Origin of the sequence: Kitasatospora sp. NPDC127121, from assembly GCF_042677305.1 — a bacterium.
GTDB lineage: Bacteria > Actinomycetota > Actinomycetes > Streptomycetales > Streptomycetaceae > Kitasatospora.
In genome coordinates this window covers 1-43911 of record NZ_JBHXTQ010000077.1, presented here as the reverse complement: position 1 = coordinate 43911, position 43911 = coordinate 1, and the positions used below count along the sequence as shown (strand labels likewise).

45 protein-coding genes and 1 pseudogene are annotated in these 43911 nt (G+C 72.6%); 19 read left to right on the top strand and 27 right to left on the bottom strand.

The annotated features are described in order from the left end of the window. Positions 1 to 196: 196 nt before the first annotated feature. Both ACFVHI_RS29730 and ACFVHI_RS29725 read left to right on the top strand, forming a co-directional pair. Positions 197 to 361: a hypothetical protein gene (locus tag ACFVHI_RS29730; protein WP_159398310.1), complete on the top strand. Its 165-nt coding sequence runs from the start codon at positions 197 to 199 to the stop codon at positions 359 to 361. 100 nt (positions 362 to 461) lie between these two features. Beyond that, complete coding sequence (locus ACFVHI_RS29725; RefSeq protein WP_063346072.1) at positions 462 to 803, top strand: hypothetical protein; 342 nt, start codon at positions 462 to 464, stop codon at positions 801 to 803. A 38-nt stretch (positions 804 to 841) separates the two neighbouring features. Here ACFVHI_RS29725 and ACFVHI_RS29720 read toward each other — a convergent pair whose 3' ends face one another. The 4 genes from ACFVHI_RS29720 to ACFVHI_RS29705 form a co-directional block, all read right to left on the bottom strand. Then, positions 842 to 1675: a hypothetical protein gene (locus ACFVHI_RS29720; RefSeq protein WP_063346073.1), complete on the bottom strand. Its 834-nt coding sequence runs from the start codon at positions 1673 to 1675 to the stop codon at positions 842 to 844. Positions 1676 to 1771: 96 nt separating this feature from the next. Next, complete coding sequence (locus tag ACFVHI_RS29715; protein ID WP_363372965.1) at positions 1772 to 2056, bottom strand: DUF427 domain-containing protein; 285 nt, start codon at positions 2054 to 2056, stop codon at positions 1772 to 1774. Positions 2057 to 2175: 119 nt separating this feature from the next. Next, a complete protein-coding gene (locus ACFVHI_RS29710; RefSeq protein ID WP_063350858.1) occupies positions 2176 to 2412 on the bottom strand; it encodes a DUF6296 family protein in 237 nt (78 codons plus the stop codon). Positions 2413 to 2494: 82 nt separating this feature from the next. After that, positions 2495 to 2731: a DUF2277 domain-containing protein gene (locus tag ACFVHI_RS29705; RefSeq protein ID WP_380344544.1), complete on the bottom strand. Its 237-nt coding sequence runs from the start codon at positions 2729 to 2731 to the stop codon at positions 2495 to 2497. 156 nt (positions 2732 to 2887) lie between these two features. Between ACFVHI_RS29705 and ACFVHI_RS29700 the strand changes: the two genes are divergently transcribed. Beyond that, on the top strand, positions 2888 to 4102 hold the full coding sequence (locus ACFVHI_RS29700) for an MFS transporter (RefSeq protein WP_380344541.1): 1215 nt from the start codon (positions 2888 to 2890) through the stop codon (positions 4100 to 4102). Here the strand turns inward: ACFVHI_RS29700 and ACFVHI_RS29695 are convergent. The 3 genes from ACFVHI_RS29695 to ACFVHI_RS29685 all read right to left on the bottom strand — a co-directional run bounded on the left by ACFVHI_RS29695 (position 4099) and on the right by ACFVHI_RS29685 (position 6691). Further along, on the bottom strand, positions 4099 to 4647 hold the full coding sequence (locus tag ACFVHI_RS29695; RefSeq protein ID WP_380344538.1) for a gamma carbonic anhydrase family protein: 549 nt from the start codon (positions 4645 to 4647) through the stop codon (positions 4099 to 4101). The genes ACFVHI_RS29700 and ACFVHI_RS29695 overlap by 4 nt on opposite strands. 77 nt (positions 4648 to 4724) lie before the next feature. Next, on the bottom strand, positions 4725 to 5927 hold the full coding sequence (locus ACFVHI_RS29690) for a serine hydrolase domain-containing protein (RefSeq protein WP_380344535.1): 1203 nt from the start codon (positions 5925 to 5927) through the stop codon (positions 4725 to 4727). 197 nt (positions 5928 to 6124) lie between these two features. After that, positions 6125 to 6691, bottom strand: coding sequence for a DJ-1/PfpI family protein (locus ACFVHI_RS29685; RefSeq protein WP_063346079.1), 567 nt, complete (start codon positions 6689 to 6691; stop codon positions 6125 to 6127). Between the two features lie 256 nt (positions 6692 to 6947). Between ACFVHI_RS29685 and ACFVHI_RS29680 the strand changes: the two genes are divergently transcribed. Together ACFVHI_RS29680 and ACFVHI_RS29675 are read left to right on the top strand one after the other, a co-directional pair. Continuing rightward, positions 6948 to 7496 (top strand): RBBP9/YdeN family alpha/beta hydrolase, encoded by a 549-nt coding sequence (locus ACFVHI_RS29680; RefSeq protein ID WP_380344532.1) that lies wholly within the window; start codon positions 6948 to 6950, stop codon positions 7494 to 7496. A 31-nt stretch (positions 7497 to 7527) separates the two neighbouring features. Then, positions 7528 to 8112: a hypothetical protein gene (locus ACFVHI_RS29675; protein WP_380344529.1), complete on the top strand. Its 585-nt coding sequence runs from the start codon at positions 7528 to 7530 to the stop codon at positions 8110 to 8112. Between the two features lie 8 nt (positions 8113 to 8120). On the opposite strand, the gene ACFVHI_RS29670 is transcribed toward ACFVHI_RS29675, so the two are convergent. The 3 genes from ACFVHI_RS29670 to map all read right to left on the bottom strand — a co-directional run bounded on the left by ACFVHI_RS29670 (position 8121) and on the right by map (position 11870). After that, positions 8121 to 8417, bottom strand: a complete 297-nt coding sequence (locus ACFVHI_RS29670) for a hypothetical protein (RefSeq protein WP_063346082.1) — start codon at positions 8415 to 8417, stop codon at positions 8121 to 8123. A 68-nt stretch (positions 8418 to 8485) separates the two neighbouring features. Beyond that, on the bottom strand, positions 8486 to 10921 hold the full coding sequence (locus tag ACFVHI_RS29665; RefSeq protein ID WP_380344526.1) for a transglycosylase domain-containing protein: 2436 nt from the start codon (positions 10919 to 10921) through the stop codon (positions 8486 to 8488). A 181-nt stretch (positions 10922 to 11102) separates the two neighbouring features. After that, the gene (map, locus tag ACFVHI_RS29660; RefSeq protein WP_380344523.1) at positions 11103 to 11870 is read right to left on the bottom strand and encodes a type I methionyl aminopeptidase; all 768 of its coding nucleotides are present in this window, start codon (positions 11868 to 11870) and stop codon (positions 11103 to 11105) included. 140 nt (positions 11871 to 12010) lie between these two features. Here map and ACFVHI_RS29655 point away from each other — a divergent pair, with 140 nt between their 5' ends. Next, positions 12011 to 12280 (top strand): helix-turn-helix domain-containing protein, encoded by a 270-nt coding sequence (locus ACFVHI_RS29655; protein ID WP_063346085.1) that lies wholly within the window; start codon positions 12011 to 12013, stop codon positions 12278 to 12280. A gap of 169 nt (positions 12281 to 12449) precedes the next feature. Here ACFVHI_RS29655 and ACFVHI_RS29650 read toward each other — a convergent pair whose 3' ends face one another. The 3 genes from ACFVHI_RS29650 to ACFVHI_RS29640 form a co-directional block, all read right to left on the bottom strand. Then, positions 12450 to 13841, bottom strand: a complete 1392-nt coding sequence (locus tag ACFVHI_RS29650) for an ABC transporter substrate-binding protein (protein WP_380344519.1) — start codon at positions 13839 to 13841, stop codon at positions 12450 to 12452. Positions 13842 to 13905: 64 nt separating this feature from the next. After that, positions 13906 to 14814, bottom strand: coding sequence for a carbohydrate ABC transporter permease (locus tag ACFVHI_RS29645; protein WP_079135349.1), 909 nt, complete (start codon positions 14812 to 14814; stop codon positions 13906 to 13908). Further along, positions 14811 to 15731, bottom strand: a complete 921-nt coding sequence (locus tag ACFVHI_RS29640; protein WP_063346087.1) for a carbohydrate ABC transporter permease — start codon at positions 15729 to 15731, stop codon at positions 14811 to 14813. The genes ACFVHI_RS29645 and ACFVHI_RS29640 overlap by 4 nt, the downstream gene beginning before the upstream one ends. 280 nt (positions 15732 to 16011) lie before the next feature. Here ACFVHI_RS29640 and ACFVHI_RS29635 point away from each other — a divergent pair, with 280 nt between their 5' ends. Continuing rightward, positions 16012 to 16674, top strand: coding sequence for an SMI1/KNR4 family protein (locus ACFVHI_RS29635; RefSeq protein WP_380344515.1), 663 nt, complete (start codon positions 16012 to 16014; stop codon positions 16672 to 16674). A 103-nt stretch (positions 16675 to 16777) separates the two neighbouring features. Here the strand turns inward: ACFVHI_RS29635 and ACFVHI_RS29630 are convergent, their stop codons facing one another. From ACFVHI_RS29630 to ACFVHI_RS29620, 3 genes are all read right to left on the bottom strand, one after another. Beyond that, entirely contained in the window at positions 16778 to 17539 is a 762-nt protein-coding gene (locus ACFVHI_RS29630; RefSeq protein ID WP_380344512.1) for an SDR family NAD(P)-dependent oxidoreductase, read from the bottom strand. Next, positions 17536 to 18993, bottom strand: a complete 1458-nt coding sequence (locus tag ACFVHI_RS29625) for an MFS transporter (protein ID WP_063346090.1) — start codon at positions 18991 to 18993, stop codon at positions 17536 to 17538. Before ACFVHI_RS29625 ends, ACFVHI_RS29630 begins: the two co-directional genes overlap by 4 nt. A 119-nt stretch (positions 18994 to 19112) precedes the next feature. Next, positions 19113 to 19694 carry a TetR/AcrR family transcriptional regulator gene (locus tag ACFVHI_RS29620; RefSeq protein WP_063346091.1) on the bottom strand — a complete coding sequence of 194 codons (582 nt, stop codon included), beginning with the start codon at positions 19692 to 19694 and terminating at the stop codon, positions 19113 to 19115. 151 nt (positions 19695 to 19845) lie between these two features. Between ACFVHI_RS29620 and ACFVHI_RS29615 the strand changes: the two genes are divergently transcribed. Beyond that, a complete protein-coding gene (locus ACFVHI_RS29615) occupies positions 19846 to 20331 on the top strand; it encodes a DoxX family protein (RefSeq protein ID WP_063346092.1) in 486 nt (161 codons plus the stop codon). A 129-nt stretch (positions 20332 to 20460) separates the two neighbouring features. On the opposite strand, the gene ACFVHI_RS29610 is transcribed toward ACFVHI_RS29615, so the two are convergent. Then, a complete protein-coding gene (locus tag ACFVHI_RS29610; RefSeq protein WP_063350860.1) occupies positions 20461 to 21945 on the bottom strand; it encodes a SulP family inorganic anion transporter in 1485 nt (494 codons plus the stop codon). Positions 21946 to 22767: 822 nt separating this feature from the next. On the opposite strand from ACFVHI_RS29610, the gene gcl reads away from it, so the two are divergent. The 3 genes from gcl to ACFVHI_RS29595 all read left to right on the top strand — a co-directional run bounded on the left by gcl (position 22768) and on the right by ACFVHI_RS29595 (position 25734). Continuing rightward, positions 22768 to 24549, top strand: a complete 1782-nt coding sequence (gene gcl, locus ACFVHI_RS29605; protein WP_063346093.1) for a glyoxylate carboligase — start codon at positions 22768 to 22770, stop codon at positions 24547 to 24549. Between the two features lie 148 nt (positions 24550 to 24697). After that, entirely contained in the window at positions 24698 to 25162 is a 465-nt protein-coding gene (locus ACFVHI_RS29600; protein ID WP_063346094.1) for a pyridoxamine 5'-phosphate oxidase family protein, read from the top strand. A gap of 83 nt (positions 25163 to 25245) precedes the next feature. Then, positions 25246 to 25734 carry a glutathione peroxidase gene (locus tag ACFVHI_RS29595; protein ID WP_063346095.1) on the top strand — a complete coding sequence of 163 codons (489 nt, stop codon included), beginning with the start codon at positions 25246 to 25248 and terminating at the stop codon, positions 25732 to 25734. Between the two features lie 258 nt (positions 25735 to 25992). On the opposite strand, the pseudogene ACFVHI_RS29590 reads toward ACFVHI_RS29595, so the two are convergent. The 6 genes and pseudogenes from ACFVHI_RS29590 to ACFVHI_RS29565 form a co-directional block, all read right to left on the bottom strand. Continuing rightward, positions 25993 to 26214, bottom strand: a pseudogene (locus ACFVHI_RS29590) (GNAT family N-acetyltransferase); the annotation flags it as partial. A gap of 101 nt (positions 26215 to 26315) precedes the next feature. Then, positions 26316 to 26912 carry a hypothetical protein gene (locus ACFVHI_RS29585; protein WP_244293254.1) on the bottom strand — a complete coding sequence of 199 codons (597 nt, stop codon included), beginning with the start codon at positions 26910 to 26912 and terminating at the stop codon, positions 26316 to 26318. 220 nt (positions 26913 to 27132) lie between these two features. Further along, the gene (locus ACFVHI_RS29580; RefSeq protein ID WP_063346097.1) at positions 27133 to 28029 is read right to left on the bottom strand and encodes an aldo/keto reductase; all 897 of its coding nucleotides are present in this window, start codon (positions 28027 to 28029) and stop codon (positions 27133 to 27135) included. Beyond that, positions 28026 to 29213, bottom strand: coding sequence for a cupin domain-containing protein (locus ACFVHI_RS29575; RefSeq protein WP_063346098.1), 1188 nt, complete (start codon positions 29211 to 29213; stop codon positions 28026 to 28028). The genes ACFVHI_RS29580 and ACFVHI_RS29575 overlap by 4 nt, the downstream gene beginning before the upstream one ends. Positions 29214 to 29226: 13 nt before the next feature. Continuing rightward, the gene (locus ACFVHI_RS29570; protein WP_167745844.1) at positions 29227 to 29367 is read right to left on the bottom strand and encodes a hypothetical protein; all 141 of its coding nucleotides are present in this window, start codon (positions 29365 to 29367) and stop codon (positions 29227 to 29229) included. 180 nt (positions 29368 to 29547) lie between these two features. Continuing rightward, entirely contained in the window at positions 29548 to 30042 is a 495-nt protein-coding gene (locus tag ACFVHI_RS29565) for an ATP-binding protein (RefSeq protein WP_063346099.1), read from the bottom strand. A 203-nt stretch (positions 30043 to 30245) separates the two neighbouring features. On the opposite strand from ACFVHI_RS29565, the gene ACFVHI_RS29560 reads away from it, so the two are divergent. Further along, positions 30246 to 31559 (top strand): helix-turn-helix transcriptional regulator, encoded by a 1314-nt coding sequence (locus ACFVHI_RS29560; protein ID WP_063346100.1) that lies wholly within the window; start codon positions 30246 to 30248, stop codon positions 31557 to 31559. Beyond that, complete coding sequence (locus ACFVHI_RS29555) at positions 31556 to 32374, top strand: class I SAM-dependent methyltransferase (RefSeq protein ID WP_063346101.1); 819 nt, start codon at positions 31556 to 31558, stop codon at positions 32372 to 32374. The genes ACFVHI_RS29560 and ACFVHI_RS29555 overlap by 4 nt, the downstream gene beginning before the upstream one ends. A gap of 646 nt (positions 32375 to 33020) precedes the next feature. Here the strand turns inward: ACFVHI_RS29555 and ACFVHI_RS29550 are convergent. From ACFVHI_RS29550 to ACFVHI_RS29540, 3 genes are all read right to left on the bottom strand, one after another. After that, positions 33021 to 33851 (bottom strand): glycosyltransferase family 2 protein, encoded by an 831-nt coding sequence (locus ACFVHI_RS29550; protein WP_063350861.1) that lies wholly within the window; start codon positions 33849 to 33851, stop codon positions 33021 to 33023. 389 nt (positions 33852 to 34240) lie between these two features. Then, entirely contained in the window at positions 34241 to 34366 is a 126-nt protein-coding gene (locus tag ACFVHI_RS29545; RefSeq protein ID WP_279634870.1) for a hypothetical protein, read from the bottom strand. Between the two features lie 161 nt (positions 34367 to 34527). Beyond that, on the bottom strand, positions 34528 to 35448 hold the full coding sequence (locus ACFVHI_RS29540; RefSeq protein WP_063346102.1) for a LysR family transcriptional regulator: 921 nt from the start codon (positions 35446 to 35448) through the stop codon (positions 34528 to 34530). A 96-nt stretch (positions 35449 to 35544) separates the two neighbouring features. On the opposite strand from ACFVHI_RS29540, the gene ACFVHI_RS29535 reads away from it, so the two are divergent. From ACFVHI_RS29535 to ACFVHI_RS29520, 4 genes are all read left to right on the top strand, one after another. Continuing rightward, positions 35545 to 36249, top strand: coding sequence for a succinate dehydrogenase cytochrome b subunit (locus tag ACFVHI_RS29535; RefSeq protein ID WP_063346103.1), 705 nt, complete (start codon positions 35545 to 35547; stop codon positions 36247 to 36249). Further along, the gene (locus tag ACFVHI_RS29530; RefSeq protein ID WP_063346104.1) at positions 36246 to 38189 is read left to right on the top strand and encodes a fumarate reductase/succinate dehydrogenase flavoprotein subunit; all 1944 of its coding nucleotides are present in this window, start codon (positions 36246 to 36248) and stop codon (positions 38187 to 38189) included. Before ACFVHI_RS29535 ends, ACFVHI_RS29530 begins: the two co-directional genes overlap by 4 nt. Beyond that, positions 38186 to 38923 (top strand): succinate dehydrogenase/fumarate reductase iron-sulfur subunit, encoded by a 738-nt coding sequence (locus tag ACFVHI_RS29525; protein WP_063346105.1) that lies wholly within the window; start codon positions 38186 to 38188, stop codon positions 38921 to 38923. Before ACFVHI_RS29530 ends, ACFVHI_RS29525 begins: the two co-directional genes overlap by 4 nt. A gap of 339 nt (positions 38924 to 39262) precedes the next feature. After that, positions 39263 to 39565 carry a hypothetical protein gene (locus tag ACFVHI_RS29520; protein WP_063346106.1) on the top strand — a complete coding sequence of 101 codons (303 nt, stop codon included), beginning with the start codon at positions 39263 to 39265 and terminating at the stop codon, positions 39563 to 39565. Between the two features lie 48 nt (positions 39566 to 39613). On the opposite strand, the gene ACFVHI_RS29515 is transcribed toward ACFVHI_RS29520, so the two are convergent. Further along, entirely contained in the window at positions 39614 to 40552 is a 939-nt protein-coding gene (locus ACFVHI_RS29515) for a DUF2797 domain-containing protein (protein ID WP_159398311.1), read from the bottom strand. Between the two features lie 90 nt (positions 40553 to 40642). On the opposite strand from ACFVHI_RS29515, the gene ACFVHI_RS29510 reads away from it, so the two are divergent. Together ACFVHI_RS29510 and ACFVHI_RS29505 are read left to right on the top strand one after the other, a co-directional pair. Further along, on the top strand, positions 40643 to 41314 hold the full coding sequence (locus tag ACFVHI_RS29510) for a maleylpyruvate isomerase N-terminal domain-containing protein (protein ID WP_063346108.1): 672 nt from the start codon (positions 40643 to 40645) through the stop codon (positions 41312 to 41314). Between the two features lie 136 nt (positions 41315 to 41450). Next, the gene (locus ACFVHI_RS29505; protein ID WP_159398312.1) at positions 41451 to 43595 is read left to right on the top strand and encodes a restriction endonuclease; all 2145 of its coding nucleotides are present in this window, start codon (positions 41451 to 41453) and stop codon (positions 43593 to 43595) included. Positions 43596 to 43911 lie beyond the last annotated feature (316 nt).

Here is a 43911-nt window from a genome sequence, read left to right as displayed (position 1 = left end):
ATCGGCGACCGACGACAACGCGGCGAGGTGCGTGCTCCGGCGTCGCGCGCCCGGCGTGATCCGAAAGAGAGCCCCTAGGCCGTTCGGCTGGCCCCGGGGCCGGGGCGGGGGCAGGCTGGGGGGTGAGAGACAGACCCGGCCCTGCCGCACCCCGGCTCGGAGCGCGCCCGGACCGGCCGAGGAGACGGAGCCCGCCATGACCGACATGAGCGAACGGGCCGAGATGAGCACGGACCGTGACGAGGACGTCCGCGCCGCGGATCCCGAAGAGGGCATCACCTCGATGCAGAACCTGCACGCGCAGGACACCTCCCAGGCGGAGGGCGAGCCCACCCTGGAGGAGTCCGGTCCGGACCGCTGAACAGCTGTGAGCACCCGACCGCCCGGTGGGACCGGGCGGTCTTCGCGACCGCAGGTGTCGCTGCCCGGACAGCGGCTCACCGGCGGGGGAGGATAAGCGCATGACCGAACACGATCAAAACGGCAGGCAGGCCCGACCGCCCGTCGACCCGCGCACGTCGTGGGCGACCTGGACCACCCAGTCGATCATCAGCGGCCCCGGCGGGGTCGCCACCACCGAGATCGGCCCCATCTCCGGCGACCTCACCGTGCACACCACCTGGGTGGACGGCGAGGCCCGGCTCACCGTCCAGTACTCCGGCGCGCTGGACTGGTACACGGTGACCGGCAGCCCCGTCCCGGCGGCCGACGAGACCACCGCGCGGGCGATACACCAGGCGATGGTGAACGGCGTCAAGGCCGGCCGGGGCGCGGCCGCCCCGGCCCCGCCGGACAGGCTCTAGCCAGGAGCCCCCCGCCGGACAGGACCCGACCAGAAACCTCAGTCCCCCGGGACGACCTCGCCCCGCACCGCCGGCGCCGCGGCGGCCCAGTAGGCGCGGTCGACCGGGGGACGCGCACGCAGGTCCGCGCGGACCTCGCCGGCCAGCCGGCGGGTGTCGCGCCGGTTGACGGTGGCGCCGATGCCGGCGCCGACCAGCAGCGGGGTGAGCGACGGCAGGCGGCGCAGCGAGCTGCGGGTGAGCCGGCGGCTGAGCTGCTGGCGCACCTCCGCCCCGAGCGCCAGGGCGGCGAACCCGGCCGGCCGGGACAGCAGCTTCGCGTCGATCCCCCGGCGGTTGGCCCAGGCGCTCAGGTAGGCCCCGGCCCGCTGGGTGACACTGCCAGGCGCCCGGGCGCCGTAGACCTCGTGCAGTTCGGCGATCAGCTTGATCTCCACGGCCGCGACGGCGAGCGTCTCGGCCGCGATCTCCACCGGCATCGCGGGCGGCACCGGCAGCATCGCCGCCGCGCCCACGCCGGCGCCGAGCGCGCCGGAGGCCCGGGCCGCGCCGGTGACCAGCAGGTCGGCCAGCGCCTCGGGGTCGGCCGCGCCGGGGTGCTGGGCGCGCAGCGTGGCGAGGTCGCGCACGGGGATCCGCGGCGCGGCCTGCACCAGCTGCTCGGTGAGGGCCCGGCCGCCGAACGCGGCACCCTTGGCGGCGACCCGGCCACCCCGGCCGAGCAGGTGGGCCACGTTCGCCACCAGGGCCCGGCCACGGCCACGGCCGGCCCGGTACTCGGCGATCTGCCACTCGCCCTCGGGCTGCTCGGCCTGCTCGACCAGTTCGGCGAGCTCGCCGGCCAGGCCGGCGTCGGGCACGGGGGCGGGCACGGGGGTCGGGGCGGGCTCGGGGACAGGCCTGGAACGTCCGGGTTTACGGAAGACTGCCATGGATGTCCGGTACCCCCTCCGCCCCCGGGGTACGCCCTACCCGGTGATCTCGACCCCGCGCCAGAACGCCACCCGGCCGCGGATCTCCTCGGCCTCCGGCTTCGGGTCGGCGTAGTACCAGGCCGCGTCGGGGTTGGTCCGCCCGTCCACGTCCAGCGTGTAGTAACCGGCGGTGCCCTTCCAGCCGCAGACGGTGGTGGTGTCGGACGGGCGCAGGAATTCGGTCCGGACGGATTCGACCGGAAAGTAGTGGTTGCCCTCGACGACGACGGTCTCGTCGCTCTCGGCGACGACGGTGCCCTGCCAGCGCGCTGTGGTCATGCCGCCGATTCTGCCCCAGGGGCGGACGGCACCCCGGTGGTTCGCGGAAATCGTCCGCGGATGCCGGACGGCCAGGACGGCGGTCAGGGCAGCGGCCAGGGCAACGGTCAGGGCAGCCGTCAGGGCAGCGGCTCGGCGTGGACCGGCAGGTGCGGGGACTGGTGGCCGCCGCTGGCGAGCATCCGGACCTCGCCGGCGTTGCTGATCTCGGCGCGGACGATGCCGCTGGCGTCCTCGTACACCGGGTGTCCGCCTGGGCCCGTCGCGCTGGTGCGGACGACCACGACGACGTCCTGCGGGGCCTGGGTGCCGGGGGTGCCGGGGAAGGTGAGCACGTAACGGTTCGCGGGGGTCATCTCCATCTCCTGTCCGGATTGTCCCGATCTCCTGGTCCCGATGCGCGGCCGCGGTCGGCGGGCCCGCCGAACGGCGGTCGGCCTACGCGGTGGCCTCGGCCGCCCGGGCGGGCACGCCGCGGACCTCCAGCTCGGTGAGCAGCCGGGCGGTGGCCTCGGCGACCGCGTCCACGGCCCGGTCGAAGGCCTCACGGTTGTGCGCCGCCGGGGCGCGGAACCCGGACACCTTGCGGACGTACTGCAGCGCGGCGGCGCGGAAGTCGTCCTCGTCGGCGTCGAGCGTCACCGGCGGGCGCAACGTCTTGATGTTGCGGCACATGCACCCAGTCTCGCGCGTGGACGCCGTACTGGCGACCCCCTCCCGTCACACGCACCTCACGGCGGCGTCATCCGGCCGGATTAGGATGCCGGACGAACGAATCCCCCCGTCCCGCCGCGCCTCCCCGTCCGCGGGCGTCACCCCGGAGTCACCCCCTTGCCTCTCGCGCTGCTCGCGCTGGCCGTCACCGCGTTCGCCATCGGCACCACCGAATTCGCCGCCATGGGCCTGCTCCCCCAGGTCGCCGACGATCTGCACGTCTCCATCCCGCAGGCCGGCTGGCTGATATCCGCGTACGCGCTGGGCGTGGTCATCGGCGCCCCGCTGCTCACCGCGCTGGCCTCCGGCCGGCCGCGCAAGGCGGTGCTGGTGGCGCTCGCCGGGCTGTTCGCCACCGGCAACCTGCTGTGCGCGCTCGCACCGGACTTCTGGACGCTGGCCGCCGCCCGGCTGATCACCGGACTGCCGCACGGCGCGTTCTTCGGGGCCGGCGCGGTGGCCGCGGCCGAACTGGTGGCCCCCCACCGCCGGGCCCGGGCGGTGGCCGTGATGTTCTCCGGCCTGACCATCGCCAACATCGTCGGCGTGCCGGCCGCCACGCTGCTCGGCCAGCACCTGGGCTGGCGGGCGACCATGCTGGTGGTCGTCCTGATCGCCGCCGCCGGGACGCTCGCCATCGCCCGGCTGGTGCCGTCGCTGCCCTCCCCCGGCCAGGCCGGGCTGCGGCACGAGCTGCGGGCCTTCCGGGACGGGCAGCTGTGGCTGGCGCTGGCCACCGTGGTGTTCGGCTGCGGCGGCTTCTTCGCCTGCTACAGCTATATCGCGCCGCTGCTCACCGAGGTCTCCGGGTACGCCACCGGCTCGGTGACGCTGGTGCTGGCACTGTTCGGCGTGGGGATGACGATCGGCAACGTGATCGGCGGGTTCGCGGCCGACCGGGCGCTGCGCCCGACGGTCTGCGCCGCCTTCGTGCTGCTGGCCGCCACCCTGGCGCTGTTCGCGGTGACCGCGCACGCCCGCTGGTCGGCCGCCGTCACGGTGGTGCTGATCGGGCTGTTCGGCTTCGCGATCGTGCCGGCGGTGCAGACGCTGGTCCTGCAGAAGGCGCGCAGCGCGCCGACGCTGGCCTCGGCGACGGTGCAGGGCGCGTTCAACCTGGCCAACGCGCAGGGCGCCTACTTCGGCGGGCTGGCCCTGGACGCCGGGTTCGGCTGGACGGCGCCGACCCTGGTGGGCGCCGTCCTGGCCGCTTCGGGCGCGCTGATCGCGGTGCTCGCCTGGGCGGCCGACCGGCGCCGGTCCGTGCCCGCCGCACCCGAGCGGGCCGCGGCGGCTCCGGCCACGGCGGCTCCGGTCGGCGTCCAGAATTAGGCCTGGGGCTGGGGCTGCGCCAGGGGTTCGAGCTCGCGGTGGGCGGCGGCCAGCAGCAGGTAGCCCTCGCCGTTGGCCTTGATGCCGGCCTTCTCGTCCTCGGTCAGCTCGCGGCGGACCTTGGCCGGGACTCCGGCGACCAGCGAGCCGGGCGGCACCCGCATCCCCTGCGGCACCACCGCGCCCGCCGCGACCAGCGAACCGGCGCCGATCCGGGCGCCGTTGAGCACGGTGGCGTTCATCCCGACCAGGGCGTCGTCCTCGACCGCGCAGCCGTGCAGCACCGCGTTGTGCCCGACCGAGATCCGCTCGCCGACCACCAGCGGGAAGCCGGGGTCGGCGTGCAGGGTGCAGTTGTCCTGGATGTTGCTGTCCTGGCCCACGGTGATGGACTCGGCGTCGCCGCGCAGCACCGCCCCGTACCAGACGCCCGCGCCGGGGCCGATCGTCACGTCCCCGACCACGACGGCGTTCGGTGCGAGGAAGGCGCTCGGGTCGACGGTGGGCGCCTTGCCCCCGACTGCGGCGATCAGCGGCTCTGCCATGTCTCGTCCTCCTGGTGACGGTCGGCCGTTCCTGTCGCCGGACAGCGTAGGGGGCGGTCCGACCCGCAGCCCACGCCCTACCCCTGCCCGCCGCAGACGCCGGCGTTCACCACCCGCTGCCAGGCGGCGAGGGCCGCGGCCGGATCCGGCGTGTCGTAGAAGGTCGTGCTGTTGGCGAACTGGCGCTTCCCGTCGAGCGAGCCGAGCATCATCGTGCTGTAGCCGGGGATCCCTCCGGCGTGGCCCCAGAACGCGCCACACGGGGTGTCCACCCGCTGGAGGCCGAGCCCGTAGGCCTGGCCCCCGCCGTGGGCGGTGGTCTTCTGCATCTCGGCGAGTTCGGCGGGGCGCAGCAGCCGGCCGCCGAGCAGGGCGCGGATGAACGTCGTCAGGTCCGCGGTGGTGGAGATGCCCGCGCCGGAGGGGCCGGCCATGGAGGGGTTGAGCGCGGTGACGTCGGCCGGGCCGCTGTCGAGCTTGAGGTAGGCGTGGGCGTGCGGGCCGGGGATGGCCGGGGAGTAGAGCGGCATCGAGGTGCCCGTCAGGCCGAGCGGGCGGATGATCCGGCGTTCCACCTCCTCGTTCCAGCCGTGGCCGGTGAGGTGTTCGATGATCAGCGCGACCAGGGCGTAGTTGGTGTTGGAGTACTGCCAGTCCTGGCCGGGGCGGAAGGCGGGCGGGTACTTGTCGGCGAGGTCCACCTGGTCCTGCGGGCTGTAGGACGTGTAGCGGCCGGAGTCGAGCCAGTTCTGGTCGTAGGAGTTGAAGGCCGGGTCCTGGGTGTAGTCGGCGACGCCGCTGGTGTGGTTGAGGAGTTCGCGGACGGTGATGTCCGCGCTGTTCGGCACCGCGCCGGGCAGCAGGCTCTCCAGGCGGTCGTCCAGTCCCAGCCGTCCCTCGCCGACGAGTTGGAGCAGCACGGTGGCCACGAAGGTCTTGGTGGTGCTGCCGATCCGGAAGCGGCCCACGGGGTCGGCGGGGGTGTCGGCGCCGAGCCGGGCGACGCCGCCGGCTGCGCGGTGGACGAGCCGGCCGTTCTCCCGTACGCCGGCGAGGGAGGAGGTGGCGACGTTCTTCGCGGTCAGGTCGGCGAGGGCCGTGTCGAGGGCCGTCCAGTCGGCGCTGCGCTCGGTGGCACTCGCCGGGCGGGCCGTGTCCTGGGCGGCGGCGGCCGGGGCGAGCGCGGCGATCAGGCCCGCACCCGCGAGGGCCGCGACGGCGGCGCGCAGGGCCGGCCCGCGTCGGCGGCGCCGGGTGGTGGCGGCTGGGTCGGTGGTCATGACGTCCTCCCTGGTTCGGCCGGCAGGGCGGTCAACCTCCGCCACTGCCACGGTCTTTGACACCATGGCAGGGCGGCTGCGGGGCGGTCGTCAGCCTCCGGGGCGCCGCGGCGGCGTCGCGGGGCGGGGCGGCACCCTCGGGGCGGGCGGGGCCCGGGGCCCGGGCGGGGGGGGGGGGGGCGGCGGGCCGGGGCGGGTCAGGAGGCCGGTGCCTTGGTGCGCAGGATCTCGATGAACGCGCGCAGCCACGCCGGGTGGTCGGGCCAGGCGCGGGCCGAGACGACCACGCCGTCCACCACCGCCTCGCCGTCGACGAATTCGGCGCCCGCCGCCTTCACGTCCGGCGCCAGCGCCGGGTAGGCGGAGCTGCGGCGGCCGGACAGCACCCCGGCGGCGGCGGTGATCAGCGGGCCGTGGCAGATCTGCGCGACCGGCTTGTCGCCGGCGAAGAAGTGCTGGACGATCCGCTGCACGTCCGGGTCGTTGCGCAGGTACTCGGGGGCGCGGCCGCCGGGGATGACCAGCGCGACGTAGTCGGCCGGGTCGACGTCGGCGAAGGCGAGGTCGGCGGGCCAGGTGTAGCCGGGCTTCTCGGTGTAGGTGTCGTAGCCGTCGACGAAGTCGTGGACGACGAACTGGAGTCGCTTCCTGGTCGGAGCGGCGATGTCGACCTGGTAGCCCTCCTCGCGCAGCCGCTGGTACGGGTAGAACACCTCCAGCGACTCGGCGGCGTCCCCGGTGACGAGCAGGATCTTCGATGTCATCGCCGACATCCCTCCACATGGTCGAGCGTCCGACACGGCGTGGACCCCGACCGGTGGCCACCGGCCGCGGGCCCGGACCAACCTCCCGCACCGGCCGCGCCGTTGGCAACAGGGCGCACCGGGCGTACTGCGGCGCGTCACCGGGCGTACGCGCCCGCCGGGGGCCGTGCGCGCCCGGTCACCGCCCGGCTGCGGGCCGCGGCTGCCCGCGTCCTAGACTCCTGCTGCCCGCCACGACCGCACACCGGAGGAGCCCATGCCGGACCGCACCACCTACCTCGTCCTGCCCGGCTACCAGGACTCGGGCCCCGAGCACTGGCAGACCCGCTGGGAGGCCGCCGAACCGGACGCCTTCCGCCGGGTCCAGCAGGCGGACTGGGACCACCCCGACCAGAGCGACTGGATCGCCCGGGTGGACGCGGCGGTGGCCGGGGCCGCCGCCGACGGGCCGGTGGTGCTGGTCGCCCACAGCCTCGGCTGCGTCACGGTGGCCCGCTGGGTGGCCGCCGCGCCCGCCGGGCGGACCGCCGCGGTGCGCGGCGCGCTGCTGGTCGCCCCCGCGGACATCGACACCGCCGAGGTCCCGGAGCTGACCGGCTTCCGCCCGGTGGCCCTGGCGCCGTTCCCGTTCCCGGCCGTGGTCGTCGCCAGCACCGACGACCCGTGGGTCAGCCCCGAGCGGGCCCGGCTGTTCGCCGACGCGTGGGGCGCCCGGTACGTCGAGCCGGGCGCGTACGGGCACCTCAACTCGGGCTCCGGGCTGGGCGACTGGCCGGAGGGCCGCAAGCTGCTCGCAGAGCTGTGACGCATCGGACGGGGGGACGATGAGGAACCGGATGCCGAAGGCCAGGCGTACCCTGGTCCGGCTGCTGCTGGCGGGCGGGGCGGCCGCCGTGCTGCTCTACACCGAGGGGCAGTGGGAGAGCCGCTCGGGCGGGCTGATGCTGGTCGCCGACCTGCTCAACCGGCCCGAGCTGCTGCTCGGCGCGGCGCTGGCCGCGCTGATCGCCGCCGCCTGGCTGGGCGACCGGCGCACCGCCGTACGGACGGCCACCCGGGCGGTCACGGTGACGGCCGGGGTGGTGTTCCTGCTCGGCGTGCTGGCCGCGCACAAGGTCTCGGCGGCCGAGACGCGCAGCCGGGAGACCGCCCCGGCCCGGCCGGAGCTGGCCCTGGTCGTGGTGCACCGCTCGTACGCCACCGCGCCGAAGGACAACGACGACTGGCAGGTGCTGCTGGAGGTCGGCGCGGGCTGGTCCGGGCGGCGCTGGTCACTGGCCCAGATCGGCCGGGCGCCGGACGACGCCCGGCTGGTGGAGGCGAGTTGGACCGGCCGGGACCAGATCACCGTGGTCACCGACTCCTACCGGCGGGTCTTCAACCTGGACCAGGACACCGGCGAGCCGGTCGAGGCGCGGTAGCATCCGCGCTACGGCAGCCCCACCGCGTGGGCGAGCAGGGCGAGCAGCGCCGCGTTGCCCGCCGCGCCCACGGCGGTGGCGGACAGGAAGCGGGCCGCACTGCCGTCCGGGAACGGGTTGACGACCATCGCCGGCAGGAAGCCGGGCATCGTCCAGACGACGGCGGTCCACTGCCGGACCGCGTTGGCCGCGCTGGTGCCCGCGCGCAGTTCGCGGGCGGCGGCGAACCCGATCACCAGGTACCCGGCCAGGTAGCCGATCGAGGGCCAGAACACGGCGGGGACGCCGAGGATGCTGTGCGGCATGGCACCCATCGTCCGCCGCCGGGCCGCGGCCCCGCCTGAGTACGGGTACTCAGGCGGGGCCGGGCGGTTCACTGGTCCTGGTTGTCGCCGGGGTCGGCCGGCGCGGCGGGGGCCAGCGGGGTGGACTGCCCGGACTGCCCGGACTGCGTGGACTGCCCGGACGGCGCGGAGCGGCCCACCGGACTGTTCGGGTTGAGCGGGCCGACCGGGTTGCCCGTGCTGCCCGTGCTGCCCGGGGTACTCGCGTTGCCCGGAGTGCTCGCGTTGCCGGGGCTGCTCGGGTTGCCGGGGCTGCTCGGGCGCTGCTTGCCCGAGCCGCTCCCGCAGGAGCCGGTCGGCGAGCCGCTGGGGGTGGCGCAGTTCGGGTCGCGCTTGGGCGGGTCCGGGATGTAGACCGTCGGGAACTCCTTCTCCGGCATGTTCCGGACGGCGTCGCTCATCGCCTGCTCCCAGATCGGGCCCGGGCCGGTCGCGCCGAAGACCTCCTGCTGGTAGTGGCCGCCGATCCGGATGTTCTTCATCGGCACCTTGGTGCCCGGGCTGCCCAGCCAGACCGAGCCGGCCAGGTTGCCGGTGTAGCCGGTGAACCAGGCCGACTTCTTCTCGTCCGTCGTCCCGGTCTTGGCCGCGATCTGCCGGCGGTCGTCCAGCCTGAGGTCCTTGGCGGTGCCCTTCTCGGTCACGCCGAGCAGCACGCTGTTGATCACGTCGGCGGTGTCCGTGGACATCGCCTCGGTGCACTTGGCCGGACTCACCGGGACGTCCTTGCCGTCCACCGTGGAGATCTTGTTGATCGCCAGCGGCGCGCAGTAGGTGCCGCGGGCGGCGAAGCTCGCGTACACGTTCGCCATCGTCAACGGGCTCACCTCCTGGGTGCCGAGGCCGAGGGCGGGCAGCTCCTGCAACGGGTCACCGCTGGCCTTGCCGGTGACGCCCAGCTTGTTGGCCATCTGCTTGACCGCGCAGAGGCCGATCTCCTGCTCCATCTGCACGAAGTAGGTGTTCACCGAGAGGGCCATCGCCTCCTTGAGCTCGTACGGGCCGACCTCGCGCGCGCTCTCGTTCGGGATGCTGCCCTCCTTCTTGCCCTTGCTCAGGTTCTTCCAGGTGCCGTCGCAGGTCCTCATCGTCGGCCAGTCCATGCGGTTGGGCGAGTCGTACCGCTGGGTGGGCGGCAGGCCGGCCTCCAGGGCGGCGGCGGCCACGATCGGCTTGAAGTTGGAGCCGGGCTGGAAGCCGATGCCGCCGCCCATCGCCGCGTCCACGTTGTAGTTGACGACGGTCTGGTTCTTCTCCTTCGCCAGACCGTAGGGGCGGGTCTGCGCCATCGCCAGGATCTTGCCGGTGCCGGGCTCGACCATCGTCATCGCCGCCGAGACCGGGTCGGTCACGTACACCTGCTCGGAGACGGCGTTCTGGGCGGCGGCCTGCTTCTCCGGGTCCAGCGTGGTGTAGATGTTGAGGCCGCCGGTGTCCCACAGCTTCTTGCGCTCGGCGGCGCTCTTGCCGAACACCGGGTCCTGCTTGACCACGTGGCGCACGTAGTCGCAGAAGAAGCCCATGCCAGCCTGGGCGGTGATGCAACCGTTCTGCGGGTCCCGGTACTTCAGGCCCAGCGGGGCGGCCTTCGCCTCCTTGGCCTGGTCCGCGGTGATGTGCTTGTTCTCGACCATCTTGTCGATGACGGTGTCCCGGCGCTTCTGCGCGGCCACCGGGTGCAGCTTCGGGTCGTACTGGGACGGGTTCTGCACCAGCCCGGCGAGCATGGCCGCCTCGGGGAGGGCGAGGTCCTTCGCGTCCTTGCTGAAGTAGCGCTGGGCGGCCGCCTGTATGCCGTACGCCTGATGGCCGTAGAAGGTGATGTTCAGGTAGTTGGTGAGGATCTGATCCTTCGTCAGGTCCTCCTCCAGCTTGATGGCGTACCGGAGTTCCTGGATCTTGCGGCCGAGCGTCTTGCGCTGCGCCTCCAGGACGGCCACCGGGTCGTCGCCGGCCTTCTCCACGTTGACGTTCTTCACGTACTGCTGGGTCAGCGTCGACGCGCCCTGGACGGCGGCGCCGCTCTCCGCGTTCTTGGTGATCGCCCGCAGGATGCCCTTGAGGTCGACGGCGCCGTGCTCGTAGAAGCGGGCGTCCTCGATGTCCACCTGCGCCTGGCGCATCAGCGGTGACATCTGTTCGGCGGGTATCACCGTGCGGTCCCGCTCGTAGACCTTGGCGATCAGGCCGCCCCTGGCGTCGAAGACCTGTGTGGCCTGCGTCAGCGCCGGCGCCTTGAAGTCGTCGGGGATGCTCTCGAAGCCCTCGGCGCTGCTCTTGGCCCCGAGCCCGACGGCGCCCGCCGCGGGAAGGATGAGGCCGGCCAGCAGGACACCGCCGAGAGTGCAGCAGCCGAGGAACGTGACCGTGTGACCCAGGAATCCGATCGGGGTCTCACGGCGCCGCGGGCGCGGCACCCAGGTGTCGCCCGCGTCCGGGGCAGGTATGCGGCTCTTCGGTGACATAACTGGAACACTACGGCCGCGAATAGCGTGCCAGGGCAGGGTGTTGGCGAAGCTTTGTCACAAATCCGCCACAGATTCGGCTCATTCCAGCCGGTCGGACGGGCGCCCGGGTTCGGACAAGGACCGTTCGCCTACGGCCTGTTGCTCCCGCCCGGATGCGCACCCGCCCGCAGCGCCCCGGCTACCGGAGGGTCAGGACGCGCGGGCCGTCCTCGGTGATGGCGACGGTGTGCTCGATGTGCGCGGCGCGGCTGCCGTCCGTGGTGCGCAGCGTCCAGCCGTCCGGGTCGGTGTGGTAGTCGCCCCGGCCGCCCGCCGTCAGCATCGGCTCCAGCGCCAGCACCAGGCCGGGGCGCAGCGGGTAACCCCGGCCCGGGCGGCCCTCGTTGGGCACGTGCGGGTCCTCGTGCATGCTCCGCCCGATGCCGTGCCCCCCGAAGCCTTCGAGCAGGCCGTAGCGCCCGGCGCGGGCGACCTTGCCGATGGCGTGCGCGATGTCACCGATCCGGTTGCCGACCACGGCGGCGGCGATCCCGGCCTCCAAGGCGCGCCGGGTGGTGTCGATCAGTGCCGCGTCCTCGGGCCGGGCGGCGCCGACGGTGAAGCTGACGGCGGAGTCCCCGGCCCAGCCGTCCAGAAGGGCGCCGCAGTCGATGCTCACCAGGTCGCCGTCGCGCAGCCGGTAGCCGCCCGGGATGCCGTGCACGACGGCGTCGTTCACCGAGGCGCAGATGACGGCCGGGAACGGCACGGGCGCGAAGGACGGCCGGTAGCCGAGGAACGGCGAGGTGGCCCCGGCCGCCCGCAGCACGCCGTGCGCCACCTCGTCCAGCTCCAGCAGGCTGACGCCCACGGCCGCCGCGTCCTGCACGGCGGCCAGCGCGTCCGCCACCACTCGCCCGGCTTCGCGCATCGCGTCCAGGGCGGCGTCCGACTTGATTTCGACCATGGTGGGTCGTCTCCCCTCGATCCAATTCTTATACCGGTATTTGTATCACGGTCGAAGGTGGGGCGGCCGCACGGCCGGACGGGAGCACCGGGGCGGGGCACACGGCATGACCCCGGCAGGGAGGCCCTAGTATCGAAGGCATGGTGAGGACTCCACTGACCCCGTGGGAGCGCGAGCGCGGGGAGCGCTTCGGGGCGCTGCTGCGCGAGGCACGCGGCGCACGCAGCATGGTCGAGGTGGCGGCGGTGGCCGGCGTCTCGGCGGAGACGCTGCGCAAGATCGAGACCGGACGGGCGCCGACGCCGTCGTTCTTCACCATCGCCGCGCTGGCGTTCGCACTGGATCTGTCGCTGGACGAGCTGGCGGCCGTGTGCGCGCTCCCGGAGGACGGCGAAGCCCTCTCGGCGTGACGCCTTAGGGCCCTAGCACCTTGACGCCGACGGCTGAGCCCCGAGCGGCGCTCCCGGGCGATGGTCCCGGACGGCGGCGGCCCGCCGGGCGCGTGCTGCGCCGGGCGGGCCGTCGTAGGGCGGGCCGGTGGCCGTGAGTCGGGCCGGTGGCCGTGGGGCAGGGAGGTGGTCAGCTCACGGAGCTGTTGTAGCTGTCGATGGCGGGCTGGAGTTCCTTGGCCGCGTCGGCCAGGGCCTGCTGGGCGGTCTTGGAACCGGCGATGGTCTGCTCGATGGCGGTCTCGACGCCCTTGCGGGCCTGCGGCATCACGCCGAGCAGGCAGCCGGCGGTGGCCGGGGAGGGCTTGGTGGCCTTGAGCTGCTCGATGGCCGTCTGGAACTGCGGGTACTTGGCGACCCACTCCTTGTCCTTGGGGTCGTCCAGGGACTTGCGGTTGACCGGGAAGTAGCCGGTGCCGGTGTGCCAGGCGGCCTGCTGCTCGGGGGCGGTGACGAACTTCTCGAACTCCCAGGCGGCGCGCTTCTCGGCGTCGGAGTGGCCAGGGCCGCTGATCCACAGCGAGGCGCCGCCGATGACCGGGCCGCCCTGGTCGGCTGCGGCGACCTTGGGGAAGGCCGCGGTGCCGACGGCGAACTTGGCGGCCTCGGTGTAGCCGCGCAGCACGCCGGTGGACTCCAGGTGCATGGCGACGGTGCCGGCCTTGAACGCGGCCTGGGCGTCGTCGGTGTTGCGGCCGGTGTTGGCCGCGTAGCCGCCCTTGACGAGGTCGGCCCACCACTGGACGATCTGCGCGCCCTGGGCGGAGTCGAAGACGGCCTTGCCGGCCTTGTTGCTGCGGCCGTTGTCCTGGTCGCAGTACATGGTGCCGGACTCGGCGAGCAGCTGCTCGACGAACCAGCCGTAGATGGCGGCGCCGAAGCCGTAGCGGACGGTCTTGCCGTCGGCGTCCTTCTTCGTCAGCTTCTTCGCCAGCTCGCCGAGTTCGGCGAGGTCCTTGGGCGGCTGGGCCGGGTCGAGGCCGGCCTCCTTGAAGGCGTCAGCGTTGAGGTAGAGCAGCGGCATGGAGGAGTTGAACGGCATCGAGACGAGCTTGCCGCCGACGGAGTAGTAGTTGCGGATGTTCGGGTCGAGGTCGTCGAGGGCGAAGCCGTCCTTGTCGGCGAAGGCCTGGGCCGGGACGGTCTGCTTGGAGTCGATCATGAACCGGGTGCCGATGTCGTAGACCTGCACCAGGGCGGGGGTGCCCTTCTGCTGCACCGCGGCCTTGTACTTGGCGACCAGGTCGTCGTACTTGCCCTGGAACTGCGCCTTGACCTCGATCTTGCCCTGGTGGGCGGCGTTGAACTGGCTGACCAGCCCGGTGAGGACCTCGGCGTTCTTCCCGGTCATCGAGTGCCAGAACTCGACGCCGGTGACGCCCGAGGCCTGGTCGAGCACCTGGGCGCCGGGGGCGGCGTCGGAGGAGCCGCCGGAGCCGGAGGTGGAGTCGCCGGAGCTACAGGCGGTCAGGGACAGGCCGGCCACCAGCAGGGCCGCGAGCGCGCGGGCACTCTTCTTCACGGGAGGGTTCTCTCTCTGTCGGGAGGGACGTGCTCGAAGGAGCGGGAGGAGGCGGCGCAGCGGGTCAGCGGACGGCGCCCGCGGTGAGACCGCGGACGATGAAGCGCTGGCCGAAGACCACCAGGGCGAGCGTGGGCAGCAGGGAGAGCACGACGCCGGCCAGGATCAGGCCCGGGTCGGACATCTCGGAGTCGCGCAGCGAGGTGAGGCCGATCTGCAGGGTCTGCATGTTCGCCGTGCGGGTGATGATGAGCGGCCAGAAGTACTGGTTCCAGGCGGACAGGAAGACGTAGATCGACAGCGCCGCCAGGGCCGGCTTGTTGAGCGGGACGACGATCCGCCACAGGAACCGCCAGTGGCCCGCGCCGTCGATCCGCGCGGCGTCGCGCAGTTCGCCGGGCAGCTGCCGGAAGGCCTGCCGCAGCATGAAGGTGCCGAAGCCGGAGGCGAGGAAGGGCAGCACCAGGCCGAAGTAGGTGTTCCCGAGCCCCCAGCCGGACAGCGTCAGGTAGTTGGGGATGATGATGGCCTCCCACGGGACCATCAGCGTCGCCAGGAACACCCCGAACACCACGGCCCGCGCCTTGAGCGGCAGGAACACGAAGGCGTACGCGGCGAGGACCGAGGTGAACAGCTGGGCGAGCGTGATGACGGTCGCCACGATCGCCGAGTTGGCGTACTGCCTCGCCAGCGGGACGGTGTCGACGGCGCCGGAGAAGTTCCGCCCGGTGACCGAGTGGGGCACCAGCGCCGGCGGGTAGGAGGAGAGTTCGGACGGGCTCATGAAGGCGCCGGCGATCGCGTAGTACACCGGGAAGGCCACGGTGACGACGGCGACGGCGAGCAGCAGGTAGACGGCGGCGCGGCCGAGCAGGTCGCGCGGCGAGCGGCCGGCCAGGACGCGGGGGCGCGGGCGCGGCGCGGCGGCCCCGTCCTGGGCCCCGGGCCCGGCCTCGGTGGCGGTCACGGTCATGCGTAGTGCACCTTCCGCTCCAGGACGCCGAACTGGACGGCCGTGCAGGCGAGGACGACCACGAGCAGCACCACGGCCTGGGCACTCGCGGTGCCGAAGTCGCTGGAGCCGTAGGCGAAGGCCTTCTCGTAGACGGAGTAGACGAGGGTCCGGGTGGCGCCGTCGGGGCCGCCCTTGGTGAGGATGTGGATCTGGCCGAAACTCTGCAGCGAGTGGACGGTGGAGACCACGGTCAGGAAGAACAGGTTCGGACCGAGCATCGGCACGGTGATCGAACGGGCCAGCCGCAGCCCCGAGGCGCCGTCGATCCGCGCGGCCTCCAGGATCTCGCCGGGGATCGAGCCGATGCCGGCGGACAGCACCAGGACGTTGTAGCCGAGGCTCATCCACACCGTGGTGACGGCCACCGAGACCAGCGCGTACCGGGAGTCGGTCAGCCAGCCGATCGGGCCCAGCCCGACGTGCGAGAGCAGGCCGTTGAGCACCCCGCTGGCGGGGTTGAAGAACACCGCGAAGACCACGGACGCGCTGGCCACCGAGAAGGCGAAGGGCAGCGCGAACGCGGAGCGCAGCAGCCGCACGCCCCGGATCCGGTTCTCCAGGAGCAGCACCAGCACCAGCGCGCCCAGCACGCCGGGCACCACGGTGAGCAGCGTGAACAAGGCGGTGGTGACGAGCGTGCGCCGGAAGTCCGCCGAGGTCAGCAGCTCGGTGTAGTGCTTCAGCCCGACGTAGCGGGAGGGCGCGCCGAACAGGTCGTTGGCGTGTCCGCTCAGGTAGACGGTCCGTCCCAGCGGGTAGCCGATGAAGAGGACGAAGACCACCAGGGAGGGCAGCAGGAAGGCCCAGGCGAGGCCGTGCTCACCCCAGCGGCTTCGGCGGCCCGGGTGGGGCTTGGTGTGCGGTGCGGTCGGCATGGGTTTGCGCGTCCCGCCTTTCGTTGCGTCGGTTCCGGCCGAAACCGTGTCCTGCCCACACGACGGGTTGGAAACCCCACGGTGAGCAACGGGTGTCGGTGGGATTACGCGTTCGCGTCAGATTCGGCCGGTCGTGGGCGGACGGGCGTTGGGGCGCGTCCCCGGCCGGTCGTGGGCGGGCGAAGTGTGCGGCGCGCCCCCGCCCGTTCCGGTACGCCCTCCGGTGGCCCCGGACTGTCGGTGGGGCGGGACTGTCGGTGGGGCGTCGTACGGTTCCCGGATGGACGACACCGAATTCGACATCCGGGCCGCGATGGCCGAATCCCTGCGGGGCCGCGCGGGCGCCCGGGCGCTGGTCGAGGGCTTCGCCGCCTACTGGGGCGAGCCGCTGCGGCCCGACGACGGCTTCACCGACGCCGAACTCGACGCCGCCGAAGGGCGCCTGGGCCTGCGGCTGCCGGCCGCGCTGCGCGAGGCGTACCGGCTGTTCGGCCGCCGGGAGGACCTCACCGGCAACCACAACCGACTGCTGCCGCCGGAGGAACTGTTCGTCCTGGAGGGCGCTTTGGTCTACCAGGAGGAGAACCAGGCGTGCGTGCACTGGGGCGTCCTGCTGGCCGACCTCGACCAGGACGATCCGCCGACGGTGGGCCGGCTCGACCTCGCGGACAAGTCGGCGGAGTGCTGGGAGCCCTGGGAGGAGCGCTTCTCGACGGCCGCGGCGGTGATGGTGATGGTGGAGAAGCTTTTGCAGGACGACGAGTTGAGCGTGTTCGCCGAGTCCGGGGCAGAGGTGCCGGAGGGGCTGGCGGAGCTGCCCCGGCTCGGCCGCGGCTGCCGCTGGTTCACCGGGCCGGACGTGCTGGTCGTCGAGCTCGACGAGGACTTCGTGGTGGCCCGGGCCCGGACCGAGGAGGCCCGGGACGCGCTGGCCGAGCAGTGACCTGATGGCCCAACACCTGGGTGCCGCCCGGCCGTTGGACCACGGGTGGATCAGGCGACGGCCCAACGACGGGGCACTGACCGGTCGTTGGGCCGTCGTTGGGTCAGGCGGTGGCGCCGCCGTCCAGGACCAGGTCGGCGCCGACGGTGAAGCCCGCCTCGGACGAGGCCAGGTACAGCACCGCAGCGGCGACCTCCTCGACCGCACCCGCCCGGCCGACGGGGAGGCTGTCCTTCATCCGCGCGGCCTTGTCGTCGGCGTTCTCGCCGGGCCGGGTGGACATGCTGGTGTCCACCGGGCCGGGGCTCACCATGGTGATCCGCACGCCGTCCGCGATGTGGTCGAGGGCGGCGCTGCGGGTCAGCGCGGTGACGGCGGCCTTGCTCGCGGCGTAGGCGCCGAGGCCGGGCACCCGCATGTGGACGCCGAGATTGGACGACACGTTGACGATCGCGCCGCCGCCGTGGGCCCGCATGTGGCCGATCTGGTGCTTCATGGCGAGCCAGGTACCGGTCAGGTTGACCGCGAACACCCGGTGCCACTCGTCCTCGTCGATGTCGGCGACCGGGCCGACCGCGCCGAACACCCCGGCGTTGTTGACGGCGACGTCCAGGCCGCCGAGGAGTTCGACGGTCTCCCGGACCAGCCGGGCGGCGTCCTGACCGTCCGCCACGTCGCCGGTCAGCGCGACGGCCTTGCCGCCCGCCCGCTCGATCAGCTCGACCGTCTCCGCGAGCGGGCCCGCGCTGCGGCCCGCGACCGCGACCCGGGCGCCCTCCCGGGCGAAGGCGAGCGCCACGGCCCGTCCGATCCCGCTGCCGCCGCCGGTGACCAGGACGGACTTGTCGGTGAAACGCGTGGTCATGAGAGGTGCTCCTTGATCTGGATGGTGCGTTCTGGGGCGGTGTCGGTCTCTGTGGCGGCCTCGGGAGTCGCCCGCGCCAGCGTGGCGACGGCGAGGGCGGTGAGGGCCAGGGCGGCGCCCGCCGCCGCGAAGGCCGTGGCGTAGCCGCCGACCACGCTCGGGCGGGTGGCGGCGAGCGCCATCAGGGCGGCCACCCCGGCGGTGGGGCCGAGTTCCATCGCGGTGTTGAGCACGCCCGCGGCGAGGCCGGTCCGCTCGGGCGGCACGCCCGCGGTGGCGAGCACGGCCGCGCCGGCGAAGGCGGCCGCGGCCCCGGCGGGCAGCAGGAGCAGCCCGGGCAGCAACCCGGTGGCGTAGTCGCTGCCGGGCGCGAGGCCCGCCAGCAGGCCGAGCCCGGCCGCCGCGAGGGCGAGCCCTCCGGCGGTGACCGCGACGGCGCCGTAGCGGGCGGTCAGCGGCCCGGCCAGGCGGCCGGCCGTCAGCAGCGCCGCCGCGTACGGCAGGAAGGCTGCGGAGGTGGCCAGCACGCCCCAGCCGCGGACCTGTTGGAGGTAGAGCGCGAGCAGCAGGAAGGTCAGCGCGGTGCCGGCGGCGGTCGCCATGACGGCGGCGAGGGCGGTGGCCCGGCGGCGGTCGGCGAGGAAGCCGGGCGGCAGCAGCGGGTCGGCGGTGCGCCGTTCGACGGCGGCGAAGGCGAGCAGCAGGGCGAGCCCGGCGGCCAGCGGCAGCAGCGTCCCGGGGCTTCGCCAGCCGTGCTCGGTGGACGCCACCAGGCCGTAACTGGCCGCGCAGACACCGGCGGCGGCCAGCGCGGCGCCGGGCAGGTCCAGGGCCGGCCGGCAGTCGGCGGACGGTCGGCCGGGCGGGTCGGCGGGCGGTCGACCGGCCGGGTCGGCGAGCGGCAGCGAGCCGGAGCGGGCCAGGCCGACGAGGGCGACCAGGACGGGCACCGCGAACAGCCAGCGCCAGGAGACCCAGGCGGCGACGGCGCCGGAGAGCAGGTTGCCCGCCGTGGCGCCGAGCACCGAGAGGCCGCCCCAGGCGGCCATCGCCCGCCGGTAGTCGGCGGGTTCGGGCCGCAGCACCCGGACCACGGCGACCGCCGCCGGGGCGGCCAGGGCCGCGCCGACGCCCTGGGCGAAGCGGCTCGCCAGCAGGACGGGGTAGCCGGGCGCGAGGGCGCAGGCGATCGAGGCGGCGCCGAGCAGGGCCAGGCCCACCCGCAGCAGCCGGCGGCCGCCGTGGCGGTCGGTCAGCCGCCCGCCGAGGAGCAGCAGGGCACTGAAGGAGAGTCCGTAGGCGGCGCTCAGCAGCAGCACGCCGGACGGGCCGAGCCCGAACTCCCGGGCCACCAGGGGCAGCGGCACGGACAGGATCATGATCGTGAAGATCAGCGTGGCCTGCACGCCGCCGAGCAGCGCGAAGCCGGGCCGGTCGGCCGTGGCGACACTCATGGAAACCCCCCTCCTCCACAAAATGACCGTTCGGTCCAGTATTGAGACAGCAAGAGGCGACCTCCACCGTCACCCCACCACCGCCCCACGATCCGCAAATCGATCCGCAAGTCGATCCGTCAGTCGAGCAGCACCAGCGCCTGCTCGGCGGCGTCCCGCACCCGGGACGCGCCGTCGGCCGTCTTCCCCATCACCCGCATGCCCTGCATCAACACCATCAGCATCCGGGCCAGCGCCCGGGGTTCCCGCCCGGCGGGCAGCTCCCCCCGCGCCTCGGCACGCACCAGGGCGGCGGTCAGCACCGTCTCCAGGTGGGCGAGGCTGGCTCCCACCTGGCGGGCCGCCGAGGGATCGTGCGGGGCGAGCTCGACGGCGGTGTTGGTGACGAAGCAGCCGCGCTCCCGACCGTCCCCGGCCGACTCCGCCGCGAACCGGCGGACCAGCGCGCGGACGGCCGGCAGCACCGGGCCGGGCTGGGAGAGCTCGGCCAGCAGCACCGGGTCGGCCTGCTCGCCGTACCGCTCCAGCGCCCGCAGGAACAGTTCGTGCTTGCTGCCGAAGGTGGCGTAGATGCTCGCCCGGGCGATCCCGAGCTCCTCGACCAGGTCGGCCATCGAGGTGGCCTCGTAGCCGCGCCGCCAGAACAGCTCAAGGGCCGACTGGAGCACCGTGTCCGGGTCGAATTCCTTCGTTCGCGCCATGGGTGAACGCTAACCCTTTCCAGAACGATCGGTCAAGATCCTCCCCGAAGGTCGCACACGTGGGATCTGACGGAGCATTGCCAAGTGGACTAGACCAAGGCTACCCTTACCGCCCCGTACCTCCTCCTCCCCCCACAGGAGGCCTTTCCCCATGCCCGCGAACCTTCCCACCTCTCCCCAGCAGGCGGCCGAGGCCGCCCGCCCGCTCGTCCTGACGGCCTTCCGGGTCGTCGTCGGACTGCTCTTCGCCTGCCACGGCGCCGCCTCGCTCTTCGGCGTCCTCGGTGGCGCCAAGGGCGGCGGCACCGTCCCGCTCGGCCAGTGGCCCGGCTGGTGGGCCGCGCTGATCCAACTGGTCGGCGGCGCCCTGGTGCTGCTCGGCGTCGGCACCCGGACCGCCGCCCTGCTCTGCTCCGGCTCGATGGCGTACGCCTACTTCACCGTCCACCAGGAGCACTCCCTGCTGCCGCTGCAGAACGGTGGCGAACCCTCCGTCATGTTCTGCTGGGCCTTCCTCGCCATCGCGGTGCTCGGCTCCGGCCCGTACGCCCTGGACCGGCTGCTGATCCGGCGCACCACGGCCGAGCCGGCCGCCCAGCCCGCCCCGGCCGGGGCACACCCGGGCCAGACCGGCTGAGCGCCCCCGGCCCGGCGGACGGCTGAGAACCGGACCGGCGGACAGCTCGACGGACGGCACGACGGACTGACTGTGCGGGGTCAGTCCGTCGACGGCCCCGGTCGTGGCCCGGGCCGCGTCCGCCCGTCCTCACACCACGGTCGGCAGCGGCGGTTCGACCGCGAGCGGAGCGGTGGAGCGGGCCCGGTGCTGGGCGGCCCACGCGGTGAGGGCCACCGTGCAGGCGTGGTCCAGGTGGCGCAGCCCGGACCAGTCGAGTTCCACCGGCCGGTCGGCCGGCAGCCGTTCCAGGGCGTCCAGCAGCCGGGGCAGCCGCAGGAAGGTCGCGTTGCCGCTGAGCCGGACGCGCTGCAGGGCCTCACCGGACGGCAGGACCAGTTCCTCCAGGCCGATCTGCAGGTGCGAGGTCTGCCAGGCGGACTTGGCCACGGCCAGGCCGATGCCGATCAGCACACCCTCGAACAGGTCGGTGGCGATGATGGCGCCCGCGGTCACCGCGAGCACCAGCGCCTCGCCCCGGTGGCCGCGGCAGAGCGCGGCGATCCGCCGCAGCGGGACGAGCTTGGCGCCGGCGTGGACCAGGACGGCGGCCAGCGCGGTGAGCGGGACGAGCCCGAGCATGCCGGGCAGCAGCGCGGTGAACAGCAGCAGCCAGAGCCCGTGCAGGGTGCGCGAGGCCTTGGTCCGCGCCCCCGCCTGGACGTTGGCCGCGCTGCGGACGATCACCGCAGTCATCGGAAGGGCACCGAGCAGCCCGCAGACGGTGTTGCCGATGCCCTGGGAGGTCAGCTCGCGGTCGTAGTCGGTGCGCCGGCCGTGGTGCATCCGGTCGACGGCGGCGGCGCTGAACAGCGTCTCGGCGGAGGCGATCAGGGTGAAGGCGACGACCGTACCGAGGCCGGCGGTGCCCGCCACCGCGCCGAGCGCGGCACGGTCGGGCAGGTGGACGACGTCGAGCAGGCCGGACACCCGGACCCTCGCCACCGGCAGGTCGGCGGCGGCCGTGACGGCGGCGGCCAACCCGACCGCGGCCAGCGGCGCGGGGACGCCGCGGGCGACGCGCCCGGGCAGGTACTTCCAGCCGACCAGCACGAACAGGGTGGCCAGGCCCAGGGCGACCGCGCTCGGGTTGGCCACGCCGGTGACCACGTCCGCCAGCAGGTCGGGCAGTCCGGCGATCTTCTCCGGTCCGGTGGCCGGGGCGCGACGGTCGGCGAGCGCGTACAGCTGGCCGAACAGCAGGGTCAGCCCGATGCCGGCCAGCATGCCGTGCACCACCGAGGCGGACATCGCCCGGAACCAGCGGCCGAGCCGGAGCGCTCCCATCACGATCTGGAGCAGCCCGGTGCCGAGGACGAGCAGGCCGAGGGCGGTGACGCCGAAGCGCTGGACGGCCTCGTAGACCAGGACGGTCAGCCCGGCGGCCGGGCCGCTGACCTGGAGGCTGCTGCCGGGCAGGACGCCGACGACCAAGCCGCCGACGATGCCGGTGACCAGACCCAGCTCGGCGGGGACGCCGGAGGCGACCGCCACCCCGACGCACAGCGGCAGGGCGACCAGGAACACCACCAGCGAGGCGGGCAGGTCGTAGCGCCAGGGGACGGCGCGCAGCACGGCGAGCGGGGGCCGGCGGCGGCCCGGCGGGGCGGCCTTGCCGGGGTGGCCCGGCGGGGCCTTGCGGCGGCGGGGCGTTCGGCTCACCCGGTCACCACCGGGGGGCGGGCAGGGAGACAGCGCATGGCGGCGTTCCTTTCGCGCGCCCGCCGCTGCGGGCGCGCCGTCACAGGGGGTGAGGAAGTCGCGGGGGGTGAGCAGGTCGCGGGGCGGTGAGCAGGTCGCGGGGGAGGCGAGGAGAGGCAAGGGAGGTGGACCACACGGGGGCGACAGCGGTACGGCCGCAGGTCCGGGCGGACCGGACGGCGGCGGCGGGTGTCGGGTCGGTGCGGCCAGGGGGTGCGTCCCTCGCTCGGGTGCGGCGGACCGGGCACGCTGGTCCTGGACGGGACCGGCCGCCGGAGCTCCCCCGCTCCCGGACCGTCCCGAATCCCCCTTGCCGCGGCCTCAGTTGGACATCACGGGCCCGGCGTGCCACCGACGGTACCCAGGGGTGCGGGGTGGGCCGACCTCGGGCACCGTCCCTTCACCCGCACTGCACACCGGCCGCGCTTTCCGCCGCGGAACGGCCGGTTCCCCGGGTACACCAGCACGATCGGCGCCCACTTGTACGAACCCGGCTCCGCCTCCCCTCCCCCGGACGGCCGCAGCGACCTGCGGTTTCACCCCCTGGGCCGGCTTCCACATTCTGTTGAACCTCCCCTTGACGCCCCGCCGAGCCCAGCCGTACCGTATTTCCACATACAGAAACCGTTCTTCCGTATGGTGGAATTCTGGAGATGAGCCCTCCGACCCACTGCGGGCCGACGCAGGAGAGACCCGATGCCTCGTATGACAGCCGCCCGCGCGGCCGTGGAGATCCTCAAGCTCGAAGGCGTTGAGGTCGCGTTCGGCGTGCCGGGCGCAGCCATCAACCCCTTCTACGCCGCGCTCAAGGCCTCCGGCGGGATCAGGCACACGCTGGCCCGGCACGTCGAGGGCGCCTCCCACATGGCCGAGGGCTACACCCGCGCCAAGGCCGGCAACATCGGCGTCTGCATCGGCACCTCGGGCCCGGCCGGCACCGACATGATCACCGGCCTGTACTCGGCGATCGCCGACTCCGTCCCGATCCTGTGCATCACCGGCCAGGCCCCCGTCGCCCGCCTGCACAAGGAGGACTTCCAGGCCGTCGACATCGCCTCGATCGCCAAGCCCGTCACCAAGGCCGCCACCACCGTGCTGGAGGCCGCACAGGTCCCCGGCGTGTTCCAGCAGGCCTTCCACCTGATGCGCTCCGGCCGTCCGGGCCCGGTCCTGATCGACCTGCCGATCGACGTCCAGCTGACCGAGATCGACTTCGACCCCGAGGCCTACCAGCCGCTCCCCGTCTACAAGCCGGCCGCCAACCGGATCCAGATCGAGAAGGCCCTCGCGCTGCTCCAGGCGTCCGAGCGCCCGCTGATCGTCGCCGGCGGCGGCGTCATCAACGCCGACGCCGCCGAACTGCTGCGGGAGTTCGCCGAGCTGACCGGCGTCCCCGTGGTCCCGACCCTGATGGGCTGGGGCATCGTCCCCGACGACCACGAGCTGAACGCCGGCATGGTCGGCCTGCAGACCTCGCACCGCTACGGGAACGAGAACTTCCTCGCCTCCGACTTCGTCCTGGGCATCGGCAACCGCTGGGCCAACCGCCACACCGGCGGCCTGGACGTCTACACCGCGGGCCGCACCTTCGTCCACGTCGACGTCGAACCCACCCAGATCGGCAGGATCTTCGCCCCCGCCCTCGGCATCGCCTCCGACGCCAAGGCCGCACTGGAGCTCTTCCTCCAGGTCGCCCAGGAGCTCAAGGCCGCCGGACGGCTCAAGGACCGCAGCGCGTGGGCCGCCGCCACCCAGGACCGCAAGGCCCGGCTCCAGCGCCGCACCCACTTCGACGACGTGCCGCTCAAGCCGCAGCGCGTCTACGAGGAGATGAACAAGGCGTTCGGCCCGGACACCCGCTACGTCACCACCATCGGCCTCTCCCAGATCGCCGGCGCGCAGCTGCTGCACGTCTACCGGCCGCGGCACTGGATCAACTGCGGCCAGGCCGGCCCGCTCGGCTGGACCATCCCGGCCGCGCTCGGCGTCGCCACCGCCGACCCCGAGGGCCAGGTCGTCGCGCTCTCCGGCGACTACGACTTCCAGTTCATGGTCGAGGAGCTGGCCGTCGGCGCCCAGCACCGCATCCCGTACGTCCACGTGCTCGTGAACAACGCGTACCTGGGCCTGATCCGCCAGGCGCAGCGCACCTTCGACATCGACTTCCAGGTCAAGCTGGAGTTCGAGAACATCAACGCGCCGGAGCTGGGCGTCTACGGCGTGGACCACGTCCGGGTCGCCGAGGGCCTGGGCTGCAAGGCGATCCGGGTCACCGAGCCCGAGGGCCTGCTGCCGGCCTTCGAGGAGGCCAAGAAGCTCGCCGCCGAGTTCCGCGTCCCGGTCGTCGTCGAGGCGATCCTGGAGCGGGTCACCAACATCTCGATGGCCGCCGCCGACATCGACAAGGTCAACGAGTGGGAGGAGATCGCCACCCTCCCCGAGCACGCGCCGACCGCCGTCAAGCCGCTGGCGCTCTGAGCCCGCCGTGGGCCACTCGGGGCGGGCGCCGTGCTGCGCCCCGCCCCGAGTGGCCCACGAACCCACCGGGTACCAACCGGGTGACGCCCGCACGCGACCGCCCAGCCGCGACCGCCGCGCACGGGCCCGGAACCCCGGGAGAGACACCATGCCCTTCACCATGGACAGGGCCGAGCGCGAGCGGTTCCTCGCCGCACCGCACGTCGGCGTGCTGGCCGTCGACTCCGGCACCGGACCGGACCGGGGACCGCTGGCCGTACCGGTCTGGTACTCCTACGTCCCGGGCGGCCTGCTCACCGTCATCACCGGCCGCGACTCCGTCAAAGCCCGACGGATCCGGGCCGCCGGGCGGTTCACCCTCTGTGCCCAGCACGAGCAGCACCCGGCCGCGTACGTGAGCGTCGAGGGCCCGGTGGTGGCGATCGAGGACCGGCTCGACCCGGACGAGTGGGCCGCCCTCGCGAACCGCTACCTGCCGCCCGAGGCCGCGCGCGACTACCTCGCCTCCGCCCGGGAACAGTTGGCCGCCGACATCACGCTCCGGATGCGCCCCGAGCACTGGTCGAGCGCCGACTTCTCCGCCTTCGGGGCCGATCTGCCGGAAGACCGGTAGGTCGGGCCCGGTCCAGGTGGTCACGGCCACTACGGTGGCTCGGCGAGACTCCGTTCCACACACCTGCCGAAAGGACCACCCCCGTGAGCCTGTACGACATCCCGCTGCGCACCCTCACCGGCGAGCCCACCTCCCTGGCCGAGTACAAGGGCAAGGCCCTGCTGATCGTCAACGTCGCCTCCAAGTGCGGCCTGACCCCGCAGTACACCGGCCTGGAGAAGCTCCAGCAGCGGTACGCCGCGCGCGGGTTCACCGTGCTGGGCTTCCCCTGCAACCAGTTCGCCGGGCAGGAGCCGGGCAGCGCCGAGGAGATCCAGACCTTCTGCTCCACCACCTACGGCGTCACCTTCCCGCTGTTCGAGAAGATCGACGTCAACGGCGACGACCGGCACCCGCTGTACCGGCAGCTGACCCAGGTCGCCGACGCCGAGGGCGAAACCGGTGACGTCAGCTGGAACTTCGAGAAGTTCCTGGTCTCCCCCGACGGCACCGTGGCCGCCCGCCTGCGGCCGCGCATCGAGCCGGAGTCGGCCGAGCTGACCGCCGCGATCGAAGCCGTCCTGCCGGCCTGATCCCCCCGCCGACGGACCGGCCCCGGGCACCCGCCCGGGGCCGGTCCGTCGTTCCGTTCCCGGCCCGGCCGGCATCACCCACTGGCGCTGCTGACCCCAGCCCTCCATCGGTGTCCACTCGTGCTCCAGGATCGAGTAGGTGATCGAGTCACGCCAGGCGCCGTGGACGAAGACGTGATCGCGGATCCGCCCGTCCTCAGTCATGCCCGCTCGCAGTAGGGTGCGTGCGGAGGCCTCGTTGAGCGGGGATCGGGCTGCCCAAATACGGTGCAGTCCCAGGACGTCGAAGCCGAGCGCGCACAGCAGATGGACGGTCGCCGTGCCGAGGCCCTTGCCCCACTCGGCGGGATGGAGGGCGAAGCCGATGGTGGCGGCCTGCTGCGGCTCGGTGGCCAATCGGGCGTAGCCGATCAGCCGATGCTCACCGAGGTGGGTGACAGCAAGGCCGTACTCGGTCCTCGGGCCGTCCTTCGCCGTCATCCTTACCCCGGTCCTCGCCCCTTGGGGCGGAGCACATTGGCGCGTTGGATATCCCAAGGGCTGCCCAACGCGCCGCCCTCGACCGGGGGGTCGATGGACAGTCATCTGGTGATCGCGGAGAGCCGCCTTCGCAGGGGCTCCTCCAGGTCGAGGTTGTCGCCTCGGGTAATGGTCTGCAGCAGTTCAGTGATGACGACAAGTTCGGCAAACTGCCCGGCTGGCGTGTCGAGGATGTGGGCGAGTCGGTGACGGACCTGGGCGGCGGTGTCCGGCACCAGGACGCTGTACGAGTACAACAGTGCCGCGTCGTACCCGGCAGGCGCGACGCCCCAGCCTTCCCAGTCGAGGACGGTGAGGGTCGGGCCCGTGAGGTTGGCCCAGTGCAGGTCACCGTGGGCCGTCGTCCAGGCAGGCACCCTGGTGTCGATCGGGATGCCCAAGTACTGGGGCATGGCGCGGTCCAGGTATTCCTGCCGGACCGCCACCCGGTCGCTGGGGACGGCGGCGATGGCGTCGAGGGCGGTGCTGAGCCCGTCCCACCAGGTGTGGTCCAGGTCAGGTGTTTCCCGGAGGATCGGCTCGTGGGTGGCGATGGTGGAGGCGGTGATCTTGTCGTACAGCTCCGCCAGGTAGCCGTGCTCGCCCTCGGTCCAGGTACGCCGCTCCCGCAGGCGTGGCCTGGGTACCGCAGGAGGCATGCGCCGTTCCGCCTCCTGCGGCCCCTCCCAGAGCTTTCCGCCGGCCTTGTCGGCAGGGGCCGACACCAGGCGGAGCCAGCCCTCGCCGGACGCCGTGGCAACCGGGCGGCTGAGGGTACGTCCACGCCAGCCCCACGCTTCGCGGGAGCCGATCGGCCTCGCGTTGAAAACGGTTGCTGCTACGGCGTGCATCTCACGCATCCGCCTGGCGGTGTCCGGCTCAGGTTCCGAGTACATCAACGACCCTTCGGAGTACGTCCGGAGACAACGGCGGTCGGCCGACAGCTTCGACGGCCCCCGTCCAGTGTTCCGGGTTCCCCGTCGACAGGAGTACACGCTTCACCCCTGGGGCTGAAGCAACGACGGCAAGGGCGCTCTCGGCACTGGTCTTGCCCGGGGCGATCAGCTCGGACAGTTCAGGAGTGGCCAGGCCCGGGATCTCCCCGCCGTGGAGCGGGGCGGAGGCGAACACCTCCAGTCCCGCATCCAGGGCATCGGCCAACGGGCCGTGTCCGTCGAGAGCCTGAGCGATGGGCGCGAGGTGGACGAGGGAGACCGGGAGCTGGATGGCGCACAGGTGATGATTCGGCCCGCCGGCCTTGATCGCGAGTTCGATCAGCGTGGGTACGTCGAAGAGGCCACTGCTGAAGCCGCGCCAGGTCGCCACACCATAGGCGCTGATGATCTGTTGGCTGCACGCCTCCTCCAGAGCCAGGACGGCGTTGTAGAGCCGGCCGGTGATCTCGCCGTCCGGGCAGGCGTGCTCGGGGTTGTGGACGAACACCAGGTCGGGTACCCGGCTGAGCATGAGCTTGGAGCGCGTGAGCTGCCAGGCGATGTAGTCCGGGGTGAGGCAGTACCCGCGCTGGGCGTCCGCCGCGGACAGGGCACCGGCTCGTACCCCGATGTGCCTGGTGCCGGCCGGGACGAAGCCCACCTTCGTGGAGACGCACAGATTCGGGTAGGCAGCCAGAGCCACTGCGAGCGACGCCTCCGCCCGGCCGCCTGCGTAGTTGGGCGCCGTGTCCACCCAGTCGGTACCTCGGGAGGCGGCCATCAACGCTGCCTCGGCCACATCGAGGCAACGGTAGGTGCCGAGGCCCAGCCGGGCGGTCATCGTAGGCCTCCGATCGCGGCGGCCTGGCCGTCGACCAGCTCCGTCACGACACCGGCCGCCTGTCCGAGAGCAACGCCCGCGGCCTGCGCGAGATCGGCCAGCCGGTGAGGTTCCCCATCGGCGAGGAGCGCGAGCATCGGCTCGGCCCTGGCGGCAAACGTCCACTCCTCGCCGCCAGCGGTCAACCGGACGGTGTCGTCGGGCAGAGCCCTGAGCACGGGCCGCGTGGTGACCAGGCGTACCTGCAGGTCGGCATCCGGCGGGGCCGCCATGATGTGGGGCAGCGACGGCACGAGCCGGGCTCGCTCGGTGGCGTCGCGAGCGGAGGAGAAGCGGGCGATCAGGTCGTCGCTCTCCAGCTCGGTCGCGATGAGCTTGCCGATTGTGTCGAGGAAGGCGCGCTGCTCCTCGGCGGCCCCGAAGCGCGGGACGTCCGCCCGGACGGTCTCGTGGGCACGCAACATCTCCGACAGCCAGGTGATCAAGTCGGCACCCGTCGTGCTCTGCAGCCCGCACGTGACGTGCAGCGAGTGCTGGCCCTCGGAGGCGGCGACGGCGTGCCACCAGCCCCGAGGCAGATAGAGCACATCGCCAGCGGTGAGAACCAGATCAGCGACGGGCTCTTCGGGCGGCGGCTCGGGCGTCTCGACGTCACGGTGCATCGGCACCGTGCGGGTGGGACCGTAGATGCGCCAGCGCTTCGCGCCGTCGAGCTGGACGACGACCACGTCGTGATCGTCCCAGTGGACGCCGAAGCCCTCGATCCCGGTCCAGGAGGCGTACAGGTTGACCTGCACGCCGGTTCGCAGCCGGCGCTCAAGCTGGCTGGCCAGAGCACCGATGCCGGGGTGAAGTTCCTCGACAGCATCCAGGACCAGCGTGGCACCCTCGGCGAGCCTCTTGTGCAGCTCGGAGGGCTGGAGCTGGTACCAGACGGTGCTCCGCCGGGTGGTGATCGGCCGGGAGTACGTGTGCGCGGGCACCTGCTCCCCATTGGCGGCGAGGCGGAAGCGAGGCGGTTCGAACCGGTGGTGGGTCAGGATGGTGTTGAGGTCATCCCAACTCATGAGTCCGGCGAGCGACGCGGATTCGCCGCGTGCGACCTTGAAGCTGCGGCCGAGCGTCTGGGCGAGGAAGTCATCCCCGCCCAGACGCTCAACCACCGAGAAATGCTCGGCGGTCATCGTGCTACAGCCGTCAGTCGTTGGTGTCGGTTCGGCCGGTGGAGCCGCCGTCCGACGGCTGCTCGCCACGCGAGCGGGCCGCGGCGACCTTCGTACGGGCGACCAGCAGACCGTCGCCCTCCGGCTCGGTGCTGGTCGTCAGGTTCTCGGGCATGAAGCACTCCTTCAGGATCACGGGGCGGGTGGCTGCCCAGCCCCCGTCGTTGGTGCAGCGATGGATCCGTTGCCAGGACAAGCCGCTGGCAAGGACCCTCAGGTGCTTGTGCCGCACGGCTGTTGACCAGCGCGGCCACCTGCATCCCCCCAAGCCCGCGTCGGGGCGGAGGAAGCCTTGTCAGGCACTGGTCGGGACGACGTCCCGTGCCTTCGGGGCCGCGGCCCTCACCAGCGTGGTGAGTCGCTCGTCGCCCGAGACGGCAGTGGTGGTGCCGACTTCGAACCAGATCCGCTTGCCGGCGGGGTCCGGGTCGGCGCCCCAGTTCGTCGCGAGCGCTGCCACCAGGAACAGCCCTCGCCCGTCGGTGGCATCGAGATCGATCCCGCCGATAGCCGGCAGTTCGTGGCCGACATCCGTCACTTCGACGCGCAGCCGTTCACCGTCCCAGGACACGCACACGACGCACGGGGCGTGAGTGTGGGACACGGCGTTGGCGATCAGCTCGCTGGACAGCAACTCGACATCGCGGAGCGCGTCCTCGACCAGCGGCAGTCCCCAACCACGCACGGCCCGTATCACCCGCCGCCGTGCGTCCGGCACGGCCTCGGCACTGGGCAGCACGCGAAAGCCGAACGGGGCAGGGGTGACCGCTTGGCGAGTGGTGACGGACATGAGTGCGGACCTTTCACCGGGACGAGGTCGGCAGCGGGCCGATTCGCGCCGGGATTCACCCGGCAGGTATCTACAGAACCGCCTCCAACACCGGTGAACCAGAGCAGAATTGAAGCGGAAATGAGGCATCCGTGCTGCAAATGCGGGCATGACCTGGCCTGTTATCGCTGCAGACGAACTGACGTACCTCTGGAGGACGCGCGATGGCATCCAGGAGGTCCCGGCTGATCCAGCGCAGGGAGGCGGTCGGCCACACCCAGGAATCCCTGGCTGAAGCCCTCGATGTGGACCGTACGACCGTGGGGCGATGGGAGAGCGGCAGGGGTGCCCCACAGCCCTGGATGCGGCCGAAGCTCGCCCGCGCCCTGGAACTCTCGGTCGACCAGTTGGCCGACCTGCTGGCAGTATCCCCTGCAGCCGCCGAAGCAGTTCCACAGTCCAGCAGCGTCGGCGAAGCCTCGCTTCCTGTCCCTGACCTGCGCACGGACCACGACATCGATTTCGTTGTGGCCGTGGCAGCCGACTCGGCAGAGTCCGCGCTGTTCCTTCGCTTCGCGAGCGCCTCCAACGTGGATGACACGCTGCTCGAACAGATCGACGCGGACATCGCGCGGCTGGCAGGGGACTATGTGAGCAAACCGGTGTCCGAGCTCTTCCACGACATCGGGACCCTCCGGCGAGGAGTGTTCGACTTACTCCGAGGTCGCCAACACCCTTATCAGACAGGCCATCTTTACCTGCAGGCCGGACGCCTCTGCGGCCTGGCCACTCATGTCGCCCTCGACCTCGGCCAGTACGCAGCTGCGGCTACACATTCGCGAACGGCCTGGCGCTGCGCGGAGTCAGCCGACCACAACGGCCTTCGGGCCTGGATCCGTTCCGTCCAATCCCTGATCGCCTACTGGCAGCAGGACCACCGTCAGGCCGCCGAGCTGGCCAGAGCCGGACTGCCGTACGCGGACAGTGGGACGATCGCAGCTCGTCTGCTCAGCCTCGAAGCACGGGCCACCGCCGCGCTCGGAGACAGCGCGAGCGCGCTACGAGCCGTGGAAGCTGCCGAGGCGGCGCGGAGCGCCGTAGCCGCCGTGGATCTTCCCGGTGTATTCACGTTTCCCGAGGCCAAGCAGTGGACCTACGCCGGCACCGCGCTCCTTGCCCTGGGCGCCCGGTCGCATGTGAACCGCGCCATCGAGGCGTCCTCCAGGGCCATCGACCTGTACGAGTCTGCACCGCGGCAGGAACAGTCCTCCGGTGACCTGCTGGCCGCCCGACTTGACCTCGCCAACGCCCACCTCGCCCACGGCGACCTCGACGGCGTGCAGGAGAAGCTCTTGGTGGTGCTGGACGCCGCACCGGACCGGCGAACAGCGAGCATCTCCAGCCGCCTTCGGGCGCTGAGCGTTCGTCTTGCCGAGCCCGCCTACGCGGGCTCCCCGATCGTCCTGAGTCTCCGCGAGAATGTCAGAGAAGCCTGCTCTCGACCCGCACTCACGAATCCTCCGGAGCTGCCCCAGTGACGAGCAACACCGCACAGCAGGACGCCGCAATCGCCGACAAGTCCATCCTCGCGAACAGCGCCTACGCCGACGGACGCCATCTGGCCGCCCGCCAGTCCATTTACCGGTGGCAGCAGCCGCAGTACGACCTGCCCGGGATCGTCCTCGAAGAGCTGGCCGACACAAGCGGGATCGTCCTCGACGTCGGCTGCGGCAACGGCAAGTTCGTCAGTCGCCTGCACAAGGACCGTCCGGACCTTCAGGTCATCGGGATGGACATCTCGGCGGGCATCCTCGCCGAAGTCGAGAAGCCGGTTCTGGTGGCCGACGCCCAGTTCCTGCCCTTCGCCGACAAAAGCGCCGACGCCTTGTTGGCCCTGCACATGCTGTACCACGTCAGCGATATCGAGGCCACGATCAAGGAGCTGGCCCGCGTCCTCCGACCTGGCGGTGTGCTCATCGCCTCGACCAACAGCGACACCGATAAACAGGAGTTGGACCGGCTCTGGGCCCGGGCCGCAGGCGACATCCTCGGGATCCCCGAGGGCCCGGCGCGGGTCTCCCTCAGCTCCCGCTTCTCCCTGGAGAAGGCCCCCGGCTACCTCGGGACAGCGTTCAAGGACATCCGGGTGCGGGAACTACCTGGCGCCATCGAGATCACCGATCCTGCGCCGATCGTTTCCCACCTCGCCTCCTACGAAGCGTGGGCTGACCAATGCGGCGTCCCTTTCCGCGAGACGGTCAGTCGGGCAGCAGAGATCGCTGCCGCCGCCATCAAGACAGAAGGCTCATTCAAGATCACGTGCCTCGGTGGCATTCTGACCTGCAGGCGGTAAGACGGCCAAGCGAGGTGGTCGCTGCCTAAAATGACAAGGTGATTTCCTCACGCCATCATGACTGCTCTGACTCATCCGCCCTCCTCCAGGGCGGAAAGAGCAGTCATTCATATGCCTTCTTTGTGTCTCGGATGAAATTAGGATGATTGCCGCTGTGCAGCTCTATCCACGCGGTTCCCGCATCCATCTTTCCAATCTCGGCGCAGAGACTTCCAAGTGGCCCCGCCTACTGGCTCGATAATGTGAGTCAGTCCAGATCTGCTGACCGCAGCCGCTGTGGCGTCGGCCTATGACGATGTGTTACATGGCGTCGGCCTGCTGCGTACTTGCTAGACAGAAGGCGGTCCCCGGCCTTCACCTCCAGCTTGCTCCCCTCGGCCATGCCCCCTTCTCCCGGTCGACACGGCGTCTACTCGCATTGGTCATTTCATGACGAACCTTCACGTTGTCATCGCCATTCAAGAAGAAGAGCCGACACCGTCGTCGCCCACCTGCGGCCCCGGGTCGAGCCGGAGTCAGCCGAGCTGACCGCCGCGATCGAAGCCGTCCTGCCGGCCTGATCCCCCCGCCGACGGACCGGCCCCGGGCACCCGCCCGGGGCCGGTCCGTCGTTCCCCGGGGAGTGGAAGCGTCAGGCGGCTGCGGCCTAGATGATCGGGGGCCGACCGAGTCGGGTCATGGTCCACACCGTGCGCCAGCGCATCGGCTTGCGCCGACCGCACGGTGTGCGCCACCCCTCGGCGAAGCCCGAGAACCAGGCCTTCAACCCGGTGGCGTTCCTGGTGCGGGCGACCGTGAGCGCGACCCACACGCCGAGGTAGACCGGCACCAGCAGCGCGGGCAGGTGGCGACGCGCGAGGTACACGCGGTTGCGGGCGTTCACCCGGTAGAAGAACGCGTGCCGGGTCGGGCTGGTCCGAGGGTGCTGCAGCAGCAGCTCCGGTGCGTACAGCACCCGCCAGTCCGCGTCGAGTGCCCGCCAGGCCATGTCGGTCTCCTCGTGCGCGAAGAAGAACGCGTCCGGCCAGTCCCCGACCTGCCGCAGCATCTTCGTCGACAGACCATGGCCGCCGCCGAGGAAGCTGGTCACCTCGCCACCGCGCATCGGATCGCCGGCCCGCAGCCGGGGAACGTGGCGGCGCTGGGTCAGCCCGGTCTCGTCGGCGATCCGGAAGGACACGATGCCCAGCCCGGGGTCCGCCTCGTACAGCGCCTCGATCCTCGCGAACACGTCGTCGGCGACGAGCAGGCCGTCGTCGTCCAGGTCGATCACCACGTCCACGTCACGCAGGTGCTCCAGCGCCACGTTCCGGCCACCGGTCACCCCGAGGTTCTCGGCCAGCTCGACGCCCTCCACCCACGCCGGCAGCTCCGGCAACGGGCAGCCCTGGGCGACCACCACCGTCCGCGCCGGCCTCACGGTCTGCATCTCCACCGAGGCCAGCAGCTCGGCCAGTTCCTTCGGCCGCGTGCCCATGGTCAGGACTGCCACGCCCAGCTTGACGCCCACCGAAACTCATCCCTTCGAGGAAGCACACATGACCCGACGAACTCACCGCTCGGGCGCCGTGCCGCTCGGGGAACTCGCCGAGAAGCGGATGCCGCCGGACCACCAGGTCATGGACCAGCCCACACTGAACCGGATCGCCGGGATGCGGCCCGAGGTCTCCGCCGCGCCGCCCACCCTGCCACACTCGCCACTCATGTCGGTACCGGACGTCACCTGGTACTACCAGTCTGCGAACTGCGAAAACGCACCAGAAGGGGGCCCTGTCGGCGACCGACAGGGCCCCTCTCATCGCTGCGCAGCACCCCGTTCCGGAACGGGCGAAGATCAGCCCGTACCGAAGCGTGGGCGAGGGCGTATCACTCGCCGTCGGTGCCTACCGGGACCTGGTCCTCCTGGATAATGACGTGCTCCTCACCGTCGACCGTGATTTCAGTGCCTGCGTACGTGCCAGACGGAGTCTTGTCCTTGCTGTCCTCAGCCATGTCTCCTCCTTCAGTTCGACACGTTGTCGACCCGCACCGATCTGCCATGACTGACAGTCACCGAACTATCAGCCTTGACAGATCAGAGGGAGCCCTGTCGATGCCGACTAGTCGACAGCATTCGCGACCTGATGGAACATCAGAATTTCGAGAAGTCCACGTCACAGCAACAGGCGCGTCCCCGGCGGGAGTTCACCGGAACCGGCAGCATGGTGCAGGTGCGCAAGCAGGGTCGTGCGCAGGGCCTCCGCGGCTCGGGTCAGCGGCACCTCGTGGCCGTGTGCGACGGCGATGGTGCGGCCCAGGCCCGGGGCGGCGAAGGGTGTGACGGACAGTCCCGAGCGGGCCGCGACCATTCCGGGGACGACCGCGGGGCCGAGTCCGGCCCGGACGAAGCCGAGGACGGCGTCCATCTCGCCGCCCTCCACCGCGAACTCCGGCTCGAAGCCGGCCGCCCGGCAGGCCGCCAGGGTCGCCTCCCGGACGTCGTAGCCCTCCCGGAACATCACCAGCGGGCGCCCCCGCAGCTCCGCCACCCGCGCCTTGCGCCGGGTCTGCCGCTCGGCGGAGACCAGTACCAGCTCCTCGTGCAGCAGTTCGGTGACGGCCAGCGCCGGTGCGGCCTCCCCGCTCGGCGGGGTGATGATCAGCGCGAGGTCCAGTTCCCCCGCCGCCAGCGAGCGGACCAGGTCGCGCGAGCCGCCTTCCCGGACCGCCAGTGCCACCCCCGGGTGGCGGTCCCGGAACACCCGCAGCACGTCCGGCACCAGGCTGGTGCACAGGCTCGGCGGCGCGCCGAGCCGGACCCGGCCGCGGCGCAGCTGGACCGTCTCCTGGACGGCCAGCCGGGCGCTCTCGGTGTCCGCGAGGATGCGCCGGGCGAGTGGCAGCAGCGCCTCCCCGGCGTCGGTCAGGGCGATGTTGCCCCGGGTGCGGTGGAACAGCTCGGCGCCCAACTCCCTTTCCAGCGAACGGATCTGCTGGGAGAGCGAGGGCTGGGCGACGTGTGCCGCCTCGGCGGCCCGGGTGAAGTGGCGGGTCTCGGCGACGGCCAGGAAGTAGCGGAGTTGCTGGAGCTGCACCCGACCAGGATAGGCCGCATCGATAGGCCACAGCTATCGTCACGAGCCGCAGCATGTCTTGGACGCACCCTGGTGGCCGTCCCTACCGTTGCAGCCATGACAACCGCGACTCGGACGGCCCGGCATCCGTCCACCCTGGCGACGCTCTGGCGGTCGACCGTCGGCAAGAAGGCGGTCATGGCCGTCACCGGACTGGCCATGCTGCTCTACCTGGTCGCGCACATGCTGGGCAACCTCAAGGTGTTCGCCGGCCCGGACGACATCAACGGCTACGCGGCCTGGCTGCGCACCATCGGACAGCCGTTCCTGGGCCACGAGTGGTTCCTGTGGATCGCCCGCTTCGGCCTGCTGGCCGCCGTCGTGCTGCACGGCGTCTCGGCCTACCAGCTCAGCCGCCGCGATCTCGCCGCCCGGCCGAGCAAGTACGTCCACAAGCGTCGCCGGGCGAGCTACGCGACCCGGACCATGCGCTGGGGCGGGGTGATCCTGGCGCTGTTCATCGTCTGGCACATCCTCGACCTGACCACGCTCACCGTGAACCCCGCCGCCGAGCACGGCCGCCCGTACCAGAACATCGTGGCCTCCTTCGGCCAGTGGTACAGCTGCCTGATCTACATCGTCGCGATGCTCGCCGTCGGCCTGCACATCCGGCACGGCTTCTGGAGCGCCGCGCAGACCCTCGGTGCCAACAACGCCCGCCGGGACCGGGTGCTCAAGCTGACCGCCAACGGCCTGGCGCTCGCGCTGACCGTCGGCTTCCTGTCCGTCCCCGTGGCCGTGATGTTCGGAGTCGTCAAATGAGCTACCTGGACTACACCGTCGGCGAGCCCGTCGCCGACACCAAGGCCCCCGCCGGGCCGATCGAACAGCGCTGGGACCAGCGGCGGTTCGAGGCCAAGCTGGTCAACCCGGCCAACCGGCGCAAGCACACCGTGATCGTGGTCGGCACCGGCCTGGCCGGCGGCGCGGCCGGCGCCACCCTGGCCGAACAGGGCTACCACGTCGTCCAGTTCTGCTTCCAGGACTCCCCGAGGCGGGCTCACTCGATCGCCGCCCAGGGCGGCATCAACGCGGCCAAGAACTACCGCAACGACGGCGACTCGGTCCGCCGGCTGTTCTACGACACCGTCAAGGGCGGCGACTTCCGCGCCCGCGAGTCCAACGTGCACCGGCTCGCCCAGGTGTCGGTCGAGATCATCGACCAGTGCGTCGCCCAGGGCGTCCCGTTCGCCCGCGAGTACGGCGGCCTGCTGGACACCCGTTCCTTCGGCGGCGTGCAGGTCTCCCGCACCTTCTACGCGCGCGGCCAGACCGGCCAGCAGCTGCTGCTCGGCGCCTACCAGGCGCTGTCCCGGCAGATCGCCGCCGGGAACGTGGAGATGCACCCGCGCACCGAGATGCTCGACCTGCTGGTCGTCGACGGCCGGGCGCGCGGCGTCGTCGCCCGCGACCTGGTCACCGGTGCGATCAGCACCCACACCGCCGACGCCGTGGTCCTCGCCAGCGGCGGCTACGGCAACGTCTTCTACCTCTCCACCAACGCCAAGAACTCCAACGCCACCGCGATCTGGCGGGCCCACCGGCGCGGCGCCCACTTCGCCAACCCGTGCTTCACCCAGATCCACCCCACCTGCATCCCGCGCTCCGGCGACCACCAGTCCAAGCTCACCCTGATGAGCGAGTCGCTGCGCAACGACGGCCGGATCTGGGTGCCCAAGGCGCAGGGCGACACCCGGCCGCCGGCCGAGATCCCCGAGGACGAGCGGGACTACTACCTGGAGCGGATCTACCCGGCCTTCGGCAACCTGGTGCCGCGCGACATCGCCTCCCGGGCCGCCAAGAACGTCTGCGACGAGGGCCGCGGCGTCGGCCCCGGCGGGCAGGGCGTCTACCTGGACTTCGCCGACGCCATCCGCCGGCTGGGCCGGGACGCCGTCGCCGCCAAGTACGGCAACCTGTTCGACATGTACGAGCGGATCACCGCCGAGGACCCGTACCGGGTGCCGATGCGGATCTACCCCGCGATCCACTACACGATGGGCGGACTCTGGGTCGACTACGACCTGCAGACCACCGTCCCCGGCCTGTTCGCCGTCGGGGAGGCCAACTTCTCCGACCACGGCGCCAACCGGCTCGGCGCCAGCGCGCTCATGCAGGGCCTCGCCGACGGCTACTTCGTCCTGCCGCCCACCCTGAACGACTACCTGGCCCGCAACCCGCTGCCCGCCGTCCCCGCCGACCACCCGGCGGTCACCGAGGCCGAGGCCGAGGTCGAGGACCGGCTGAACCTCATCCTCGCGGTCGACGGCGACCGCACCCCCGACTCCTTCCACCGCGAACTCGGCGAACTCCTCTGGGACGAGTGCGGGATGGCCCGCGACGAGGCCGGACTGCGCCGGGCCCTGGCGCGGATCCCGCAGCTGCGCGAGGAGTTCTGGCGCCGGATCAAGGTGCCCGGCACCGGGCAGGAGCTCAACCAGTCGCTGGAGAAGGCCAACCGGCTCGTCGACTACTTCGAGCTCGCCGAACTCATGTGCCTGGACGCCCTGCACCGCGCCGAGTCCTGCGGCGGCCACTTCCGCACCGAGAGCCAGACGCCCGACGGCGAGGCCGCCCGGCGCGACGAGGAGTACGGCTACGCCGCCGCCTGGGAGTTCACCGGCACCGGCGCCGCCCCCGTCCTCCACCGCGAGGCCCTCGACTTCGCGTACGTCCACCCCACCCAGCGGAGCTACGCATGAACCTCACCCTGCGCATCTGGCGCCAGGCGGGCCCGGACGCCCCCGGGTCGATGACGACCTACCAGGTCGGCGGCATCAGCCCCGACATGTCCTTCCTGGAGATGCTCGACAGCCTCAACGAGGAGCTGATCACCAGCGGGGACCAGCCCGTGGCCTTCGACCACGACTGCCGCGAGGGCATCTGCGGCGCCTGCGGCATGGTCATCAACGGCCAGGCCCACGGCCCCGAGCGGACCACCACCTGCCAGCTGCACATGCGGCACTTCCGGGACGGCGACACCATCGACGTCGAGCCGTGGCGGGCGGCGGCCTTCCCGGTGGTCAAGGACCTGGTGGTGGACCGCTCCGCCTTCGACCGGATCATCGGCTCCGGCGGCTACATCTCCGCCCCCACCGGCAGCGCCCCCGACGCGCACGCCACGCCCGTCCCCAAGGAGGCCGCCGACACCGCCTTCGAACACGCCGAGTGCATCGGCTGCGGCGCCTGCGTGGCGGCCTGCCCGAACGGCTCGGCGATGCTGTTCACCTCCGCCAAGGTGGTCCACCTCAACGTGCTCCCCCAGGGCGCGCCGGAGCGCGCCTCCCGGGTGCGGGACATGGTCACGGCCATGGACGCCGAGGGCTTCGGCGGCTGCACCAACACCGGCGAGTGCGCCACCGCCTGCCCCAAGGGCATCCCGCTGCCCAGCATCGCCGCGATGAACCGCGAGTTCCTGCGGGCCGCGCGCGGTTGACGCACCGCTTCGACCGGCCCCGTGCCCCGGCCCCGCGCCCCCGGGTGCGGGGCCGACGGCGTGCAGCGGGGCGTGTGGGGCATTCGCACGCTCCCCCGAGGGGTGGTGGATCGTCAGGTCCCGCGCCCGCGCCCGGGAATTCGCGCTACCGTGGTCCTCCGCTACGGAAGGACGGCATATGCCCGAGGTTCAGTCCTGTTCCGGTTGCGGCGGGTCCGGGGGGACCCAGAAGACCGAAGCCACGGTCGAACGGGACGAGGAAGGGAGCATGGTGCCGAGGATCCACACCTTCTGGTCGCCCTGCGGTCGGTGCCACGGATCCGGGACGGTGATCGCCGGATGAGGCTGGTCTTCGAGTGTGTCGAGTGCGGCGGACACTACCTGCCGCCCGAGAGCATGGCGTACCCGGACGGGCCCGCCTCTCCGATCTGGTGCTCGCACTGCCAGGCGGCCAAACGGTCCGCCGGCGTCCAGGAGGACCCGCTGCTCACCCGCGTGGCCCTGGCCGCCGCCCGGGCCGCACTCGCCCGGCGCACCGCCGAGGGCGAGCCCGCCGCGCGCGCCGACGTCCGCCCGTCCCGGCCGCCGCTGTCCCGCCGGGCCCGCTCCGGCCCGGGCGGGGTGCGCAGCAGGCTGGGCTGAGCCCGCAGCCCCCGGGCTCGCGGGGAACCACCCCAGCCCGGATTCGCCTTAGAAGAGCGCCTCCTGGGTGTCCGGCTCCGGCGGGCGGACCCGCTCCTCCAGGGCCACCCCGGACGTCGGACGGCCGGAGACGGGCGCGAGCGTCCAGCCGGTGAGCAGCCGGGTGTCCAGCAGCAGCGGCCCCGAGCCGTCGGCCTGGTCCAGGAACAGGTGGCGGCCCACCGGCGGCCGCAGGGTGCCCGCGATCACCGCCCCGTCGGCCAGGCCGCCGACCTGCCGGTACGCCTCCGGTGCGCCGTCGGACAGCCCGAACCGCGCCACGTGGTCGACCACCGGGCGCTCGGCGAGCAGCTCCAGCGCGTGGCCGGCCAGCAGGCGGTGCGCCTGGGCCCGGGCCTCGGCCAGCACGGCCCGGCGGTACGGCTCGTCGCCGTGCGCCCACCAGTGCTCGGTCTTCAGCCTGGCCTTGAACCGCTCGCGGGCCAACCCGGAGGCGGCGACGGTGAGTTCGGCGCGCCGGATGGCCGGCAGCCCGCCCCGGGCGGTGAACGCGTAGGCCAGCGCGCCCTGTTCGAGCAGTCGGCTGTCGCCGCGCTGTTCGGCCGTCAGGCCGATCTTCAGCAGGCCGTCGCCGAACCAGGCGAGGTAGAGCAGGTACGTCCGGCCGTCGTCGAGGATCTGGTCCCGGGCGAGGGCCAGGCCCCGGTCGACGCTCTGGCAGGCCGGGCACTGCACGGCGGCGCCGTCCGGCGCGATCACCGCGTGGTGCGGGCACGGGGTGCGCTCCGTCGCCCCGGCCAGCCAGGCGCCGGTGCAGCGGCGCGGCCCGCCCAGCAGCCAGCCGACCTCCGCGCCGGGCGTGACGGCCCGCTCGTGCGTCTGGCCGCCGCGCACGGCGCCGAGCAGGGCGCGGCCCTCGTGCCAGCTCAGCCCGGTGGAGACCCAGCCGGCGGGCCGGTCCGGGTGGTGCTGCGGTGCGATCGTCACGGGCATGCCTCCCTCTCGAACCAGTGCAGAGTACCCGCCGCCCCTGACAAGTGCGGCCCCTGACAGTGCCCCCTGCTAGCCTCCGCGACCATGACGCCCGAGCCCGCCGCCCAGTCCCCCGTCACCGCCGACGACCTCGCGCTCGTCCTCCGGCTCGCCGCCGCCACCCTGCGCGCGGCGCCCGCGGACGCCGACTGGTCCCGGCCCGCCGGGACGGTCACCTGGGACTGCTGGACCACCGTCGAGCACCTCGCCGACGACCTGCTCGCCTACGCCGCCCAGCTCGGCCCGGCCGCCCCGCCGCGCGAGCGGTACGTCCCCTTCGCCACCGAGCGCCGCTTCCCCGGCGGGCCGAACAACTTCGTCCGCGCCGACCGCGCGAGCGGGCCCGACGGGCTGGTCGAGGTGCTGGAGGCGAGCGGCGGGCTGATGGTCGCGATCGCCCGCGCCGCCGCGCCCGAGGTCCGCGCCTACCACCCGTGGGGTGTCGCCGACCCGGCCGGGTTCGTCGCGATGAGCCTGGTCGAGACGCTGGTGCACCTGCACGACGTCGCCCAGGGCCTCGGCCTGCCCTGGGACCCCCCGGCCGACCTCTGCCGCCGCGTCCTGGCCCGCCTCTTCCCCGACGTCCCCGTCACCGCCGCCGACGCCCCCTGGCCGACCCTCCTGTGGGCCACCGGCCGCGCCCCGCTGCCCGGCCGGCCGCTGCGCACCGACTGGCGCTGGCACGCCCAACCCGGGGACGCGCCCCAGGTGCACTGACCGGTGCAGTGCAGCCGTGCTGCTCGCGGGGCTTGGCCCGGTGGGGTGTTCACGTTCTATTGTTGCGGGCGCGGTTGGCGGCGCGGCCGGGAGGCGTGCGGCGCGACCGGTCCGGCGTGCAATGAAGGGGTGGACGGTGGCGGGGCGGCGGAACGACGGAGTGCTGGCGATCTGGGCGGAGGCGCAGCGACAGCAGCAGCGCCGGGAGGAGGCCCGCTGGCGTGCCGAGGCGGCGCAGCAGCGCCGGCTGGAGCGCGAGCAGCGAGATGAGCAGCGGGCGACGGCCCGCAACGAGCGGGAGGCACAGCGGGCCTACCAGCAGTCCCGGGAGGCGGAGGCGGCCCGACTGACGGCCGAACTGGAAGCCCGGGTCGAGGAGTTGCGCGGGTTGCTGGCCGCCGGGCTGGCGGCTCCGGCGTTCGGCCCGCAGGCGCTGCTGGCGCCGCGCCCGGTGCCGCCGTTCGACCCGGGCCCGCTGGGCCGGCCGGTGGAGCTGCCCGATCAGGGCGGCCCCAAGTACCACGTGCCGCCGCCGGACCAGGTGCAGGCGCGCAATCCGGGGGTGCGGCGGCAGTACGAGCAGTACCTGGCGCAGGCCCGGGCCCGGTTCGAGCAGGACTGGTACGCCGCCCAGGCGCAGGAGGCCGACCGGCAGCGCCGGCTGGCCGCCTACCACCAGGAGTACCTGGCCTGGGCGGCGCAGTGCCGCCGCCAGGACGAGGACCGCGCCGCCCGTACCGAGGAGTTGCTGCGGCGGCTGCGCGCGGGCGAGCCGGAGGCGGTGCAGGAGTACTTCACCGCCGGCCTGTACGCCTCGGCGGCCTGGCCGGAGGGCTTCCCGCACCGCCTGGTGGCGGCCTGGGAGGCCTCGACCCGGCAGCTGGTGGTGAACTGGGAGCTGCCCGGCCCGGACGTGGTGCCGGCCGCCGGCCGGGTCCGGTACGTGAAGACGGACGACCGCGAGGCGGAGGTGGCCCGCCCGGCGACGGAGCGCAAGGCGCTGTACCGGGAGGTGCTGGCGCAGTCGGCGCTGCGGCTGGCGGCGGAGCTGTTCCGGGCGGACCGGGACGGGATGCTGGACTCGGTGGTGCTGAACGGCTTCGTCCTCGGCATCGACCCGGCGACCGGCCGGGAGGCGGAGCGCTTCCTCGCCACCCTGACCGCCTCCCGGGCCGAGTTCGCCGGGCTGGCGCTGGACCGGGTGGCGCCGGTGGACTGCTTCCAGGGCCTGGGCGGCAAGCTGTCGGCGCGCCCGGAGCGGCTGGACGAGGTGCGGCCGGACCGGCTGCCGGAGACGGTCGGCGGGAGCCTGGCCGGGCACGGCGGCGACGACGACCCGGACCTGTTCGAGATGGACCCGATCGAGTTCGAGGAGCTGATCGCCGAGCTGTTCCGGCTGCGCGGCTTCCGGGTGATGACCACGGCCCGCAGCGGCGACGTCGGGGTGGACGTGGTCGCCGAGGACCTGGACCCGGTGACCGGCGGCAAGATCGTGATCCAGGCCAAGCGCTACCGCAAGACGGTGTCCCCGACGGCCGTGCGCGACCTGGAGTCGACCGTCCGGCACCACGGGGCCAACAAGGGCATCCTGGTGACCACCGCCGGCTTCGGCCGCGGCTCGTACAGCTACATCGAGGGGAAGCCGCTGACGCTGGTCAGCGGGCCGGAGCTGGTGGAGCTGCTGGCCGAGCAGGGGCTGCGGGGGCGGCTCGGCGGCGGCTCCGCGGAACAGGAGAAGCCCGCACCGGCGGCCGCGCCGACGGACCGTCACAGCAGCCTGACGGTCAGCTGGCAGAGCCGGACGGCCGGCGGCGACGCGGTGGAGCTGGACGTCACCGCGTTCCTGTGCGCCGCCGGGCGGGTGCTGAGCGACGAGCACTTCGTGTTCTTCAACAACCCGCAGGACCCGGACGGCGCCGTGCGGCTGCACCCGACCCACTCGGTGCCGGGCGAGCCGGCCCGGGCGGTCCGGCTGACCCTGGACCTGGAGCGGCTGGCGGCCACGGTGGACGAGGTGGTGGTCGCCGTCTCCACCGAGGAGGAGGAGCCGCGGGCCCTGCCGCTCGGCTACGTGCACGGTGTCGCCCTGGCGGCGACGTACGGTCCGGGCGCGGCCGGTCCGGCGGAGTGGGCGGCCGGCACCGGCGGCGTGCCGGACAGCGCGATGCTCATGGGTTCGTTCCAGCGTGCGGGCGGCGGTTGGCAGTTCAGCCCGTCGGGCCGCTCGGTGACGAACGGTCTGCTCGGGCTGGCGGGCGCGTTCGGCGTCGCGGTGGAGTAGCACGGGGACCATCGTCCGCAGCACAGGGACCATGGTCCTCAGGGATCGGTGTCATACCTGAGGATGAGAAGACCCCCGCCGAGCCGCCGAGACGGCGGGGGTCGCCCCTCCTCGGGACATACGCATCGCGCTCGAACGGATTGGGAGGATGGAACGGAACCCGATTGTCCGTTCCCGCCCTCAGGAGCACCCCCGTGACGACCCCCGCAACCGCCGTCCGTACCGGCCTGGCGGCCGCCCGCGCCACCGGCCTCAACAAGGTCTACGGGGACGGGGAGACCCGCGTCGTGGCCCTCGACAACGTCAGCGTCGACTT

Coding starts and splice junctions, on each gene's coding strand:
- ACFVHI_RS29730 (WP_159398310.1), top strand. CDS start 197: ATGACCGACATGAGCGAACGGGCCGAGATGAGCACGGACCGTGACGAG.
- ACFVHI_RS29725 (WP_063346072.1), top strand. CDS start 462: ATGACCGAACACGATCAAAACGGCAGGCAGGCCCGACCGCCCGTCGAC.
- ACFVHI_RS29715 (WP_363372965.1), bottom strand. CDS start 2,056: ATGACCACAGCGCGCTGGCAGGGCACCGTCGTCGCCGAGAGCGACGAG.
- ACFVHI_RS29710 (WP_063350858.1), bottom strand. CDS start 2,412: ATGACCCCCGCGAACCGTTACGTGCTCACCTTCCCCGGCACCCCCGGC.
- ACFVHI_RS29705 (WP_380344544.1), bottom strand. CDS start 2,731: ATGTGCCGCAACATCAAGACGTTGCGCCCGCCGGTGACGCTCGACGCC.
- ACFVHI_RS29695 (WP_380344538.1), bottom strand. CDS start 4,647: ATGGCAGAGCCGCTGATCGCCGCAGTCGGGGGCAAGGCGCCCACCGTC.
- ACFVHI_RS29690 (WP_380344535.1), bottom strand. CDS start 5,927: ATGACCACCGACCCAGCCGCCACCACCCGGCGCCGCCGACGCGGGCCG.
- ACFVHI_RS29685 (WP_063346079.1), bottom strand. CDS start 6,691: ATGACATCGAAGATCCTGCTCGTCACCGGGGACGCCGCCGAGTCGCTG.
- ACFVHI_RS29680 (WP_380344532.1), top strand. CDS start 6,948: ATGCCGGACCGCACCACCTACCTCGTCCTGCCCGGCTACCAGGACTCG.
- ACFVHI_RS29675 (WP_380344529.1), top strand. CDS start 7,528: ATGCCGAAGGCCAGGCGTACCCTGGTCCGGCTGCTGCTGGCGGGCGGG.
- ACFVHI_RS29670 (WP_063346082.1), bottom strand. CDS start 8,417: ATGCCGCACAGCATCCTCGGCGTCCCCGCCGTGTTCTGGCCCTCGATC.
- ACFVHI_RS29665 (WP_380344526.1), bottom strand. CDS start 10,921: ATGTCACCGAAGAGCCGCATACCTGCCCCGGACGCGGGCGACACCTGG.
- map (WP_380344523.1), bottom strand. CDS start 11,870: ATGGTCGAAATCAAGTCGGACGCCGCCCTGGACGCGATGCGCGAAGCC.
- ACFVHI_RS29655 (WP_063346085.1), top strand. CDS start 12,011: ATGGTGAGGACTCCACTGACCCCGTGGGAGCGCGAGCGCGGGGAGCGC.
- ACFVHI_RS29645 (WP_079135349.1), bottom strand. CDS start 14,814: ATGACCGTGACCGCCACCGAGGCCGGGCCCGGGGCCCAGGACGGGGCC.
- ACFVHI_RS29640 (WP_063346087.1), bottom strand. CDS start 15,731: ATGCCGACCGCACCGCACACCAAGCCCCACCCGGGCCGCCGAAGCCGC.
- ACFVHI_RS29635 (WP_380344515.1), top strand. CDS start 16,012: ATGGACGACACCGAATTCGACATCCGGGCCGCGATGGCCGAATCCCTG.
- ACFVHI_RS29630 (WP_380344512.1), bottom strand. CDS start 17,539: ATGACCACGCGTTTCACCGACAAGTCCGTCCTGGTCACCGGCGGCGGC.
- ACFVHI_RS29625 (WP_063346090.1), bottom strand. CDS start 18,993: ATGAGTGTCGCCACGGCCGACCGGCCCGGCTTCGCGCTGCTCGGCGGC.
- ACFVHI_RS29620 (WP_063346091.1), bottom strand. CDS start 19,694: ATGGCGCGAACGAAGGAATTCGACCCGGACACGGTGCTCCAGTCGGCC.
- ACFVHI_RS29615 (WP_063346092.1), top strand. CDS start 19,846: ATGCCCGCGAACCTTCCCACCTCTCCCCAGCAGGCGGCCGAGGCCGCC.
- gcl (WP_063346093.1), top strand. CDS start 22,768: ATGCCTCGTATGACAGCCGCCCGCGCGGCCGTGGAGATCCTCAAGCTC.
- ACFVHI_RS29600 (WP_063346094.1), top strand. CDS start 24,698: ATGCCCTTCACCATGGACAGGGCCGAGCGCGAGCGGTTCCTCGCCGCA.
- ACFVHI_RS29585 (WP_244293254.1), bottom strand. CDS start 26,912: ATGCCTCCTGCGGTACCCAGGCCACGCCTGCGGGAGCGGCGTACCTGG.
- ACFVHI_RS29580 (WP_063346097.1), bottom strand. CDS start 28,029: ATGACCGCCCGGCTGGGCCTCGGCACCTACCGTTGCCTCGATGTGGCC.
- ACFVHI_RS29575 (WP_063346098.1), bottom strand. CDS start 29,213: ATGACCGCCGAGCATTTCTCGGTGGTTGAGCGTCTGGGCGGGGATGAC.
- ACFVHI_RS29570 (WP_167745844.1), bottom strand. CDS start 29,367: ATGCCCGAGAACCTGACGACCAGCACCGAGCCGGAGGGCGACGGTCTG.
- ACFVHI_RS29565 (WP_063346099.1), bottom strand. CDS start 30,042: ATGTCCGTCACCACTCGCCAAGCGGTCACCCCTGCCCCGTTCGGCTTT.
- ACFVHI_RS29560 (WP_063346100.1), top strand. CDS start 30,246: ATGGCATCCAGGAGGTCCCGGCTGATCCAGCGCAGGGAGGCGGTCGGC.
- ACFVHI_RS29550 (WP_063350861.1), bottom strand. CDS start 33,851: ATGGGCACGCGGCCGAAGGAACTGGCCGAGCTGCTGGCCTCGGTGGAG.
- ACFVHI_RS29545 (WP_279634870.1), bottom strand. CDS start 34,366: ATGGCTGAGGACAGCAAGGACAAGACTCCGTCTGGCACGTACGCAGGC.
- ACFVHI_RS29535 (WP_063346103.1), top strand. CDS start 35,545: ATGACAACCGCGACTCGGACGGCCCGGCATCCGTCCACCCTGGCGACG.
- ACFVHI_RS29530 (WP_063346104.1), top strand. CDS start 36,246: ATGAGCTACCTGGACTACACCGTCGGCGAGCCCGTCGCCGACACCAAG.
- ACFVHI_RS29525 (WP_063346105.1), top strand. CDS start 38,186: ATGAACCTCACCCTGCGCATCTGGCGCCAGGCGGGCCCGGACGCCCCC.
- ACFVHI_RS29520 (WP_063346106.1), top strand. CDS start 39,263: ATGAGGCTGGTCTTCGAGTGTGTCGAGTGCGGCGGACACTACCTGCCG.
- ACFVHI_RS29510 (WP_063346108.1), top strand. CDS start 40,643: ATGACGCCCGAGCCCGCCGCCCAGTCCCCCGTCACCGCCGACGACCTC.